Annotated in this window: 47 protein-coding genes (2 of these 47 running past the window's edge); 27 read left to right on the top strand and 20 right to left on the bottom strand. The window is 45.5% G+C overall.

What is annotated here, in order from left to right; genetic code table 11:
• Positions 1-1,177, bottom strand: partial view of an exonuclease domain-containing protein gene (locus tag C6Y39_RS17670; RefSeq protein ID WP_105932534.1) — the 5' portion only. The gene continues 971 nt to the left of window position 1, outside the view; only the first 1,177 of its 2,148 coding nucleotides appear in the window; its start codon is at positions 1,175-1,177; the stop codon falls past the left edge of the window.
• A 530-nt stretch (positions 1,178-1,707) separates the two neighbouring features.
• On the opposite strand from C6Y39_RS17670, the gene C6Y39_RS17660 reads away from it, so the two are divergent.
• From C6Y39_RS17660 to C6Y39_RS17650, 3 genes are all read left to right on the top strand, one after another.
• On the top strand, positions 1,708-1,899 hold the full coding sequence (locus C6Y39_RS17660) for a zinc ribbon domain-containing protein (RefSeq protein ID WP_105932532.1): 192 nt from the start codon (positions 1,708-1,710) through the stop codon (positions 1,897-1,899).
• On the top strand, positions 1,892-2,521 hold the full coding sequence (locus C6Y39_RS17655; RefSeq protein ID WP_105932531.1) for a flavin reductase family protein: 630 nt from the start codon (positions 1,892-1,894) through the stop codon (positions 2,519-2,521). Before C6Y39_RS17660 ends, C6Y39_RS17655 begins: the two co-directional genes overlap by 8 nt.
• 211 nt (positions 2,522-2,732) lie before the next feature.
• A complete protein-coding gene (locus C6Y39_RS17650) occupies positions 2,733-3,026 on the top strand; it encodes a high-potential iron-sulfur protein (protein ID WP_105932530.1) in 294 nt (97 codons plus the stop codon).
• Positions 3,027-3,102: 76 nt separating this feature from the next.
• Here the strand turns inward: C6Y39_RS17650 and C6Y39_RS17645 are convergent, their stop codons facing one another.
• Positions 3,103-4,737: an amidase gene (locus tag C6Y39_RS17645; protein ID WP_105932529.1), complete on the bottom strand. Its 1,635-nt coding sequence runs from the start codon at positions 4,735-4,737 to the stop codon at positions 3,103-3,105.
• A 138-nt stretch (positions 4,738-4,875) separates the two neighbouring features.
• Positions 4,876-5,634, bottom strand: a complete 759-nt coding sequence (locus C6Y39_RS17640; protein WP_105932528.1) for a substrate-binding periplasmic protein — start codon at positions 5,632-5,634, stop codon at positions 4,876-4,878.
• 226 nt (positions 5,635-5,860) lie between these two features.
• On the opposite strand from C6Y39_RS17640, the gene prmA reads away from it, so the two are divergent.
• The 6 genes from prmA (at position 5,861) to purD (ending at position 12,561) form a co-directional block, all read left to right on the top strand.
• Positions 5,861-6,739 carry a 50S ribosomal protein L11 methyltransferase gene (gene prmA, locus C6Y39_RS17635; protein WP_105932527.1) on the top strand — a complete coding sequence of 293 codons (879 nt, stop codon included), beginning with the start codon at positions 5,861-5,863 and terminating at the stop codon, positions 6,737-6,739.
• 346 nt (positions 6,740-7,085) lie between these two features.
• Positions 7,086-8,084 (top strand): tRNA dihydrouridine synthase DusB, encoded by a 999-nt coding sequence (dusB, locus tag C6Y39_RS17630; protein WP_105932526.1) that lies wholly within the window; start codon positions 7,086-7,088, stop codon positions 8,082-8,084.
• A 30-nt stretch (positions 8,085-8,114) separates the two neighbouring features.
• Positions 8,115-8,408, top strand: a complete 294-nt coding sequence (fis, locus tag C6Y39_RS17625) for a DNA-binding transcriptional regulator Fis (protein ID WP_012520109.1) — start codon at positions 8,115-8,117, stop codon at positions 8,406-8,408.
• 81 nt (positions 8,409-8,489) lie between these two features.
• On the top strand, positions 8,490-10,088 hold the full coding sequence (gene purH, locus C6Y39_RS17620; RefSeq protein WP_105932525.1) for a bifunctional phosphoribosylaminoimidazolecarboxamide formyltransferase/IMP cyclohydrolase: 1,599 nt from the start codon (positions 8,490-8,492) through the stop codon (positions 10,086-10,088).
• Between the two features lie 340 nt (positions 10,089-10,428).
• The gene (locus C6Y39_RS17615; protein ID WP_105932524.1) at positions 10,429-11,244 is read left to right on the top strand and encodes a class I SAM-dependent methyltransferase; all 816 of its coding nucleotides are present in this window, start codon (positions 10,429-10,431) and stop codon (positions 11,242-11,244) included.
• Positions 11,245-11,271: 27 nt separating this feature from the next.
• Entirely contained in the window at positions 11,272-12,561 is a 1,290-nt protein-coding gene (purD, locus tag C6Y39_RS17610) for a phosphoribosylamine--glycine ligase (protein WP_105932523.1), read from the top strand.
• 57 nt (positions 12,562-12,618) lie between these two features.
• Here purD and C6Y39_RS17605 read toward each other — a convergent pair whose 3' ends face one another.
• Positions 12,619-14,145, bottom strand: a complete 1,527-nt coding sequence (locus C6Y39_RS17605; RefSeq protein ID WP_105932522.1) for an MFS transporter — start codon at positions 14,143-14,145, stop codon at positions 12,619-12,621.
• A gap of 193 nt (positions 14,146-14,338) precedes the next feature.
• Between C6Y39_RS17605 and C6Y39_RS17600 the strand changes: the two genes are divergently transcribed.
• Positions 14,339-15,328 (top strand): Gfo/Idh/MocA family protein, encoded by a 990-nt coding sequence (locus C6Y39_RS17600; protein WP_105932521.1) that lies wholly within the window; start codon positions 14,339-14,341, stop codon positions 15,326-15,328.
• 70 nt (positions 15,329-15,398) lie between these two features.
• Here C6Y39_RS17600 and C6Y39_RS17595 read toward each other — a convergent pair whose 3' ends face one another.
• Genes C6Y39_RS17595 through uxaC form a run of 3 tightly spaced genes read right to left on the bottom strand, consistent with a single transcriptional unit; the run spans position 15,399 to position 19,147 of the window.
• Positions 15,399-16,196 carry a ThuA domain-containing protein gene (locus C6Y39_RS17595; protein WP_105932520.1) on the bottom strand — a complete coding sequence of 266 codons (798 nt, stop codon included), beginning with the start codon at positions 16,194-16,196 and terminating at the stop codon, positions 15,399-15,401.
• Positions 16,193-17,707, bottom strand: a complete 1,515-nt coding sequence (locus C6Y39_RS17590; RefSeq protein WP_105932519.1) for a mannitol dehydrogenase family protein — start codon at positions 17,705-17,707, stop codon at positions 16,193-16,195. The genes C6Y39_RS17595 and C6Y39_RS17590 overlap by 4 nt, the downstream gene beginning before the upstream one ends.
• A 9-nt stretch (positions 17,708-17,716) precedes the next feature.
• Positions 17,717-19,147 carry a glucuronate isomerase gene (gene uxaC, locus C6Y39_RS17585; protein ID WP_240618927.1) on the bottom strand — a complete coding sequence of 477 codons (1,431 nt, stop codon included), beginning with the start codon at positions 19,145-19,147 and terminating at the stop codon, positions 17,717-17,719.
• Between the two features lie 297 nt (positions 19,148-19,444).
• Here uxaC and C6Y39_RS17580 point away from each other — a divergent pair, with 297 nt between their 5' ends.
• Positions 19,445-20,473, top strand: coding sequence for a LacI family DNA-binding transcriptional regulator (locus C6Y39_RS17580; RefSeq protein ID WP_105932518.1), 1,029 nt, complete (start codon positions 19,445-19,447; stop codon positions 20,471-20,473).
• A gap of 116 nt (positions 20,474-20,589) precedes the next feature.
• On the opposite strand, the gene C6Y39_RS17575 is transcribed toward C6Y39_RS17580, so the two are convergent.
• From C6Y39_RS17575 to manD, 4 genes are all read right to left on the bottom strand, one after another.
• Positions 20,590-21,825: a sugar MFS transporter gene (locus C6Y39_RS17575; RefSeq protein WP_240618926.1), complete on the bottom strand. Its 1,236-nt coding sequence runs from the start codon at positions 21,823-21,825 to the stop codon at positions 20,590-20,592.
• Between the two features lie 13 nt (positions 21,826-21,838).
• A complete protein-coding gene (locus tag C6Y39_RS17570) occupies positions 21,839-23,026 on the bottom strand; it encodes an AGE family epimerase/isomerase (RefSeq protein ID WP_105932517.1) in 1,188 nt (395 codons plus the stop codon).
• 78 nt (positions 23,027-23,104) lie between these two features.
• Positions 23,105-24,034, bottom strand: a complete 930-nt coding sequence (locus C6Y39_RS17565; RefSeq protein ID WP_167390681.1) for a sugar kinase — start codon at positions 24,032-24,034, stop codon at positions 23,105-23,107.
• Positions 24,035-24,044: 10 nt separating this feature from the next.
• Positions 24,045-25,253, bottom strand: a complete 1,209-nt coding sequence (manD, locus tag C6Y39_RS17560) for a D-mannonate dehydratase ManD (protein WP_105932515.1) — start codon at positions 25,251-25,253, stop codon at positions 24,045-24,047.
• Positions 25,254-25,374: 121 nt separating this feature from the next.
• Between manD and C6Y39_RS17555 the strand changes: the two genes are divergently transcribed.
• The 4 genes from C6Y39_RS17555 (at position 25,375) to C6Y39_RS19005 (ending at position 29,452) form a co-directional block, all read left to right on the top strand.
• A complete protein-coding gene (locus C6Y39_RS17555) occupies positions 25,375-26,103 on the top strand; it encodes a FadR/GntR family transcriptional regulator (protein WP_105932514.1) in 729 nt (242 codons plus the stop codon).
• A gap of 80 nt (positions 26,104-26,183) precedes the next feature.
• Positions 26,184-28,526, top strand: coding sequence for a GH92 family glycosyl hydrolase (locus tag C6Y39_RS17550; RefSeq protein WP_105932513.1), 2,343 nt, complete (start codon positions 26,184-26,186; stop codon positions 28,524-28,526).
• 2 nt (positions 28,527-28,528) lie between these two features.
• Positions 28,529-29,167, top strand: a complete 639-nt coding sequence (locus C6Y39_RS17545; protein ID WP_105932716.1) for an HAD-IA family hydrolase — start codon at positions 28,529-28,531, stop codon at positions 29,165-29,167.
• Between the two features lie 159 nt (positions 29,168-29,326).
• Positions 29,327-29,452: a hypothetical protein gene (locus C6Y39_RS19005; RefSeq protein WP_276309306.1), complete on the top strand. Its 126-nt coding sequence runs from the start codon at positions 29,327-29,329 to the stop codon at positions 29,450-29,452.
• A 140-nt stretch (positions 29,453-29,592) separates the two neighbouring features.
• Here C6Y39_RS19005 and C6Y39_RS17540 read toward each other — a convergent pair whose 3' ends face one another.
• Genes C6Y39_RS17540 through C6Y39_RS17530 form a run of 3 tightly spaced genes read right to left on the bottom strand, consistent with a single transcriptional unit; the run spans position 29,593 to position 34,891 of the window.
• The gene (locus C6Y39_RS17540) at positions 29,593-31,095 is read right to left on the bottom strand and encodes a CoA-acylating methylmalonate-semialdehyde dehydrogenase (RefSeq protein WP_105932512.1); all 1,503 of its coding nucleotides are present in this window, start codon (positions 31,093-31,095) and stop codon (positions 29,593-29,595) included.
• A 30-nt stretch (positions 31,096-31,125) separates the two neighbouring features.
• Positions 31,126-32,967 (bottom strand): 3D-(3,5/4)-trihydroxycyclohexane-1,2-dione acylhydrolase (decyclizing), encoded by a 1,842-nt coding sequence (gene iolD / locus C6Y39_RS17535; RefSeq protein ID WP_105932511.1) that lies wholly within the window; start codon positions 32,965-32,967, stop codon positions 31,126-31,128.
• A 1-nt stretch (position 32,968) separates the two neighbouring features.
• Positions 32,969-34,891: a bifunctional 5-dehydro-2-deoxygluconokinase/5-dehydro-2-deoxyphosphogluconate aldolase gene (locus C6Y39_RS17530; protein ID WP_205664221.1), complete on the bottom strand. Its 1,923-nt coding sequence runs from the start codon at positions 34,889-34,891 to the stop codon at positions 32,969-32,971.
• Between the two features lie 142 nt (positions 34,892-35,033).
• Between C6Y39_RS17530 and C6Y39_RS17525 the strand changes: the two genes are divergently transcribed.
• Together C6Y39_RS17525 and iolB are read left to right on the top strand one after the other, a co-directional pair.
• The gene (locus C6Y39_RS17525) at positions 35,034-35,849 is read left to right on the top strand and encodes a MurR/RpiR family transcriptional regulator (RefSeq protein WP_105932510.1); all 816 of its coding nucleotides are present in this window, start codon (positions 35,034-35,036) and stop codon (positions 35,847-35,849) included.
• 12 nt (positions 35,850-35,861) lie between these two features.
• The gene (gene iolB / locus C6Y39_RS17520; protein WP_105932509.1) at positions 35,862-36,662 is read left to right on the top strand and encodes a 5-deoxy-glucuronate isomerase; all 801 of its coding nucleotides are present in this window, start codon (positions 35,862-35,864) and stop codon (positions 36,660-36,662) included.
• Between the two features lie 42 nt (positions 36,663-36,704).
• Here iolB and C6Y39_RS17515 read toward each other — a convergent pair whose 3' ends face one another.
• Positions 36,705-37,481, bottom strand: coding sequence for a sugar-binding protein (locus C6Y39_RS17515; protein ID WP_105932508.1), 777 nt, complete (start codon positions 37,479-37,481; stop codon positions 36,705-36,707).
• A gap of 164 nt (positions 37,482-37,645) precedes the next feature.
• Between C6Y39_RS17515 and C6Y39_RS17510 the strand changes: the two genes are divergently transcribed.
• From C6Y39_RS17510 to envZ, 5 genes are all read left to right on the top strand, one after another.
• The gene (locus C6Y39_RS17510; RefSeq protein WP_105932507.1) at positions 37,646-38,575 is read left to right on the top strand and encodes an ion transporter; all 930 of its coding nucleotides are present in this window, start codon (positions 37,646-37,648) and stop codon (positions 38,573-38,575) included.
• Between the two features lie 121 nt (positions 38,576-38,696).
• Positions 38,697-39,602 (top strand): phosphoribulokinase, encoded by a 906-nt coding sequence (locus C6Y39_RS17505; protein ID WP_105932506.1) that lies wholly within the window; start codon positions 38,697-38,699, stop codon positions 39,600-39,602.
• Between the two features lie 152 nt (positions 39,603-39,754).
• Positions 39,755-40,885, top strand: coding sequence for a DUF2855 family protein (locus tag C6Y39_RS17500; protein WP_105932505.1), 1,131 nt, complete (start codon positions 39,755-39,757; stop codon positions 40,883-40,885).
• A gap of 200 nt (positions 40,886-41,085) precedes the next feature.
• Entirely contained in the window at positions 41,086-41,808 is a 723-nt protein-coding gene (ompR, locus tag C6Y39_RS17495; protein WP_105932714.1) for an osmolarity response regulator transcription factor OmpR, read from the top strand.
• 134 nt (positions 41,809-41,942) lie between these two features.
• Positions 41,943-43,277 (top strand): two-component system sensor histidine kinase EnvZ, encoded by a 1,335-nt coding sequence (gene envZ / locus C6Y39_RS17490; protein ID WP_105932504.1) that lies wholly within the window; start codon positions 41,943-41,945, stop codon positions 43,275-43,277.
• 24 nt (positions 43,278-43,301) lie between these two features.
• Here the strand turns inward: envZ and C6Y39_RS17485 are convergent, their stop codons facing one another.
• The 5 genes from C6Y39_RS17485 to hslR form a co-directional block, all read right to left on the bottom strand.
• Positions 43,302-44,480, bottom strand: coding sequence for an MFS transporter (locus C6Y39_RS17485; protein WP_105932503.1), 1,179 nt, complete (start codon positions 44,478-44,480; stop codon positions 43,302-43,304).
• A 137-nt stretch (positions 44,481-44,617) separates the two neighbouring features.
• Entirely contained in the window at positions 44,618-47,056 is a 2,439-nt protein-coding gene (locus C6Y39_RS17480) for a TIM-barrel domain-containing protein (RefSeq protein WP_105932502.1), read from the bottom strand.
• Between the two features lie 960 nt (positions 47,057-48,016).
• Complete coding sequence (locus C6Y39_RS17470; protein WP_105932500.1) at positions 48,017-49,579, bottom strand: phosphoenolpyruvate carboxykinase; 1,563 nt, start codon at positions 49,577-49,579, stop codon at positions 48,017-48,019.
• A gap of 474 nt (positions 49,580-50,053) precedes the next feature.
• A complete protein-coding gene (gene hslO / locus C6Y39_RS17465; RefSeq protein ID WP_105932499.1) occupies positions 50,054-50,953 on the bottom strand; it encodes an Hsp33 family molecular chaperone HslO in 900 nt (299 codons plus the stop codon).
• Between the two features lie 23 nt (positions 50,954-50,976).
• On the bottom strand, positions 50,977-51,381 hold the full coding sequence (gene hslR, locus C6Y39_RS17460) for a ribosome-associated heat shock protein Hsp15 (protein ID WP_105932498.1): 405 nt from the start codon (positions 51,379-51,381) through the stop codon (positions 50,977-50,979).
• Positions 51,382-51,510: 129 nt separating this feature from the next.
• Between hslR and gspC the strand changes: the two genes are divergently transcribed.
• The 5 genes from gspC to gspG form a co-directional block, all read left to right on the top strand.
• Positions 51,511-52,428, top strand: coding sequence for a type II secretion system protein GspC (gene gspC, locus C6Y39_RS17455; protein ID WP_105932497.1), 918 nt, complete (start codon positions 51,511-51,513; stop codon positions 52,426-52,428).
• 103 nt (positions 52,429-52,531) lie between these two features.
• A complete protein-coding gene (gene gspD, locus C6Y39_RS17450; RefSeq protein ID WP_105932496.1) occupies positions 52,532-54,577 on the top strand; it encodes a type II secretion system secretin GspD in 2,046 nt (681 codons plus the stop codon).
• A 1-nt stretch (position 54,578) separates the two neighbouring features.
• Positions 54,579-56,144, top strand: coding sequence for a type II secretion system ATPase GspE (gene gspE, locus C6Y39_RS17445; protein ID WP_105932495.1), 1,566 nt, complete (start codon positions 54,579-54,581; stop codon positions 56,142-56,144).
• Positions 56,145-57,371 carry a type II secretion system inner membrane protein GspF gene (gene gspF, locus C6Y39_RS17440; protein ID WP_105932494.1) on the top strand — a complete coding sequence of 409 codons (1,227 nt, stop codon included), beginning with the start codon at positions 56,145-56,147 and terminating at the stop codon, positions 57,369-57,371. It abuts the gene before it with no gap.
• Positions 57,371-57,671, top strand: partial view of a type II secretion system major pseudopilin GspG gene (gene gspG, locus C6Y39_RS17435; protein WP_012520130.1) — the 5' portion only. 137 nt of this gene lie beyond the right edge of the window; 301 of the gene's 438 nt are visible here — the first part of the coding sequence; the start codon lies at positions 57,371-57,373; its stop codon lies beyond the right edge, outside the window. The genes gspF and gspG overlap by 1 nt, the downstream gene beginning before the upstream one ends.

The following is a 57,671-nucleotide window of genomic DNA, read 5'->3' as shown; positions in this document are numbered from 1 at the left end:
CCAGCGTATCCTCTTCGTAAAGCTGCTTCCAAAACGTAAGGCCAAACAAACTACGCCACAACCGATTCTCTGTACGCCAGCCCTCAATTCCTTGCCTTGCGTAGTGGGCTAAAACACCTCGCTCTACCTGCTGGTTTTGACTCACATCAATATCAAGCGTTCGGCTTGCGTTTCTGAGCATGTCAGTCACCGCACTGGTGCGCTTTTTATGATATTTGCGAGCATAAAAATCTTCAGCAAAAGCCAGCAGTGTATCCGACTGGGGATTATCTATGATGTCTTCAAGCACCTGCTTTACGCCATCCTCGTTACCGTCTTTGTAACTTTCCCTTAACCACTTTTCCTTTGCTTTGTCGCTTTGTGCCTGTTGCAGAATACCTAACCCTTTTGGGCGGTCTATTGCCAATAGTTTGAGTCCAAGCGCATAAAGACATTGATCGCGATAAAAACTTGCCGATACGCCTTCTGTTTCTGGAAAGTCTGCCTCTGCGGTTGCAAGCAGCATATCATCGTTATAAAACGCCAACTGACTGTAGTGGTTAGCGTAGAACCATGCTGCTAGAGCGTCTTCCTTGGTATCAAAACGGGCCGTGTCGGTAACTGAATCAGAGCGCGTTCTCATTACGCCAAGATCGCGCATAGAAAATTGATTCAGGCGGCTTTTTGTGTTGCCGAAATAAATAAAAAGCAGAAAACGAAGCGCACTATCAAAGAGACACACTAGATAATTTTCAAGTGATAACTGCTCAGGCCAACCGTGGGTTGAAATGTGCTCTTTCAGCCTTGTAACCAACTTTGGTTTGGTCAATGAAGAAAGACCCTGTGTACTGCCATACTCGGCGAGTAACGCAAGCAGTGCGTCTTTTGTTAATACACCCGCAATATCATTTAACGAAGCATGAGACAGGTCGCCAAACCAACCATTTACCTTTAACCAGTCTATCTGCTCCTGCGGCGTGCTAACTTCGCTGTAATTAAACTGACTTCTATCTATTACCGCGTACTTGCGATTGGCAGCTCTCACCACAATGCATTGCTTGTCGTCATCCAATGCCCTGAAGCGTTCTATAAAGCCAGTAGCTTCATCGCTTAACAGCGCACGGTTTGCTCCCTCGAAGAACCCAAGGAATTCGTGAAAGTGTGTTAGATAATAACGGGGCGGTAAATCTTTTCGCATGGTGCATCTTTGGCTGTGAAATCTTTGGCAGTGTATATTTATACAGCCCATTTAATCAAATTAAATACAGCGCCTACACAAGGTTCTACTTCTCCCATCCGCACTTTATACTCGTACTCTCTGCTTCGCGACCCAACGAAAAAACGTGGCTAGCTGCTCGTCTTCAAGCAAAAGCGGCAAAGTATAAAAGTGTTTAGCTAACGTCATCTCATCATAAAATCGATGGATGCCACTATGACATTGCCTACAAATATAAATACCGGTTTGCAATTCTGATTTGGTGAAATGCTTTTTAAAGAAGTTACGACGGTGCATTTTTCGTGGGATTAAATGATGAAACGTAAGGCGTGTGTCTCTTTTGCAGCAAGGGCATTCGCCTACTTTATTTGTCACTTCTCAACCTTTATATCTGTTATTTTTGGCTTAACCGAATCTTGTCTCTTAGCTTTTGCTTCTTTCAACAATGGGTAAATCCAGTCTTCTTTACATTACGTAACAAACAATAATTGTGATTACGAAGGCGAACTTTTATGAGCTTAACCCGTTCTATGGGCTTTTCATGCCCATACTGTATGGCACCGAACGACGTAGAGATAGATGAAGTCAATGATGTAGGGCAAGTTCAGGTTCTTGATTGCCAAGTGTGCTGCCAGCCTATTGAACTGACGACCTATCAACATGGTGACGACATACAGATTGAGGCTGAAAGAGAGAATGACTAAACAATTTACTCGGACCGATATTGACGCCCTTGCACAGCGATATCGCGCTAATTTAATCAATAGCCTATCTGGGTTTAAGTCGGCCACTCTAGTGGGCACGACCGACGGCAAGACAAACAATCTTGCAATCGTTAGTTCTATTGTCCATGTGGGTGCAAATCCTCCACTAATTGGTATGATCATGCGCCCACATACTGTGACGCGCGATACCCTTGGTAATATAAAACAGCAAGGGTTCTACACATTGAATCACGTTTCCACCGATTGGGTAGACAAGGCGCACCAAACATCAGCGCGCTATGCACCAGATGAAAGCGAATTCGATGCCGTAGGCTTAACGCCTCAATTCAGCGAATCATTTAGTGCCCCTTATGTGGCAGAAAGCGATATTAAAATGGGGCTCAAGGTTGCTCAGCACTTTACCTTACTAAACGAGACTGAAATGGTAATTGGCGAGATTCAAGAACTCTATATGCCAGAAGACATTGTTGACGAAGATGGGTATGTCGACATTGAGCAAGCGAAGACGGCTTGTATTTCAGGTCTAGACAGCTATCACAGTACAAAGCGAATAGCGCAGTTCTCATACGCTAAGCCAGATGTCGCACTAACAAAAAAGTGAACCTACAGTGTCATTGTGTGTCTGACAGACATGGTACTGTGAAGTTTATTTAATCTGGATCAAGCGAAAATTCGAAAATTCAGTCGATCTTTTTTCAAAAAGAGATAGTATCTAGATATGAAACAAAACCTGCCTCTTGGGGCAGGTTTTTGCGTTTAAGGCACTGAATAAAAAAGAATCATTATCGTTTCTATCTCTTAAGGAGAATGTTATGAAATCTGTAAATCGCCGTGACTTCTTAAAGCTATCGGGCTCTGCAGTTATCGGTCTTACGCTAGGCGGTGTTGCGTTACGTGCACAAGCTCAAGAGCAGCTTAGCGCCGACGACCCAACAGCAAAAGCATTAAACTACACACCGTCTTCAACGGTTGAAGGTGCAAAATGTGCTAACTGCATGTACGTGCAGGGCGCCGATGGCGAGCAATACCGCCCTTGTAACATTTTCCCTAACAAACTGGTTAACGCTGACGGCTGGTGTAGCGCTTGGGTGAAAAAGCCTGGTTAATGTTGTATTTTGCAACAAGCGTTTTGAGAAAGTTAAAGCCCTTGATTTGAAATCGAGGGCTTTTTTGTTGAGCAAGTTATAGCGCCGCATTTAGTCCTTTTTCAATTCCCTTGAACTTTGGGTTGTCAAAGCGTGTGGGCAGCAATCCCGGCTTGATATAAAAGCCATGTTTCGCTTCAAATATACGCCCAACTTCAAGCACTTCTTCATCTTGCCACTTACCCCCAATAAAGCTGATGCCAACAGGAAGGTCTTTCACTTGCCCAGCCGGTACCGTCAGATGAGGATAGCCAGCTATTGCCGCTAAATAACCAATACCAATAAAGCCTACCGGAGAGTGGTCTCCATATACGCCATCTATAAGAAAGGATGGGCTATTTGATGGTGCCACGAGTACCTCAACGTTGTGTTTTGCCATCAGTGCATCAATGCCATTTTTGCCCGCAGTATCTTCAATAAGGCTAAGTGCTTTTTTGTATTCGTCGCTTTCAATTGTCGCTGAAGCCAAAGACTTTTCAAAAATGTCCTGATCAAAAAGTGATAGCTCTCGCTCGGTTTTGTTATTGAACGCAATAAGTTCATCAAGGTTCCTTGCAGGTAGCTCTGCCGGAGAGCCTGCTAAATAGTCGTTGATGCTGTGATGGAATTCGCTAAGTAAGACGTTGTAAGAATCGGCCCAGAAAGAATCCGGCTGAGAAAAGTCACTGATATCCACCAAGGTTGCTCCCGATGCTTTAAGCTGCGCTAACGCTTTTTCGTAAACGGCGAGAACGTGTGGATTATCTCCCTGTCTGTACCTTACCACGCCTATTCTCTTACCTTTTAAGTCTGTTGCGAGCATTGAGGAGGAAGGTAGCGTTGGAATATGGGATTGGGCATCTTTTGTTGCGTTATCTTCTTCATCAACGCCTGCCATGATTGCGGTCATCAACCATGCATCGTGCACATTCGCTGTCATTGGCCCTGCCGTATCTTGGCTAAACGAAATCGGCACAATATGCGTTCGAGACAGAAGGCCTACCGTAGGCTTAAAGCCAACCACACCGTTTATCGAAGCTGGGCAGATAATTGAACCGTTAGTTTCAGTTCCTACAGCGAGCGATGCCAAACGAAGTGACATTGCTGCGCCTGAGCCTGACGACGAGCCACACGCGCTTCGCGCTAATATATGAGGATTGCGAGTAAGCCCACCGACGGCGCTCCATCCGCTGATTGAAGACTCTGAACGAAAGTTAGCCCACTCAGACAAGTTGGTTTTACCTAGGACAATGGCTCCAGCAGCTTTTAGCTTCGCCACAATGGGCGCATTGCGACCTGTATTATTGTTAAGAAGCGCCATCGAACCTGCTGTTGTAGGCATTTCATCACTTTCAATATTATCTTTTAACAATACAGGGATACCGGCTAAAGGGCCGAGCGCTTGCTTATTGGCTACTTGCCTATCGACTGCCTGCGCTTCGTTTAATACATTTGGGTTTAACGCAAGAACGCTGTTTACTTGATTGTCTAGCTTTTCAATACGTGATAAATAGCCTTTAACCAGCGCCGCCGACGTAATCTCTCCGCTGGCAATCGCTTGGGCTTGCTGGTAAGCAGGCATGTCCAAGTAACGCTCAAGCGTATTTTCTTGTTGTGCTTCCGAAGGGGTTGAATGAGAAACACAGGCAGAGCAAACAACCACCGTGACCAGTAAATACCACTGCTTCAACATAAATCTTTCCTTAACAGATAATTCCAGTGTCTATGATTACTGCTTTATAAAAGCGGCAAGTTTCAGACGTCAAAGTACAGATAGTTTCATATACCTTGTATCAGAAATAGTTCACTGTCTATACATTAAAATCTGTATTTATGGTGTTGTTGCATGTGGCAGCAGGTGAAGGAGACTCTCGAGTTTGTATTTATCTAGCAGCTGCTGATAACGCCCAGTTTCAATAAACGTGCGAAGCTTATTATTAAACGCCACTCTTAATTCAGGGTCGGGAATAGCTGCACTGTATGGCGAAATAGGAAATAGCTCATGGAAGACGACTTCATCGCCCGAGTAAGCCGTATTATTTGACTTAAAATAGTTGAAAATATTCCTGTCGAGTATAACCACATCTACATGGCCGAGCATCAACATATCAACCTGTCTATCTTGCCTTGCCATCTCCATATATGTGGTCTGGTCCGTAACGATTTGTCGGAATGCTTCACCTAGCACCACATCAGCCGTTTGAAAGGCAATAATGCTTTTGCCACGTAAATCTTCAATACTATTAATTTCAAACTTACTTTCAGCGCGGGTCACCGCAACGTTTTGATAGACAACATAAGGGTCTGACAAGATAGCTGGATCAAGGACGTGAGCTGGATTTTGCGTCAAACCAAGGTCAATCAAGTTATCTTCTAATAATCTTGCTGTTCGCCCAAATGGCACGTAAATAGGCGATAAATCATGCCCCATATCTGCCAAAATAGCGCGCGCTACATCCACTTCAAAGCCAGAGTTCTCTTGTGAAATAACATACGGTGGCTTATTCCACCCTACTACAACGTCAATTTCCTCAGATGAAGCTGAAAAAGGTAATAACCAAAAGCTCAAAACAAGGGAAAAAAAGCGCATAAGGCCTCTGTTAGATTAAAAAACAAACAACCATCGCCTACTATAAGCGTTTCTCTAAATCGCACCAGTCGACAAAAGGTTAATATTTTAATTGCTTTTTTATATTAAAGTAAGGCGGTAACATTCAAACTCACAAGGTTTAATACTGTGGCTTTTCGTTTGTCTTCATTTTGTTTCACGCCAACGAAAGGTACAATACGTACAAAGACCACAACGAATGATAAATATGGCTTGGCTACAACTTCGAATCGACACATCTTCTGAACACGCTGAATCCATTGGCGATATGCTTACCGCTAACGGCTCACAGGCCGTCACATACGTTGATGCGAAAGATACTCCTATGTACGAACCGAAACCCGGTGAGGTACTGCTGTGGCCAGATACACAAGTAGTAGGGTTATTTGAAGCTGATGCCGACATGAAAAGCATCCTAAAGCGATTAGGTAAAGCTAAGGTGTTGGGGGAAAATTTTAAATACAAGCTTGAACCACTTGAAGACAAAGACTGGGAGCGGGAGTGGATGGACAACTTTCACCCTATGCAGTTTGGCGAGCGCTTGTGGATTTGCCCAAGCTGGCGCGATGTTCCAGACCCGAACGCCGTTAATGTCATGCTAGATCCGGGTCTTGCCTTCGGAACAGGAACTCACCCAACTACAGCGCTATGTTTACGCTGGCTAGACGGCATAGATATGACGGGTAAAACCGTCGTCGATTTTGGCTGTGGCTCAGGGATTTTAGCATTGGCTGCATTAAAGCTTGGCGCTACGCGCGTTATCGGTATTGATATCGATCCGCAAGCACTTCAAGCGACAAAAGAAAATGCACGCCGCAACGGTGTTGAAGACCGCTTAGATGTGTATCTTCCTGAAGATCAACCTGAACTTGAAGCTGATGTGGTAATGGCGAATATATTATCGGGCCCTTTATTAGAACTTCAAAGCGTTATCACCGACTACTGCAAATCAGACGGTTTGTTAGTCCTTTCCGGCATTCTTGCTGAACAAGTAACCCGAATAGAAGAAGCTTATTCGAAAGACATAGAACTTGAACCAAGTGCCATTGATGGTGAGTGGGCGAGAGTTTCCGGTAGAAAACGCTAAAGTGACGAATTAACCGGCTAGGCATGCAAAATTTTCTGCTTGCCTAGTGCACAAAGCTGATAAAGAAACGTGCACTGGACGAGTAGCCCTCTAAATAAATGTTAAATTATTTCACAATACAGCCCTTTTAATACGGGGCCTGTAAGACTTTCGTACAATAATTGTGCTAAAAAATAGTGCTAGCTTACTAATGTGACAGTTTTTTTTCACTGTCAATACCAGGAAGTGAAATTTTGTGTGATTTTTAGCCTTTTCAAGCATTGCGAAAACACGTACACTTAGCGCCCCGTTTTAGCCGGGTGTATAATTTCTGTGCAGTTTTAGATGGCGAGCTATACATTTTACGATGCGAATTGGACCTTACGAGTTAGAAAACAATTTGATGTTGGCCCCTATGGCTGGCGTAACAGATAGACCGTTTCGTCAACTCTGTAAGCGCTTGGGCGCTGGGCTTGTTGTTTCTGAGATGCTTTCAAGTAATCCGAAAGTTTGGAATACGGCAAAATCACAAGCGCGCATGAACCATGAGGGTGAAGAAGGCATTCGCTCTGTACAGATTGCTGGGGCTGATCCTGAGCTTATGGCTCAAGCAGCACAATTTAATGTTGAGAACGGTGCGCAAATCATCGATATCAACATGGGTTGTCCTGCCAAGAAGGTCAATAAGAAGCTTGCAGGTTCTGCGTTGCTTCAATACCCAGACACAGTGGAAGCGATTATTAAAGCAGTAGTTAATGCTGTGGACGTACCCGTGACACTGAAAATTCGTACCGGCTGGAACCCAGAAAATCGCAATGGGGTAGACATTGCCCGCATTGCAGAGCAAAACGGCATACAGTCGCTTGCGGTTCACGGCAGAACTCGAGCTTGTATGTATAGAGGGGAAGCAGAATACGACACCATACGTCAGATAAAGGCGGCAATATCAATTCCTGTTATTGCAAATGGTGACATTACTTCTCCAGAGAAAGCACAAGAGGTGCTGAATTACACCGGTGCAGATGGCGTAATGATAGGCCGCGGCGCGCAAGGTAAGCCTTGGATATTCAAACAAATCCAACATTATCTTGAAACGGGCGAGAACCTAGCACCACCGCCGCTGTCAGAGCTGTATAAGCTTTTGCACGAGCATGTAGCCAATGTGCAGGACTTTTATGGTGATATAGCCGGTGTAAGAATTGCCCGAAAGCACGTGGGCTGGTATCTCGCGGAGCACGATACGGATCGTCAGTTTCGTAAAACGTTTAACGCTATCGATGATGCGAATGAGCAACTCGATGCACTAAATGCATATTTTCAAGCGCTGCAGACACGAGAAACCCGACAGATTTCTCCCGCAGCATAGTGATGACTAACTTAAGAGCAACACAGTATTATGTTCGATCAAAACGTGACTTCACCTTTTACTACTACAGTAACTACGCCTTCACAAACGCAAGCGCAAAAGCCTTTGCGTGACTCTGTAAAGCAAGCGGTTAATAAGTACCTTAAGCAACTGGATAACGCAAACATCGACAACCTGTACGAAATGGTACTGGCTGAAGTAGAAGCGCCGCTTCTAGAAGAAGTCATGACTTACACTCGCGGCAATCAAACCCGCGCGGCCATCATGATGGGCATCAACCGTGGCACACTTCGCAAGAAGCTAAAGCAATACGGCATGAACTAAGATTCCAAGGGCTTTGCCCACCAAAGAGCACCAATCGGTGCTCTTTTTGTTTCAACACTACAACATTAGAAACTAAAATTTATGCAAACACCAAAACCCATTAAACGTGCTCTCCTTAGTGTCTCTGATAAAACAGGTATCCTTGATTTCGCGACAGCGCTGCATAACGCTGGCGTTGAACTTCTGTCGACAGGTGGTACCGCAAAACTTTTAGCTGAAGCTGGCTTACCTGTGAAAGAAGTCTCTGATCACACAGGTCATCCAGAAATAATGGCCGGTCGTGTTAAAACCCTTCATCCGAAAATTCACGGCGGTATTCTTGCTCGCCGCGGTGTTGACGAAGCGGTGATGGAAGAAAACAACATAGCGCCTATCGACCTAGTAGTTGTAAACCTCTATCCGTTTGCTGCAACTGTGGCAAATGAAGACTGCACACTTGAAGATGCCATTGAAAATATTGATATCGGTGGCCCTACCATGGTTCGCGCGGCAGCCAAAAACCACAAAGACGTGACTATTGTGGTTAATGCGTCTGACTACTCTCGCGTACTTGCAGAGATGAACGACAACAATGGCTCGCTAACGTATAACACCCGTTTTGATCTTGCCATTAAAGCGTTCGAGCACACGGCTGAATATGACGGCATGATCGCAAACTATTTTGGTGCCCGTTTAGACAGCACTGGTTGTGAAGCAGACTGTGACCACCAGCACAGTGAATTCCCACGTACGTACAACATGCAGCTGACTAAGAAACAAGATCTTCGCTACGGTGAAAACAGCCACCAAGAAGCAGCGTTCTACGTTGAAAACAACATTCAGGAAGCGTCGGTTGCTACAGCGACTCAGCTGCAAGGTAAAGAGCTGTCGTTCAACAACATCGCTGATACCGATGCAGCGCTAGAATGCGTGAAAGAATTCGAAGAGCCAGCATGTGTAATCGTTAAGCACGCTAACCCTTGCGGCGTTGCAATTGGCGACGATATTTTGAGTGCCTATGACCGCGCATTTAAAACTGACCCAACATCAGCATTTGGCGGCATTATTGCGTTTAACCGCGAGCTTGATGCGAAAACAGCACAAGCGATTGTTGACCGTCAATTTGTGGAAGTGATCATTGCACCAACCGTAAGCGACGAAGCGAAAGACGTAGTAAGCGCAAAGAAAAACGTACGTCTTCTTGCGTGTGGCGATTGGGCTGGCCAGCTTACTGAAGGTTATGACTTTAAGCGTGTAAACGGCGGTTTATTAGTACAAGAACGCGACTTCGGCATGGTTGAAATGGAAGACCTAGAAGTTGTGACTAAGCGTAAGCCAAGCGAAGAAGAACTACGCGACCTTATGTTCTGCTGGAAGGTAGCAAAATACGTGAAGTCTAACGCAATTGTTTACTGCAAAGATGGCATGACAGTGGGCGTGGGCGCAGGCCAAATGAGCCGCGTTTACTCTGCAAAGATTGCGGGTATTAAAGCTGCCGACGAGAACCTAGAAGTGGCAGGCTCTGTCATGGCATCTGACGCTTTCTTCCCATTCCGCGACGGCATTGATGCTGCTGCTGAAGCGGGTATTAAAGCGGTCATCCAGCCTGGCGGCTCTATGCGTGATCAAGAAGTGATTGATGCAGCTGACGAACACGATATTGCTATGGTGTTCACGGGCATGCGCCACTTCCGTCACTAATAAGTATTTGCACAACAACTTATAGAGCAGGCTTAGTGAGGGAAACCAACAGCTAAGTTAACCACGCAGTAAAGTGGCATTTTGCTACTTTATTGCGTGTTTGTTGTTTTCCTTTAATCCCTTTTTTATTACGCATGTTCTATCTCATTTGCATGGCTAAAGTGACACTTAAGCTAAACGAAATAGTTAGGAATTATTCTGCTAAGTCGTAAGTGCAAATTAGGGTTTGGTGATAGGCTTGATCTGACCTGTGGTAATTTGTAGTAATAGTGTTACTAATAAATGTTATGTTATTCCAGTCCGCATAGATAATTACCCTCGACAGAAAAAGGAAATAAGAATGAAAAAGTTAGCCCAACTTGTGTTAGCCGCAACACTCGGTGTAACAGCAACTTATGCTAGTGCTGATGCTATCTCAGACGCCGCCATGAGCGATATCCGTTCTGATAAAGCCAAAGTGCGCGACGAATACCGCAACCCGCAACAAACTTTACGCTTTTTTGGCCTAAAGCCAGACATGACTGTTGTTGAAATTTCACCAGGCGGCGGCTGGTATGCCGACATTCTTTACTCGGTGGTAAAAGAAAACGGCAAATACGTTGCTGCGCATTTCTATGTTGATGAAGAAACCAGCGGCTACTACAAAAAGTCGGTTGAAGGTTTCAAAGAACAAATGAAGCCGGGCATGAAATATGAAGGTGCTGAGCTTACGGCATTTGACCCAATCAAAGCGTTAAATATTGGCGAAGCTAGCAGTGCTGATATGGTGCTAACCTTTCGCAACGTACACAACTGGTATATGCGCCACGGTGACGAAGGCATCGACAACGCGTTTGGCGCTTTCTTTAAAGCACTTAAGCCAGGTGGCGTACTGGGCGTAGTGGAACATGAGCTACCTGAAAGTGCAGACGATGCAGCGATGAAGAAAAGTGGCTACATGAAGCGTTCTTATGTTGTAGCAGCAGCAGAAAAAGCAGGTTTTGTCCTTGAAGCGAGTAGTGATATAAACGCGAACCCAATGGACACGGCAGACCACCCGAAAGGTGTGTGGACGCTACCTCCAAGTTTGGCGCTAGACGATCAAGACAGAGAAAAATACATGGCGATTGGCGAGAGCAATCGCATGACGCTAAAATTCACAAAACCAAAATCATAAAATTAAACACTCAAAACGGAACAGTTAATGAACGTACTTGTAATTGGCGGCGGTGGCCGCGAACACGCGTTAGCGTTTAAAGCAGCGCAGTCTTCTGATGTTTCAACAGTATATGTAGCACCTGGCAATGCCGGTACCGCTATAGAGCATAAGCTTGAGAACGTAGCAATTGATGTAAACGACATCGCCGGCTTAGTTTCTTTTGCTCAAGGTAATGATGTTGCGCTTACTATTGTAGGTCCAGAAGCGCCGCTAGTTGCAGGTGTAGTAGATGCGTTCACTAATGCGGGTTTAATGATATTTGGTCCCACTCAAGCTGCGGCGCAGCTTGAGGGTTCGAAAGCGTTCACTAAAGACTTCTTGGCTCGCCACGAAATTCCTACGGCTGAGTACCAAAACTTCACGGAAATTGACCCAGCTATTGCCTATGTTCGTGAGAAAGGCGCGCCTATCGTAGTAAAAGCTGACGGTCTAGCTGCCGGTAAAGGCGTTATCGTTGCGATGACCCTTGAAGAGGCTGAAGAAGCTATTCGCGATATGCTAGCGGGCAACGCGTTTGGCGAAGCGGGCAGCCGCGTAGTTATTGAAGAGTTCCTAGACGGTGAAGAAGCGTCGTTTATTGTTATGGTAGACGGTAAGAACGTACTGCCTTTTGCCACCAGCCAAGACCACAAGCGTGCGGCCGACGGCGACAAAGGCCCAAACACGGGTGGTATGGGGGCTTATTCACCGGCTCCGGTCGTAACACCAGAAATCCACGACCGTATTATGCAAGAAGTGATCATGCCAACGGTTGATGGCATGGCCGCTGAAGGTAACGACTATGTTGGCTTTTTATATGCTGGCCTAATGATTATGGCTGACGGCACACCAAAGGTCATTGAGTACAACTGCCGCTTTGGCGACCCAGAAACTCAGCCTATCATGCTTCGCTTAAAATCAGACTTGGTTCCACTTTGCCAAGCGGCGTGTAAAGGTGAGCTTGCAGGCAAAACCATTGAGTTTGACGAGCGCGCATCGGTAGGTGTTGTGCTTGCAGCTGGCGGCTATCCTGGCAGCTATGACAAAGGCGATGTGATTACTGGTTTCGAAGAAGCCGCTAAGCTAGACGGTAAGGTTTTCCACGCTGGTACCGCCCTTCAAGATGGCGATGTAGTGACAGCAGGTGGCCGCGTGCTTTGTGCAACAGCGTTAGGTAACAACGTGACCGAAGCACAGCAAAAAGCCTACGAACTGCTAAAAACCATTCAGTTTAAAGATGTGTACTACCGTACTGATATTGCGCATCGTGCTATCTCTAGAGAGTCTCAAGCGTAATAGAGAATAGTGATATTAAGCCAAGTGATTTACGTCACTTGGCTAAATTACTTAGCCTCAACGTTCTACGATAGTTTTATCGCTGCTACCACTGTGGAGTAGATAGGTTTTATTTTTCTTTTTTTTATCACCCCACATGTACTTGTATTCCCAGCCCGTTAAATCCTCAACCACGGTAACAACATGGGGTAACGCATCCTGCTTTGCACCACCATTACGCAAACGACTGACTTCATTAATAAGTATTTTGTGGTTTTGCTTCGTTAGCTGAAAGAGCGTTGCGCCAAATAACGCAATAGTCGCTAGACAGGTTGGCCCTATCAAAAACAGCCAATAGACCCCTGAAATAGTCTCACTTGTCTGCACTTTAGCTCCAGATTCAAAGCCGACACATTGCAAGCCAATACTCGCAATCAACATTGCAGAGGCCTGACATATTTTCCGCCCAAGAGTCATTACACCAGAGAAAATTCCCGCTCTACGTCGCCCTGTAAGGATTTCATCCACATCCGGGATAGAGTTAAAGATCACCCAAGGAATAAGGTAGATACCGCCTCGCGCGAGGCCGATAAGAACGGCGCCAATGAAAACCGCTTCGCTCACATCGAGCGCGACGTTGGGTAGGATAGCGAAAAAGGCGAGGCTAACAAACATAAGGCCTAACGCTATTTTATAGGCGTTAGCATTCCCCATTTTTAGCGCGAACCACGTAAAGGTAAGCACACCAAAAAACTGCATAAAGGTCATCACACTTAAGATTTGCCCACCTTCACCCGCAGATAGATTGAGGTTAAATGTAATATAGTGAAGAAAGAGCGCGCCAAAAATGTCTAATGCTACTGAACCGCCGATATACATCATCAGATGAATTCGGAATGTTTTTATTTGTAGCGTGCTTGCCATTTCCTTATACAAATCAACGAGGGTTTCTTTTATAGATGAGACCTCTTTCTGAGGAGGGAGCCTCGAAGGTTCGATTTCCCACGTGTATTTGTAAATAAAGTACCAAGGTAAGGTAAAAATAAAACCGAACAAAAAACCAATGTAAATAAAGGCTTGGGCTTCATCTTCAACATTGGACATGATTAGCCCAGGGACTAGGGTTACAACAAATGCAGTTATTTGCCCAAATGTCAGGCGGCAACTTCCCATCTTAGTTCGAATTTCATAATCGTCTGTCATCTCGTTAGGAAGTGTGCAGTAAGGGGTCATCACTACTGTAAACATGGTGTTGAATAAAAGGTAAGTGGCAAGGTAATAAGCAAACCCAAATCCAGAGACGAACATGAGACCAAACACGATAAGAAACGGTGCGCCAAAAAGAAAAAACACTTTTCTGCGTCCAAATCGAGTTCGGATATTATCAGTGATATACGCAACGATAGGATCGGTAATGGCGTCCCATAACTTACCAATAGCAAAGATCAATCCTGCTTCAACGGGCGATAAGCCTGCAACTTGGGTGAAAAAATAGAGCATCCACAATCCAATTATGGTGCCAGAGCCGCTTCCAAATATGTCTCCCGAGCCCCACGCAATAATGTTTTTCCAACCTGGCTGCTTTCTTTTTTCTACGTCATTCACTGATGAACTCCCACCTTTGCAGCTAACATTTTAACACTGATTTAACACAGAATAATACGCTCTTGACACCGGTGTCAATATAGAATTTAATGTAAATCAGGTTAACAGTAGGTGAAAAGGTCACGATCATTGTAAATGCTTTTGATTATTTCACACCATTTTAAAATAACTTTTGTTTATATGTGGGGATACCATGAAGTTAAAACTTGGCGTTATTGGTTGCGGCAAAAAATCATCTCAATATATCGACACATGGTCTCAGCGCACTGATATCGACATTGTTTGTGTTTGCGATCCAAGCGAGGGGGCATTGCAGCATGTTAAAGCAATTCTTAGCGCTCACGGCCGAAAGGAGGTGCACGCATATCAAGACTGGCAAACCCTTTTAAGTGAACAAGGTAGTACACTAGATGCCGTCTATATCTGTACTCCGCATGCTGTTCACGCAAACCAAGCGTTAGCTGCCTTAGAGTTGAACTTAGACGTATTACTTGAAAAACCCATGGTAACGACCGTTGATGAAGCAAAGGCACTCCAATCAGCACAGCAGGCCAGTGGCAAACAACTGGTTGTGGCCTATCAAGGTGGGTTGTCTCCTCTTGTTCATCAATTAAAAGAAGATATTGCCACAAAGCGCTATGGCGACTTAATGAGTATCAATGCTGCCATCTGGGAAGACTGGGCAGACACTTACACTGGCCATTGGAAGCAAGTGCCTGAAATCTCAGGTGGTGGCTTTATGTTTGACACGGGTGCGCACATGATGAACACCACATCAATGCTATGCTCTCAGCCTTTTGCCAGTGTCAGTGCAAAAATGAATAACCATAACTTTCCTGTGGACATTGTTACAACGGTAATAGGAGAATTGGCAGACGGGATGCTTTTCTCTATGCACGCGTGCGGCAAAAGTATTCGATGTACATCTCGAATAGAGTGCTTTTTCACTGACTATGTCGTAAGAGTCTGCGCGTGGGGGCGCTGGATTGAGATTGAAGATAGAGACGGCAACATTGAGCGCAAAGAGCAGGAATCAGCAAATAATTTGATGAATGTTTTCTTACAAACAAAGGACGGCAATATACAAAACCCTTCAGATATCGAACAAGGATTGCACATGGCAAAATTGTGGGACGCTATCAAACTCTCTGCCAGCAAAAGTGGGGCACCGGTAGCGTGTTGAGTTCCTTTAAGATCGCGCAACAACAGCAGTATTGCATTCATTAAAAAAGGGCGTTTAGCCCTTTTTTAACTTATTTCTTCTGTGCGGCCTTTTCCGCGAGCATCAGTTTTCGCGGCTTTTTGAAATACGTCTGTTTGGGTGCGCCTTTTTCTAAAGGCACCGGTCTACCCCAGTTTTTCATATTCCATCCAGAGGTATGGGCTTGGTTTGACCATTGTATGGCATTGGCAAGCACCTGAATGATGTGAGGGTTTCTATATATGGGAAAGGTTTCATGGCCCGGAGAAAAGAAGAATATTTTCCCTCTTCCCCGAGTAAACGTGCAGCCACTTCTTAGGATTTCCCCGCCTTGATACCAAGACGTAAATACCAGTTCATCAGGGTCTGGAATATCAAAAGGTTCGCCATACATTTCCGACAGAGGCAACTCAATTTGGGGCGGCAAGTTATAGGCAATCGGGTGGGATGGTTTCAGACACCATACGCGTTCACGTTCTCCCCCTTCGGCTTCTCGCCAGCTCAGATTGCAGCTTGTTCCCATTAAGCGCTTAAACAATTTAGCGTGATGTCCGGAGTGTAAAACAATGAGCCCCATCCCTTCTAATACGCGCTGTTGGAGCTTATCGATAAGCTTGTCGTCAAGCTCATCATGGTATCGGTGGCCCCACCAAATGGCGACATCCGTATTGTCGATTCTCTCTTGTGGCCATCCTTGTTCAGGGTCGTCTAATGTTGCTGATGTTAAGTTAAAACCGAAAGGTTTAAGCCCCTCAACAATGCAACCGCCAATGGTTTCGGGATAGCACTCTTGTACGTCAGCGTCTTCTTTTTCGTGCCGACATTCATTCCATACGGTAACATTTATCATAGTACTGCCTGCTGCTTTAATTGTGGGGAATAGTCCTGAACTTCTAGAAGCAAGCTATCTAACGCGGTGGGAACACCATTGGCTAAAATGTAACTCAACCAGTATTTAACTCGCTCTTCAAACACGTCATTCGTCGAGAGTGTCTGGGGAAAGATTTGCGAGAGACCCAAGTACCCTTTTACTAATTTATCAATGTCGTAAAAGTCACGCTTTTGAACGTCATACAGTACATCAGCAAGCGGGTCCTGTACCTCTATCGCATCGCCCTTGGCGTCAAAAGCCATAGTATAGCGAAGCCATGAAGCCACAGCGAAACACAGACACTCCGCGCTTTCGCCATTTTGCAGTCTATCTTCAATAGTATGAAAAAGGCGTTGGGGTAGCTTCTGGGAGCCATCCATCGCGATTTGATAGGTTTTGTGAAACAGCGCAGGGTTCGTGAAGCGCGCTAACAAATCTGCTGTATAGCTTGTAAGTTCTAACCCGGGAGGTGGCGTCAATGTGGGGGCAATTTCATCACACATCAAAATATTTAAATATCGTCCAAAGGCTTTATCTTCCATTACTTCGCTAACGAATTCATAGCCTGATAAGAACCCTGCATACGCCAACGATGAATGCGCACCGTTTAATAGACGAAGCTTCGCTTTTTCAAACACGTCTACATTACTTACAATAGTAGCCCCAGCGTCTTCCCAATGAGGGCGCTTACCCGCAAATTTGTCCTCAATTACCCATTGCGTAAATGCTTCGGTTTTCACCATTGCACTGTCTCTGTAGCCCGCTTCATCCGCTAACTCATCAATATCGCTAGGCGTAGTCGCTGGCACAATTCTATCAACCATGGTGTTGGGGAACGCTACATTTTCGTTGATCCAAGCCACCAATTCGTCGCTTATACGTGTTGCAAACTGCGTCACTAACCTTGCTGTCGTATTGCCGTTTTCCGGCAAATTGTCACAGCATAAAATGGTTGGGGCGTCGATGTGCGCCTCAAACCTTGTTTTAAGTGCACTAACCAAGTAGCCGATTGCCGTTTTCGGCTTATCTAAATTAGACAAGTCATAAACAATATCGGGATGCTGCACATTTAAATTACCCGTTGATGGGTCATGGCAGTAACCTTTTTCAGTCACCGTTAAAGAGATGATGTGACACGTTGGCGAAGCCATTAACGAAAGCACCGCTTGCGGGTCGTCAGGTGCAACCAACACTTTTGCAACCGATTGTACTATTTGCTGCTCTTGCCCTTGTGCAGAACTCACTTTAACCGTATAAAAACCATCTTGCGGATTGAGTTGCTCAGCAACGGTCCCGCTTCTGAGCGACACGCCGGCGATAAACCAGTTATGATCGCCACTCTTGCGCATATATGTATCGGTATACACCGCTTGATGCGCTCGATGAAATGCACCAATTCCCAAATGGACAATACCAATATTTGGCGTCTGTGGACGATACAATTCGTCGCTTTTACTCACTATTTCGCGACCCAACCTCGTTACTGTCATAACCACTACCTATAAGTTGTAAGCACGTTTAGCCAAGTTATATGCCAAGTCTTTGGCAAGCCCATGGGCTTCATCCATATCGATATAGTGACGCGCTACCAATTCCGCGAGATATACACAGTCCATTCTACGAGCAAGATCATGACGAGCAGGAATAGATAAAAACGCACGGGTATCGTCATTGAACCCTACCGTATTGTAAAACCCAGCGGTTTCTGTGGTTTGTCTTCTGAAGCGAATCATCCCTTCAGGGCTATCGTGAAACCACCATGAAGGCCCCAGCTTCAGGCAAGGATAATGCCCTGCGAGCGGCGCTAATTCTCTGCTGTATACAGTTTCATCTAAGGTGAACAAGATAATGTTTAAATTTGGATTGTTGCCAAACTTATCTAATAAAGGTTTGAGGGCTTGAATATATTCAGTGGGAGAAGGAACATCCGCGCCTTTATCTCTACCATATACTTCAAACACAGACTTGTTGTGATTCCTGTAAGCACCGGGATGGATTTGCATAACCAAACCGTCTTCAATAGACATTTCAGCCATCACGGTAAGCATGTGCGCCCTAAAAAGCTCAGCCTCATCGGCAGTAAAGTGACTGCTTTGTACTTTGGCAAATAGCGTTTTGGCCTCGCTGTGAGAAAGGTCAGCTGTTGCTGCGGTGGGATGGCCGTGGTCGGTAGAGGTAACGCCCATCGTTTTGAAGAAAGCACGTCGTTGGCGCAGTGCTGCTAGATAATTATCGTAATCTGTGCAATCTAAGTCTGTTAGTGCACTAAGTTTTGCTAATTTTGTTGCGAATTTTTCATGCTCAGGGTCAATAACGGCATCAGGTCTAAATGCACTGATTACTTTACCTTTCCAACCTGAGTCCAGAATTTGTTGGTGGTAAGAAAGTTCATCGGTTGCACATTCAGTCGTCGCTATAACTTCAATATTATATTGCTCGAATAATGCTCTTGGAAGGAATTCGGGACGTTTTAGCGCATTATTTATAATGTCGTAATAATGGTCAGCGGTCGATTCATCTAATTTCACCTCAATACCAAAGGTGTTTACAAATACATAGTTAAGCCAAAAGCTAGATGGCGTTCCTTTAAATAAATAAAAGTATTTAGCAAAGGTTCGCCACACTTCTCGAGGATCAACATCAGAGCAACTTCCATCTTTTCGCCAAATTCCTAGCTCGTCTAAGCGAATGCCTTGGCTGTAGAGCATTCTATAAACATAATGATCAGGTTTAATGAGTAAATCAGTTGGGTTGGCGAACGGCTCATTTAGTGCAAACCAAGCAGGGTCTGTATGACCATGAGGACTAACGATAGGTAAGTCCTTCACATCGTTATAAAGTGTCCTTGCAATATCTCGTTCCACTGGATTAGAGGAAAAGAGTCTATCTGGATGAAGGTGCAACTGCGACGCCATCAATTTGTACTCCATTGCTTATCGTTAATTGATCAAAAAGCGCATCATCGTTCAATAATCGACTCCGATATTAGATAACTACTTTATCCACTTGATGGCCCTTTCAGGAGATAAGTTATAAACCTGTTTGACACCGGTGTCAAACAGGTTTATAAAAGTAAAAGGACGATTATGTCTAGAATAAAGAAGGCAGTACTCAGAATTTTACATCAACACTGTAGCTTATTTCGGCTTCTATCATAAATACTGTTGGTTGCATTATAGTGATGATTTATATTGTCTTGTCAAAGTACAGAAAAGGTTGTGTAAATTATGGCTTCTGTAACAATTATGGATGTAGCACGCAAAGCTGGTGTGTCAAAAAAGACGGTTTCACGTGTTATTAATAATGAAGCTAACGTGAGACCACAAACAAAAGAAAAAGTGCAAACAGCTATAGAGGAGCTTGGTTTTAAGCGCAATCCTCTCGGGATGGCCCTTGCTAAAAACAGGTCTTTGTTTATCGCGCTTCTCGCTGACAACCCAAGTCCTGGTTATTTAATGAACTTGCAGAAGGGAATCCTGCAAGCCTGCACCGAAGAGCACATGGGACTATTTCTCTATGATTGCCAATACCGCTCGCCCTCATTGGTAGAAGAAATACAAACCTTCGTTGAAAATACGCTGGCTGATGGCCTTATTCTTGTACCTCCGCTCAGCGATAAAATCGAGCTTCTTGATATGCTTGACAGCAAGGGGGTCAGCTACGTTCGCATCGGACCAAAAGATACAAAGCGCGGTGATTTTGTTGGCTCGAATACGGCTAAAGCTGCTTTTGATATGACTGAATACCTTATAAAGCTCAAACACCGGCATATAGGCTTTATCTTGGGGCACCCAGATCAAGCATCGAGTAAAAGAACCGAGAAAGGCTTCCGAGATGCACATGCGAAAGCCGGCATTCCTGTCGATGAATCGTTAATTGCCCAAGGCTATTACACCCATCAATCAGGTGTTGATGCAGCGATGACGCTATTGAATAAAACACCTCGGCCGACGGTAATTTTCGCAAGTAATGACGAAATGGCAGTTGGAGCATTGTGTGAAGCACAAAGTCGGGGAATAAAGGTACCTGAAGAGCTTTCGATTGCTGGTATTGACGACATATCGATAACGACAAAGGTATGGCCGAACATCACGACGATGCGCCAACCTCTCAACTCCATTGGTTATACTGCAGCTTCTATCCTAATCCGAAGATTGCAGAAAAAACCTATCGGGCCGAGCGAAGAAGCATTTGTGAACCAGCTTTACGACTGCGAGCTTGTGATCCGGCAATCAACTAAAACCTTCGTTGGTTAAAAACAGACGTTATACTGCTTTACCATGAAAAAGATAGGCTGGCTTCACTCTCTTAAATACTGAGCATTCGAGCCTATCTTCTCGGGTTATTCTGCTTTCAGCGTTAAGGCGCCTAGCTACCGCTTATCCATTTTCTTTGAGCCCACTAGCGCATACCAAGCTATATAAACGTAACACAGTGCAGGTACCAAAAAGCTCAGCTGTAACGAAAGGGCATCAGCAGCAACACCTTGAATAAGCGGCAGTATTGCCCCTCCCACTATACCTTGGCATAAGTAGCCAGACGCTTTACCGGTATGTTCTCCTAGCCCAGAAATGGCCAGCGCAAATATGGTAGGAAACATAATAGAATTAAAAAGACCTACAGAAAGAATCGTCCACATCGCCATCTCGCCGCTACTAGATACCGACAGAGATATCATGGCGACGGCAAGTAACGCGTTTAAAGCAAGAATGATTGGGGGAGCAACAAATCGCATAATGAATGCCCCAAAAAAGCGACCAACCATAGCAGCACCCCAGTAATAAGACACCATGGCACCTGCACTTACGTTATCCATTCCCTCTATGCCAAGCTGTAGAAAAAAGTTTACCAAATAGCTACCCACCGCAACTTCTGCGCCGACGTACAAAAATATGGCGAGTACACCGTATTTTAAATGGGGAAAAGCGTTCATAGAAAAGCGCTTTGTCGTTTGGCTAGCGCCACTGCTTTCATGAAGTATTGGCAAGCGCAATTTGGCAAATATAAAGGCGACAACAACCAGCACCCCCGCAATTATTAAATAAGGCTGCTGCACTGCTTCTGCTGAATTTTCATTTGAGGCAGACGCAAGAATGAGGATCGCACCAAAGGCGGGAGCAGCAGTATGGCCTAGTGAATTAATTGCTTGCGCAAAATTTAGGCGGCTGGCCGCGGTTTTTTCTGGCCCTAAAGCAGCGACATATGGATTAGCTGATACTTGTAAAACAGTGATGCCTGCAGCTAATACGAACAAGGCGAAGAGGAAAATTCCATACCTTGATAAAGATGCCGCAGGAAAGAAGAGACAACATCCAACGGCAATAATGCCCAAACCGTAAATAATGCCTCTTTGATATCCCGTTTTGTCAATAAGTCGACCAGCTAAGGGCGAAACAATAAAATAAGCACCAAAAAAGCAGAACTGTACAAGCGCTGCTTGTAAAAAGCTTAATGCAAAAGCGTCCTTTAAATAAGGCAGTAAAATATCGTTTAAGGCCGTAATAAACCCCCAAATGAAAAACAGGGCAGTCATAGCAAAAAAGGCAAATTTCATTGTATTGGGTTCATGCTTAGTGTTGAGCGCTACCACTTCAGGTGTAGGGTTCATAGATAATCCTTTTTTACAGTTTCATTAATACGTCAAAACAGGCACCGAGCGTGTGGTAGTCACATTTTGCACCCGCACTACTCTTTTCATCAGAAACTTTGGCGTTATTGCGACTTAGCAACCTAAACCACGCGCCGTATTGATGGTCGACAAAGTGTTCCCAACTGTAAGCCCAAAGTTTTTTATAGGCGTCTAAATATTGCGCTTCCTTCGTTTCTTGGTAAAGCAGAGCAGCAGCGGCGAAACTTTCAGCCTGAACCCAGAAATATTTGTCGTCGTCACACCAGTTTCCTTCGTCATCGAAACCATAAATCAACCCACCGTACTCATTATCCCAAGCAACCTTATAAGCAGAATCAAAGAGAAACTGTGCACGCGTCAACCACGTAGTATTAGGTTCTATTCGATATAACGACACTAGTAATTTCGCCCACTCGGTTTGATGGCCAGGCTGAAACCCCCAAGGTCGATATAAATTTTTTGGATCATCACGGTTGTAATCCCAATCAGTTTGAAATGTTGGCGTGTAATGCTCCCATACGAGACCGCGCGTTTGATCAGCCTGTCGTGCGGTTATATTTTCGGCTATGCATTTTGCTTTAGAAAAATAAACAGTGTCACCGGTTGCTTCAAACGCAGATATCATCGCCTCACATGCATGCATATTGGCGTTTTGACCTCGATAAGGCGACAGTACTCCATCCGCGCTAATTTCATCTGCATACAACTCAAAATCAGGTTGCCAGAACCGAGCTTCCATCAAATCGAATACTCGCTTTATGTCTTCTTTCGTGTCTTTGATTTTGGCCTTGTGAATTGCGGCATAGGCCAATAAAACGAACGCATAACCGTAGTTTTGCTGGGTCATATCAAGGGGCTCATTTCCTTGAAGCGTCCACGCATAACCTTGCTTGTCTTCTCTCCAATGCACCTTTTCAAGGAAGGTAAGGCCGTGAATAGCGAATTCTGCGTATTGCTTTTCGCTAAGTAAGCTGTAGCCACGGGCATAATTAACGATAATTCGCGCACTACTTACTAAATGTTTGAACTGAGGATTAAATACCTCACCATTGTCCAAATAATTCTGAAAATACCCGCCTTCTTGATCAACAACACGTGAGTCATAAAACCGATAAATGTCTTTGCAATGTTGCTCTAAAAAAGCTTTGCTGTAGGGGTTTTCAAATGAAGAAATGGGCATAGTCAAATGTCCTAATTGGTTTGTCGTTGTAGGGATTGGCATTGGTTTGTTGTTTTTTCATTAAGTGTGCGCGACGAACTAAGCATCGTTGGCCGCCGACGGTATCGATAATTTATCCCACTGGCTCTCTGGAAGAATGGCTCCTTTAAATTGAACCACTTTACTCGCACAGGCATGTGCTCTTTTAATGGCTTGTTCTATGCTCATGTTCTGAGAAATACCTGAGATAAATCCGCCGCTGAAGGCATCTCCCGCTCCCGTAGCGTCTACCATGGTGTCACTGAAATCCAATGGGAGTGTATTGAACTCCCCCTTCACCCAATAGCACGCTTTACGCTTGGCAGACATTAATGTGATGCAAGGCAACGCAGCGCAGAATTGCTCTAACATTGCGGTGTTTGAAAACTTGAAAATTGTTTTTAAGTCTTCGTCGCTGGGAAGGAAGTAATCTGCTTTTGCGATGGCTTGCTGATAGGCATTCACTACATCATCTCGACGCCGCCAAAGGTTCGCTCTGTAGTTCGTATCAAAGAACACTAGTTTGCCTTTAGCGCGCTGTCGTGCAAGAAAAGCTAACCAACAGTGCAACACTTCTTCGCTCATCAAAGACAGGGTTATCCCTGACCAATAAAAGGCTGTGCAGTTTTCCGCTTTCTCCATCAGTGAGGTAAAAAGTTTGACACTAGTAAAGCATTGCTTTGCCGCTGAATTACTGCGCCAGTAGGTGAAAGTTCGCTCACCATGATTGTCGTTCTCGATGGCATACATTCCTGGTGATTCGCCGGGAATACTTATCATTGAACACTGAGCTAGGCCATGATGACGGCATGCAACACGGATACTTTCACTAAATCCGTCATCACCAAGTGCAGAGAAATAACGCACGTTTGTACCTAACCTTGATAACATTACGGCCGTATTAAATGTATCTCCCGCTACGCCGCGCTTGAACATACCCTCTCCATAGGGCTGTAGCTCTATCATTACCTCTCCAAATACGCCAATCATGCCCTGTTCCTCACCAGTTATACATTGAGCCATCTTCTAATCGGTTTACGGGCAAGTAAGCGCGTTTATAAGGGTATTTCGCCGCTTTTTCCTCATCAATATCTACACCATGCCCAGGGGTTTCACCGGCTATTAAATATCCACCTTCAAAGCGATAATCGTGAGGAAATACCTCGTCGGTCTCAGGTGTATGACGCATATATTCTTGGATGCCAAAGTTCGGTACCCAAGTGTCGAAGTGAAGTGCAGCGCCCATTGTGATAGGGCTTAGATCAGTTGCACCGTGGAAGCCCGTCCTGACATGATAGAGCTCCGCTAAATGCGCAATTCTGCGTAAATGCGTGATCCCTCCGCCATGCACAATGGTCGTGCGGATATAATCGATAAGCTGTTCACTAATCAGCTGTTGGCAGTCGTGAATAGAAGCAAAGACCTCTCCTACTGCAATAGGTGTGGTTGTATGCTGACGGAACAGTCTGAAACCTTCTTGCAGTTCTGCTGGAACCGCATCTTCTAACCAGAATAGTTTGTAAGGCTCTAGAGATTTACCAAGTTGCGCAGCTTCTATTGGTGTGCATCTGTGGTGGGCATCATGCAGTAAATGGTAGTCGTAGCCATAAGTTTCACGCAGTGTTTTGAAAAGCTCAGGTACGCTATTTAAATATTTTGACGTGGACCATACGTTTTCTGTAGGCAGGTCAGCATCTGCGGGTTCATAGTACATTTTGTCTTTTGAAACGCCGTATGTACTGTCTAATCCGGGCACCCCCGTTTGAGCGCGAATGGCTTTATATCCCATATCGATGTACTTACCGACTTCGGCAACCGTATCGTCTATCGTTTTACCGTTTGCATGACCATAAACCATAACGCCATCACGACTTCTGCCACCTAATAACTGATATAGCGGCATATTGGCAGCTTTTGCTTTTATATCCCATAACGCCACATCAACAGCGGCAATAGCCGTCATCCCTACAGGACCACGACGCCAATATGCACCTCTGTAAAAGAACTGCCATATGTCTTCAATGCGTCTCGCGTCTTTTCCAATAAGGCATGGAACAAGGTGATCTTCTAAATAACTTGCCACCGCAAGCTCTCGACCATTTAGTGTGGCGTCGCCTATACCGTACGTCCCGTCTTCGGTGACAATTTTCAGCGTTACAAAATTTCTTCCGGGACTGGTGACGATGACTTTAGCGTCGGTAATCTTCATATTCATTCCTATGTAAACAGTGCTCTGTCGAGTAAAACACAGATGTAGCCTTGAATTTGTAATCACAAAGCCTTAAATTGGCCAAGCCTTTTTTATTAAGTTAACATTTGGTCTGTCCAATATGCAACATATAAGTCCAAAAAATCTACACTCTGGTTCTTCGAGCACCGGTCAACGCCTTTATCTCCAAGTTGCAGACTCACTTGCACAGCTCATCATCAATGACAATTTGAGCCCAGGAGATCGCCTTTCTCCTGAACGAGAACTCGCACAAGAGTACGAAGTCAGTCGCCAAACCGTACGCGAAGCATTGATTGCTCTTGAGGTATCCGGTTTGGTAGAAATTCGCCCAGGCTCAGGCGTTTACGTATTAAAGCGAGAAAGTTTAAAGACAAGTTTGGTCATGGAAGATGCGCCAGGTCCCCTTGAAATCATGGAGGCTCGAACTTTATTTGAAGGCGAAGCGGCAGCGCTAGCAGCGCAAAGAATCAGTAATGAGGAACTACTCAAACTAAAAGCTTATCTTAAGCAAATGGAAGACATGGTCGCACTTGGAAAGATAAAGGAAGCCGAGGAGTTTGACGGAAAGTTTCACCGTACTATTGCACAGGCGACGCGAAATAGCGCTATTATTACCACCGTTGAATGGTTATGGTCTTTGCGTGAATCGTCGGAAATAAGCCGTGTATTTAACGACAAGATTCGCCAGAAAGGCTCCAACCCTAATATCGAAGCGCACAAGCAAATTCTTGAAAGCCTCTCTCGCTACGACAGCGATGCGGCAAAGAAAGCCATGCAGTCACATCTCGCCGACGTTTCCGAAGCGTATATTTTATTCATCACTGACTAAAATTGGACGAACCAATTTGAAATTGGTACAGCATCTTGTTATAAAGGCGTAAATAACGATTTAGTTTGGGGTAGTTGAGGATGAAAAAGAATCTTTGGTTGACGTGTTTTCTAGCAATGTCGTGTGTTTTGACGCCGCTTTCGTTAAGTTATGCGTCCAGTAAGCAACCCGTTGACCTTGTTTACCCTTATCTCGATTCAGCTAACAGCCGATGGTTCTTTTTTGACTCAGCATCACTTCCTTTTGGTATGGTCAACCTAAACCCCGATACCGAGATAGGCGGAGCTTGGGGAAGTGGCTATCGATATCATTCTAACGATATTAAAGGCATTAGCCACGTGCATGCGTGGCAGCTATCCGGGCTATCCGTTATGCCGCTCTCATCTACTCGCCCTGTGGCCGAAATTAAAAATGACTATTACTCTCCATTTTCTCATGACAGTGAAATTGTAAAGCCCGGCTACCATAAATTTTCATTAGACCGTTACAAAATTGATGTAGAACTTACCGCTACAACTCGGGTAGGTTTTCATCGCTACCATTATTCGCCTAACACCCCACAACAGGTATTATTTAACTTAGGCGGCAAATTAGGTCCATCAGAATTAGGTCACGCAGAGGCAAACCAAGTCGCGTCTAATGCGGTAGCTGGCTACATAACAAACTTGCCGACATACCGCAGAACTCGCCCTACAAAAGTTTACTACTATGCCGAATTCGATAAAGACATTGCTCGATTAGACAGCTACAGAGGGGAACATGTATTCCCAGCCGTTAGCGGCATTAACGGGCTTAATGCAGGGTTACTCATTGAACTTAGTCATGATGCAAAACCGCTTTTGATGAAAGTGGGGATTTCCTACGTGTCTGTGGAGAATGCGAAAGCCAATATCGATGCAGAGTTATCTACTTGGCACTTTGATAAAACAAGAGAAGCCGCACTCACAGAGTGGAACACATGGCTTGAAAAAATTACCGTAAAAGGCGGAAGTGAGCAGCAACAGCGCCGCTTTTACACCGACCTTTGGCATGCACTACAAGGCAGACGCATTATCTCTGACGCCAACGGTCAATATGTTGATCAAACTGGTATAGACCCTGTTATTAAACAGCTTCCCCTCAATGAAAAGGGTGTCCCGCTATTTAACCATCACAACTCTGACTCTTTTTGGGGAGCACAATGGACCATTGCAACGTTGTGGCCGCTTGTTTACCCAAGCGTTGCCTCGGATTTCACCAACAGCTTGCTTACCTACTATAAAGATGGCTCGATGATTCCACGAGGCCCATCAGGTGGAAATTACACTTACGTCATGACAGGTGCCTCATCTACGCCGTTTATCGTTTCCAACTACATGAAAGGCATACGAGACTTCGATGTTGAAACGGCTTACAACGGGTTAATGCATAATCATAGTGATAAAGGCATAATGGCCAAAGCGGGTTATGAGCACTACACCAACACGGGTGGTGGTATGCGACATTATCTCGACAAAGGCTATATTCCATTCCCTCTGCCGCCAGAAGAAAGCAGTTATGGCAACCATAGAAGGGGGCCTGGCCAAACTTTAGAAAATGCGTATCAAGATTTTACCCTGGCTCAATTTGCCAACGCGCTAGGAAAAGAGCACGACTATCAATATTTTTTAAAACGCAGCCAAAACTACCGCAATGTTTTTGATCCTGAATCGGGTTTTATGCGCCCTAGAAATTTAGACGGTACGTGGCAAACCCCATTCGACCCCTATCAATATGAAAATGGCTTTGTTGAATCGAATCCCGCTCAAGGCACCTGGTTTGTGCCCCACGACATTAAAGGGTTAGCCGAATTGATGGGCGGGGAAGCGGTATTAATCGAGCGTCTAGACCGCGACTTTCTTGTTGCCGAAAAGCAAGGCTTCACATCAGGCACTGCTCATGCAGATGAAACCATTGAGTCATTACGCCGCTCCCCCATTAATTATGGAAATCAGCCAAGCATGCAAACCGCGTTTATATTTAGCGCAGCGGGTGCTCCCTGGAAAACACAAAAATGGTCAAGACGGGTTGTCGACGCTGTTTACTCCCATTTATCACCTGAGCGTGGTTACAATGGTGATGAAGATCAGGGTTTAATGGGCTCACTGGCAGTACTCATGAAAATAGGCCTGTTTCAGCTAACAGGGGGCGTAGAACAGGACCCTGTATATTATATTGGCTCACCTATTTTCGATGAAATCACACTTTCTCTAGACAATGAATACTATACGGGTAGACAGTTTACGATCAAAACCCTAGATAATGGACCAGATAATGTTTTTGTGGAGTCTGCTACGCTCAATGGCGAACCTTTAAACCGCGCATATTTGCTACACAGTGAAATCACAAATGGTGGAGAACTTGTCCTGCAAATGTCGTCTACGCCCAACCCGTCTTGGCGATGAGCATGACCATAAAGTGTTTGCTTTTTGATAGTGACGGCACATTGGTAGATAGCGAATACCTGTGCAACCTTGGCTTAGCTCAGCAGTTTGCGACTTTGGGGCTCAAGCTTGAAGCTCACGACTTAATGAAACAATATCGAGGCGGCAAGATGTCGGACGTGCTCAACGACATTGCCACGTTACATGACATCACTATTCCTGCACACTTTTTAGAAGACTACCGGGCTCGCGTCGCCAATTTATTCGAAGCCAACCTCAAACCTATCGATGGAGTTGTAGACGCCCTCGAGCAGCTAGACTACGAAAAGGCTGTGGTATCGAATGGCCCTAAAGAAAAAATAGACCATGCGCTCGGGCTTTGTCACTTGCGCCACTACTTTACCCCACATATTTACAGCGCCTACGACATCGGCGCGTACAAGCCAAGCCCAGACATTTATTTAAGAGTAGCGAAAAAGCTAGGGGTAATGCCGTCTGAATGTGTAGTGATAGAAGACAGCATGGCGGGTATCAAGGCGGGTAGTGCAGCAAAAATGAAAACCTTCTTCTACAACACATTTAACGAACCTATTTCTTTACCTAATGTGTTTTCGTTCAGCGATATGAGAGCGCTACCAGGTCTTATTGCTTCGCTTAAGTAAGCGATAACTTACTTTTTTCCAATTGATGGCAACGAGCCTGATTATATTTTTTGCAACATTCCCACCCAGTCAATTAAAAGAATATAAAAACAAAAGGCATTCATCATAGTGAATGCCTTCGTTTTAAAAATTTCGTGTTATACCAATCCGCATAGATAAGTGCCCACTCAGAAGGCGCTGGCAAGTTTCCTAGCGAAGCGTGGGAATGCAGGAATGGCTGCTCCCTTTCAAATTCCCAGAATGAAGCTAGGAAGCTTGCCAGACCTTCCCGAAGGGCGAGTTTAAAATGTCCGTACTCTTTGTTGTGTCACCTTGATGTAGAGCCACTATACCTGCGGTAACACGCCGCGATTACGAACATTTTAACTCTCGATGAGTGGGTAATTATCTATGCGGACTGGTATTAAGGGCCTTTAGCCCTAGCACTATTTCATTGTTGGCATAGTGTAATGATTGATATTTTGTTGGCCCTTGGGCCAGCGAGCAGTCACCGTCTTCATCTTAGTGTAGAACCGAACGCCATCTGGGCCATGCATATTTAAAGGGCCAAATATTGAGCGTTTCCATCCACCAAAACTGTGAAAAGCCATCGGCACAGGAATGGGTACATTCACGCCTACCATACCCACTTGCACCTGATGCGTATACATGTGAGCAGCTTCGCCATTTGCCGTAAATATCGAGGTACCATTTCCGTATTCGTGTTCATTAACAAGTTCAAGCGCTTCCTCAAAGGTATTTACGCGCACTATACTGAGTACAGGGCCAAATATTTCCTCCTGATACACGCGCATGCCTGGCTTTACATTATCAAATAGGGTTGGTCCCACAAAATAACCTTGCTCGTTTCCAGTCACAGTAAAGTTTCGCCCATCGCTGACCAAACGCGCCCCCTCATTGATTCCTGTCTCAATATAAGACAGCACCTTATCAGCATGCTGACGGCTGATTAGAGGTCCCATATGCGGTTCCTCGCCTTCTCCATGTCCAGCGCCAACACGCATATTCGCTATTTCCGTTTCTAGCTTTTCTATCAGTGCATCCGCAGCTTCGTCGCCCACACATACAGCCACTGAAATCGCCATGCAGCGTTCACCTGCAGAGCCATAAGCAGCGCCCATTAAAGAACCACTTACTAAATCAAGGTCAGCATCTGGCATCACTACCATATGATTTTTCGCGCCACCGAGTGCCTGAACGCGTTTACCATTCTCACTCCCCGTCTTGTATACATATTCAGCGATAGGCGTAGAACCCACAAAGCTGACAGCTTGCACTCTAGGATCGCTGAGCAACACGTCAACAGATTCTTTATCGCCATTCACGACATTGAATACACCGTCTGGTAAGCCCGCCTCTTTCAACAGCTCGGCCAGCTTTAACGGCACGCTAGGATCTTTTTCGGAAGGCTTCATCACAAACGTATTACCGCACGCTAGCGCTACTGGGAACATCCAAAGCGGCACCATCGCGGGGAAGTTGAAGGGCGCAATACCCGCGCATACACCCACAGGCTGCATTAATGAAAAACTGTCCACGCCACGGCCAACATTCATTGATTGCTCGCCTTTGAGTAAATGCGGAATACCACAAGCAAACTCCACCACTTCAATGCCTCTGGTAAGCTCTCCCTGCGCATCCGAAAAAACTTTTCCATGCTCTGACGTTATTAGCATTGCCAATTCATCTTTATTTTTTTCCAGCAGTGCTTTGAACTTAAACATCACGCGCGAACGGTTCAACGGCGTCACCGCACTCCATTCTGCCAGCGCATCATGTGCAGCAGTGATTGCTTGTGCAGTCTCTTGTGCACTGGATAGGCATACTTGCTTAGTCTGTTCTCCGGTGGCAGGGTCATAAACTGCCCCCACTCGTCCGCTCAGGCTTTCTACGTTATTACCGTTTATAAAATTACCAAGTGTTTGCATGATGTTCCTCTAAGACGTGAGTCTTCAAAATTAATAAGGTTGCTTAGACTGAGCAGCTTTGTACTCTTTATGTGCCTGATTTACCGACTCGCGCTTTGAAATCTCAGGTATAGCAACGTCCCACCAGCTGCCGTTATCAGTACTGATATGCGGGTTAGTATTGAGTGAAATCAGGGTGCTTTTTGTATTGCTGCGCGCTTTTTCTAGCGCAGACTCTAGCTCCTCGATACTGGACACGCTAATGCCATGTGCCCCCATTGCTCTGGCGTGTGCAGCAAAGTCGATATGCATTGCGTCAGGGTTACCCGCGCAGTTTTCTAAGAGATTGTTAAAAGGCGCGTTACCAGTACCTTGTTGAAGGCGGTTAATACAACCGAAACCTCGATTGTCGAGCAGAATGACTGTGATCTTTTGTTCGAGCATGATTGACGTGGCCAGTTCCGAGTTCATCATCATGTAGGAGCCATCGCCTACCACCACAAACACTTCGCGCTTTGGTGTGGCCATTTTTACGCCCAAGCCACCCGCTATCTCATAGCCCATGCAAGAAAAGCCATATTCCACGTGGTACGAGCCCGGTCCCTCAGCTCGCCATAGCTTGTGGAGCTCTCCTGGTAGACCGCCGGCAGCACAAACAATGACATCGCTGGCGTTACTTTGCCGTTTGATAGCACCTAGCACTTGTGCATCAGAGGGTAGTTCAGTGCCCGTATCAGCTGTGACGTTGTCATACATGCTTTGCCATTGAGCGTTTAACGCTTTTGCATGGTTGAGCCAGCCTTTGAACAGTGGAATGGGTGACAAAACCTTAGATAGTTGCATTATTACGGTTCGCGCATCGCCAACTAATGGTTGAGCGTTGTGCTTTTCAGCGTCGAATACACCCACATTTAGCTGAATTAACTCTTTTTGGTGACTCTCCAACAATGTCCTCGACTCCGTTGTGAAATCCTGTAAACGGGTCCCTATAGCTAACACCACATCAGCCTCTTGGGCTAACTGATTTGCAGCAGCTGATCCCGTTACACCGATACCACCTACTGCGCAAGGGTGATCCCACGGCAACGCCCCTTTCCCAGCCTGAGTTTCTGCAACCGGGATTTGATGGGCAAGCGCAAAGTCGGACAGCACTTCTGCAGCCTCAGAGTAAAGCACTCCGCCACCGGCGATGATGAGAGGCTTTTCAGAGATTTGAAGAATGCGAAGCGCATGTGCTAACTCATCCTGATGCGCACTTGCTCGCCGTAAATTATGTACTTTCTTTACAAACAGACTTTCTGGATAGTCGAATGCTTCGGTCTGTACATCTTGCGGAAAAGCAAGAGTAACAGGGCCACAGTTCACCGGATCCAAGAGAGTCTGCATTGCTACGGGCATTGAATGTATCAGCTGCTCGGGACGATGGATTCGGTCGAAATAACGGCTTACTGGTTTGAAGCAATCATTCACCGTCACGCCAGGATCAGTAAAATTTTCTATTTGCTGAAGCACAGGGTCTGGCTTTCGGTTTGCAAACGTGTCGCCGGGAACAAATAACACAGGAAGGCGATTGGCATGGGCAAGCGCCGCTGCGGTTACCATATTCGTAGCACCAGGCCCAATTGAAGACGTACACATCATCATGCGCTTGCGAAAATTTGCTTTAGCATACGCAATTGCAGTATGGGCCATTCCCTGCTCGTTATGAGCACGAAAAGTAGGCATACTGTCTTGCGCATGGAAAAGAGCCTCGCCTAATCCTGCTACGTTACCATGACCAAATATCGCAAACGCGCCGCCAAAAATCGGCACCTCTTCATTGTTGTGAACGATGAATTGCTGGCTAAAAAACTTTACCAGTGCCTGCGCGGCGGTTAATCGAACATACTGCATGTTAAGTATCCTTACGCTTATTCCAGGCTTTAACCAAAGTTAGGTAATTGCTCGCTATGTCGGCTTTTAGACTGTCGTCGTCAATTTCCCCTGCTAACCACGCCCTACTCGCTTTAGCAAAGATTGAACGTCCCACGGCAAAGCCACGACATAGGGGGAAATGAGCACTGTCTTCAAAACCTTTGGCAAGTTGTTCAATTGGTGCGTCCAAGCCCAGTAAAATCACACCTCTACAGTGCGGAGCCCGGGTCTCAATCAATGAAGAGATAGCTTGCCATGCGTCAAGAGTTGGCGTCGGCAGCTTCCACCAATCAGGACGCACACCTAAGTCGTACACATTTTCCATACACCGCACGATAGTGTCGTCGTTGCAAGGCATGTTTTTCGGCGGAATTATTTCCAAAAGTAACTCATGCCCACTTACACAGACCGCGTCATAAAGCTCTTTAATTTGTCGACTCTGTGCGTCCCACATTGTTTGCTCATCATCGGGGTGCATAAAAATTAAGCATTTTACAATATGTTCTTTAGGCCACGACACCAACCTTGAGCCTATAGAGCGTCCTCCCTCTAACTCAATGGGACGTGAGGTAGGCACTTCCACGGGTCTACCTATCCACCAGCGCTTGCCTGTAACTTCGTTAAGTGCGTCTTGACCAAACGTGTCATCAATGAGCACACCCACCTGGTTGGGCAAAGTGCCGTTGCTTGCCACGTCGTTTAGCGAGGCAAGAATATGTTGCTTTAGTGTGGGAATAAGGGTGACGTCTGCCCCCACTTCGTTTGCCATATCTATAAATTGCTGGCGGTGGTCGAACGCTAAAATGCATAGTTCATCCCACGCCGCTGGCTTACGCGTGGTAACGCGATGCAGGTAGTTAAGCTCAGGATCTAAATCTGGCCGCTCAATGTCATGCTGATTAGCGATATAGTAGTCAAGCTCTTCTGGCGTAGGAATGGCAGGTGCACACCCATGACGGGATACAACTAACGCGCCAGATGCATTGGCGTATGAGCATGCCTTTTCATACCCCTCTTCTCTAATCCAGCCACGAAGAAAGCCAGCCATAAATGCATCACCAGCACCCAAAACATTGAGCACATCGACTCTGACACCTTCAGCAAAAAACGCATCGTCAATATGATCAGGGATCTCGCTATCGAAAATTGAGCATCCTTGCGCCCCTCGTTTAAGGACAATTTCGGCATCACTTATCGCTCGTACCGTCTTTAACGCGTCTATGGTGTCGGTTGAGCCACCCGCAATATGTACCTCTTCTTCAGTGCCAACAATAAGGTCGCATAATGGAATAATTGACTGAAGATGCTTAGTCACATCAGTATTAGACACAAATCGGTTATCGCCTTCACCGGGACGCGTAAGTCCCCAAAGCACCGGACGATAATCGATATCTAAAACAACCTTGGTGTTATTCCGACGAGCATACGCAATCGCCTTTCGGGCCACACTATCCACATGCGGTGTCGAAAAATGTGTACCGGTAATCAGTAACGCTTTGGACGAGGCGATATAAGCTTCGTCGAAATCGCTTTCATCTATGGCCATATCGGCACAATCTGTTCTGTAAAAGAGCAGTGGAAACGCTTCTTTCGTTTTAATTGAGAGAATAGCAAGTGCCGTCAGTCTTACTGGATCTGTGACTACGTGGCTCGTGTCTACGCCAGCGCTTTCAAGCTCTTCTCGAATAAACTCTCCAAATTGCTCATCGCCAACTCGAGTTAGCATTGAGGCACGCAACCCCAAACGCGCCGCTCCAAAGCAAATGTTACAAGACGAACCACCTAATGATTTGGCAAAAGAGGATATATCCTGCAGCCTATTGCCAATTTGTTGTCCGTATAAGTCGACGGATGCTCTACCAAGACATATGACATCCAACGTTTTAGATATTGTTTGTGACACGGTGGTTCTCTTCTCATCTGTTCAAAATAAACGCCAAACTAAAATAGAACATATTTTCCATTTAATCAATTGTTGGAATATTTATTTTATTTGTTCTATTATTTGACATAGAACAGGCGTACCTAAAAGCGAACGTGAAGCAATGACAGAAACACAAACCGAACTCGAACAACATATTGAAAGCCAGTACTCATCGCTAAGTAAGCGATTACAAGAAGTTGCCCGCTACGTTTTAGACAACCCGAATGCGATTGCATTTGGTACCGTAGCCAGTATTGCAAAGGCCGCAGGCGTCCACGCCTCCACTTTGGTTCGTTTTGCTCACGCCTTTGGTTTTGAGGGATTCAGCGATATGCAGCAGCTCTTCAAGGACAAGCTCATGGTCAGTTCACCAGACTATGAAAGCCGTATAAAATCGGTACAAAAGGAACCTGCCACTCACGATAAAAAGTGCGGACTTAGTTGGTTAAAGCAAATTGTCATTGCCAACACACAGGCCCTCGACAATTTATGTAATTCAGTAGATGAGCAGGCGCTAAATGGCGCCATCTCTGCGCTTCACAACGCGAATATCATTCATATCCAAGGGGCAAGAAGGTCATTTCCGACAGCCAGCTATTTCAGCTATCTTCTTAATAATATAGGGCGCCGAGCCCACCTGCTCGATGGCGCCGGTCATATGGATATAGCCCAGCTCAACCTTCTAGGTCCTGATGACGTGTTATTCGCCATTAGTTTTGCGCCTTACGCGCAAGAAACCTTAGATGCCGTGAATTATGCTAAACAAAGAGGAATAGCGGTTATCGCTATGACTGATAGTAGCGTTAGCCCTTTAGCTGAACACGCCGACATTTACATTAAAGTGAAAGAGGCAGAAATACACTCTTTTCGCTCGCTCAATGTAAGCACCAACATTATTCAAGCGCTTATGCTTGGTCTTATTCACCAATCTAACTAACGGCCATTCATTATGTCACATTTACACAGTCGACCTTCCTCTCCAGATGATCAAGGACGTATTCAACATATCACGCCAGCCTCGGCGAATTGGCGCTACGTGGGCTTTGACGTGGTTTTGCTAAAGGCAGGCGACACACAAACCTTTGATACTGCGGGTAATGAAGTATGCGCTGTGGTGGTCTGTGGCCGTGTTGAGATAAAAACCCTTAATGAAACATTTTTGGATTTAGGGGATAGAGAATCCGTTTTTGAAAATAAAGCGCCTTTTGCCGTTTACGTTCCCCCTAAAGATATCATTACGGTAACCGCTTTGACTGATGCAGAAGTCGCGCTATGTAGCGCTCCAGCCAAGGGGGAATTATCTACTAGACTAATAAAACCAGAAGATTGTGAAGTTTCAGTCAGAGGGAAAGGGACCAATACCCGCCATATTCGCAATATAATGATGAATAATGTTATGGCAGAAAAACTATTGATTACCGAAGTGATAACCCCCAACGGTCACTGGTCGAGCTATCCCCCCCATAAACACGATACCGACTCACTTCCTAGCGAGAGTGCACTGGAAGAAACGTATTATCATAAGCTAAACCCTCAGCAAGGCTTTGCTTTTCAGCGAGTGTATACCGACGATAGAAGCATTGATGAGACAATCAGCGTCGAACATAACAGTGTTGTTATGGTTCCCAAGGGCTATCATCCCGTTGGCGCTCCCCACGGTTACGACCTATACTACCTTAATGTAATGGCAGGGCCTAAGCGGGAGTGGGTATTCCACAACGACCCTGATCATGAATGGATGCTAAAATAAACAAGGGTGGCAAAGCTCGCAAACCGATAAAGCGCGCTACTTTTAGTTTGTAGCGCCTTTGTGCTGTAGCAGAATCTTCCCAAACACCGACGCATCCTTGTACCCCAAGTTTTTATCGCCATTTACTGGGGTGATCTCGTGAGAACCTAAAAAATGCTCTCTGTCGTCGCCATCAGCATCACAGTAGGCAAGCATAAAGCCCAGTGTCATACCTTCTTTTAAGGTAACCGTCGAGTTATCTTTTCCGTGCTGATAGCTATCATCAAATACACGCACCGCCGCTTCCCAGTAAATCTTGTAAGGCGCTTGTGTATCACGCAGCCATTTGTTCTTTACATGGTCGTTGTAGCGTTGTGGTACCGCCTCTCCTGCTTCATTTGGACCGATATCAATAACCTGGTTATCAAGCGCCAAGTGATAGGCAAACGCATTGTAGTTATTGAGGTGATCGCCACCAGAGGCGTCCGCATCAATAAAAATTTCTAGGCAATCATCATCCCAATAACGCTCAAGCGGGTTGGCATAGGTATCTGAAAGGTGGTCGTCTTGTATTTCGGCTAACAGATACAATGCATCCTTATTCCACCGAAGTTTATATCTACCGGAAAAGTCGCTGGGTTCAGGCGCAGTCCCCAACATGAGTGAGGTCATGCCGTGCCAATCTTCTCCTTCCCATGCTGCGTCGGTTGCTAAACCATCGATAACAGGCGGCGTAGATGTAAAAAGCACACTGTCAGGCTTCGCTATTGCTAAGGGTACAAACATCGATACGAATAGTGCCGAAGCGATTGTAGTTGCTAGAGATTTCGTACTTTTCAATTGAATATGCTCTTAAATTTGTTGGCTAATAATTAAAACTAACACGTTTTTAGATTGAGCACGCCAGAATTAGCTCTCAGCAGGGCTCCCTTTTCATTAGAAGAATTATCAATTTACTGCTGTAATTGGTATAAGACATTTATCTCTATCTAATCAACGCCCATATGTCATTTAGAAACGCGTGCTATCACATTCTTGCTCCCGCAAGCGAAGCTCACGAGTACAAAAAGTCCAGCAAGCTATTTGATATGTTGCTCATCGTTCTCATTATTGTGAATGTTGGAGCCATGATGCTAGAAACCGTGCCCGGTATCCCTGCAATTTTGAAGCACGAGCTGCACGTTATTGAGGTGGTTTCAGTACTTATATTCACTATCGAATATGTGCTTCGAGTATATAGCTGCGCATCAGGGCCTAACCGTCCAGCCAGCCAAGCAACAACACCGTGGCAAAAGCGTTGGGCCTATATAAAAAGCCCAATGGCGCTGGTCGATTTGATGGCGATTTTGCCTTTTTACCTAAGCATTTTCGTGGCGTTTGATTTACGCATTTTACGGGTATTCAGGGTACTACGAATTTTAAAGATTGGCCGCTATTCACGTTCAATGCAAACCCTTATCACTGTATTGCGCAATGAATCTCATAGCCTTATTGCTGCTATCAGCGTGCTTTTGCTATTTACGGTTATCGCTGCCACCTGCATTTATTATATCGAGCACACAGCACAGCCCAACGTATTCAGCAGTATACCCGCATCTTTATGGTGGGCACTGGTCACGCTGACTACGGTAGGCTATGGCGACGCTGTTCCAGTTACCGCGCTAGGAAAAGTATTTGGCGGGCTAATTACCATCATGGGCATATGCTTTTATGCCTTACCGGCGGGCATTTTGTCTTCAAGCTATACCACCCAAATGCAGCTGAAACGAGACCGTTTTAAAGACACAGTACGCAGTGTCCTTGATGATGGGGAACTTAGTAAGCGTGACGTGCACCACTTGGAGCACGTGCGAGCTTTGCTCGATTTAGACGAAGAAGAGGCAAAACTGATTGTGCGCTTATTGCAACATCATCATAAAAGCCTAGACAAATGAGCCTACGCAAGATTACACAAGAGTGCTTACAAAAACTGAGCGGTTCGCACCAAGATGCCCCCTTGATTCTTAGCGCACATCAGCTTATAACTAGTACCCGTCATTTCCAAAAAGAAATCCTATGTCTGTCAAACACCCTATTATTGCTATAACAGGTTCTTCTGGTGCGGGTACTACAACCACGACCAACGCTATTCGCCATATTTTCAGGAACTTAAACGTTAATGCTGCAGTAGTCGGCGGTGATAGCTTCCACCGATTTACTCGCCCGGAAATGGAAGTGGAAATCCGTAAAGCGCAAGAACAAGGCAGACACATTAGTTATTTTGGTCCTAAAGCCAACGATTTCGAACTACTTGAGACGCTGTTTAGAGAATACGGAAGTTCGGGTACCGGGCAATTTAGGCAATACCTTCATACATTTGATGAAGCCGTGCCGTTCAATCAAATGCCTGGAACTTTTACTCCGTGGCAAGACTTACCCAAGAACACCGACTTACTGTTTTATGAGGGATTACATGGCGGCGTTAAAACCGAAGAAAATGACGTTGCCAAACATGTAGATTTACTTGTGGGCATGGTGCCTATTGTGAACTTGGAATGGATCCAAAAAATTGTTCGCGACACCACAGACAGAGGTCATTCTCGTGAAGCAGTAATGAGCAGTATTGTGCGAGGTCTAGACGACTATTTTCATTATATTACACCTCAGTTTTCGCGCACTCACGTCAATTTCCAACGCGTCCCTACGGTTGATACTTCAAACCCGTTTAGCGCACGTGAAATTCCAACTCAAGATGAAAGCTTTGTGGTTGTGAGGTTTAGACGGGAAATGAAAACCGTAGACTTCCCTTATCTACTGCAAATGATCGACGGCGCATTTATGTCTCGCATCAACACGCTGGTTGTACCCGGCGGAAAAATGGGCTTGGCCATGGAGCTTATATTAACGCCGCTTCTTGAAGATATCTTAAACAAGAAACGCAGAGCAGGCCATCAGATGGACTGGCTAAATAGCGACGAATAAAGCTCAATATACATCCCTTCTATAGGCATATATTTAAAACAGTAAGTCGTAATGGCTGAATCCCTGCGCCAATCTAGGTAGTTAATACCAGTCCGCATAGATAATTAATGCGTTGCGACCTAGTACCTAACAAAACAACAGCAGGCCCTATTATGACCACAATAAAAAGCCAACAAATTTGGGTAGACCAGCAAAACCTCGCCGCCACTAAAGTGGTTAACCTCGATATAAACACCAACGACTTACAGCAGGATGAAGTACTGTTTGAAACAGACAGCTTTGGTTTTTCAGCCAACAATATCACCTATGCGGCACTGGGTTTTAAAATGGGCTACTGGGGCTTCTTTCCTGCTAAATATAACAATGACAGCAGCGATACTGGGTTTGGTATAGTCCCGGTATGGGGTTTCGCCACAGTAAAAGCGTCGCGCCATAGCGATATTGAAGTGGGTGAAAAAGTGTTTGGGTATCTGCCCATGGCAAGCCACTGGGTGATAAAAGCCGGTAAAGTTGCGTCTCATGGCTTTTCTGACATTCACGAACAACGCAAAAGCATTAGCCCAGTTTACGACCAATACCTACGCTGTGCAGCGGACCCTGGCTACGATAAAAACCGTGAAGCATGGCAGCTTAATTTCAGACCGCTTTATATGACGTCGTTTGTGCTCGATGACTATGTTGCCGAGAAAGCGGACAACAAAATATTGCTTCTATCGAGCGCCTCAAGTAAAACCGCGCTGGGCACTGCCCAGTTACTTAAAGATCAAAAACATTCTCGCAAAGCCACCTACCGCGTAGTGGGGCTAACTTCCACAAACAATGTTGATACAGTTAGCAATTCAGGCTGCTACGACGCTGTATACAGCTATGACGAACTCGCAAAGCTTAGTAACGATGTTGGCGTCGAGGAAAACGTTTGGCTGCTTGATTTTGCTGCCAATGGTACGCTTATCAATAACCTCGCCAAGCAGCTTGGTGACAGTTTAAGGGAAGTAACGCTAATAGGTGCTACCGACTGGCAGGCTCAGGAAAAACCAAATCCGAAGCTGCTTAATGCAGAAATTTTCTTTGCGCCTGCGCGCGTAAAGCTTCGTCAGGGCGAATGGGGGCATGAAGCTTTCTTAGCTAAATACGCCACCGCATGGCAGCGCTTCGCCGCAAAGGTCAGTGATCAGTTTATAGAACAAACTCACTGCGGCTCCGAGGCCATAACAAGGTTATACCAAGAAACACTCAACGGTACGGCACAATCCAAAGCGCTCAATGTAGTGACGTTCAATTAACACACAATAAATAGTACCCCCTTGTTTTTGAGGGTTTGTACTAAATTAAGATAATGAGATCGGAGGCCGAGTTACTCATCGGCCCCTTTCTGTCTAGACACTATTTGTAACAAACATCCCCGACCTTTTACGCTTTTCTCGCTTTTGTATTTCACATCTAATGGTTATAGTGAAACAAAAGTAAAACGAAAGGTATGAGTATGGGTCAGGAAACCTCTAAAATTCTCGTTGTTGATGATGACATGCGCTTACGCAGCCTGTTAGAGCGTTATCTTTTAGAGCAAGGCTACCAAGTTCGAAGTGCAGCAAACGCAGAACAAATGGATAGATTACTTGAACGCGAGAACTTCCACTTGATGGTTTTGGACCTTATGCTACCGGGCGAGGACGGGTTGTCTATTTGCCGCCGTTTGCGCCAGCATGAAAACGATATGCCCATTATTATGCTTACCGCTAAAGGCGATGAAGTAGACCGTATTATTGGCCTTGAAATGGGTGCAGATGACTATTTGCCTAAGCCTTTTAACCCGCGAGAACTGCTTGCACGAGCAAAAGCGGTATTGCGCAGACGAAGCAGCGAAGCGCCCGGCGCGCCGTCTAAAGACGTCCAAATTGTTGAGTTTGGCAATTACAAACTTAACCTTGCCACCAGAGAAATGAGCGCTGGCGATACACCCTTAACCCTAACGAGCGGTGAGTTTGCAGTATTAAAATCTCTGGTTACCCACCCCCGTGAGCCGTTATCCCGAGATAAGCTAATGAACCTAGCCCGTGGACGCGACTACAGTGCGTTAGAGCGCAGTATTGATGTCCAGGTTTCCCGCTTGCGAAGAATGCTTGAAGAAGACCCTGCCAACCCTCGCTATATACAAACCGTATGGGGACTGGGCTACGTTTTCGTGCCTGATGGCGAACAAGTCTAGCCTCGTGCCTGATACGACGGGAACGACGGTCTTGGACTATTTGTCTGTAAAGTATGTTTACTCATGACGCGTGATTGCGTGCGTGCATATAGCCAATGCAAACACTGGCCCATGACTCAAAGCGGCGGTGTGTAATGCGTTTAATTCCTAAAAGTGCGTTCGGCCAAACCGTCATGCTTATTGGCGTACTGCTGCTTATTAACCAGATAGTGTCCTACATCTCGGTTACCTACTATTTTATCCAGCCAAGTTATCAGCAAATCAATAGCTTACTGGCAACGCAAGTTAAGTCCGTACTCGCTAACGACTTGCTAGTGACCAACCAAGAAACCCGTGATCGCTACTTTGAAAAAACGCAGGTACAAGTGTTCGATGAAAGCATAGCGAGAAGAAATGGTTTAGAGAGCGCTGTTTACTACAATTATATTTCGTCGCAAGTGAGCGAGCAGCTCAATCAACTTGCCGACGTACGTATCAGCACCACAGGGCAAGCCAGCGACGAAAATGCCCCCTATATTGTCTGGATATCGCTAAACCGTTATCCAGACACCTGGATTTCTATCCCCATTTCAGGGCTAAACGAAGCGAATATCTCCCCACTGACTATGTATCTTATGGTTATTGGCATATTGAGTGTGGCAGGCGGATGGTTGTTTGTAAGACGTATGACTCGCCCTTTATCTGCACTCCAGAAAGCGGCAATTTCTGTGGGTAAAGGTGAGCACCCAGCTCCTCTTCGCGAACAAGGCAGCACTGAAATGATTCAAGTGACTCGCGCCTTCAACCGAATGAATCAGGGCATTAAGCAGCTTGAGAATGACAGAAATATCATGACAGCAGGTATTTCCCACGACTTGCGCACGCCGCTCACTCGTATCCGCCTTGCCTCTGAAATGCTGCCCGAAGACCAAGATTGGATAAAAGACGGTATTGTGAACGACATAGAAGACATGAACGCTATTATCGATCAGTTCATTGATTATGCGCGTTACGATACCGAAGAAGCGACTCAAGAAACCGATTTAAACGCTATTATCGCAGAGCTTGTTCAAGCTAGGCATCTTGACGATAAGCATCATATTGAACTGAAACTTAATGCCATTCCTCCCTTGTCATTAAAACGCATTGCGATGAAGCGAGTGATTGATAACCTTATAGAAAATGCGTTTAAGTATGGCTCAGACAATATCGCTATCAGCAGCTTTTACAATCGCCATGAAAAACGCGTATATTGCAAGGTTCGAGATTTCGGCCCGGGCATTCCAGATGATCAATTAACATCGCTTTTCATGCCTTTCGCTCAAGGTGACAAAGCCAGAAATTCTTCTGGCTCTGGCTTGGGTCTCGCTATCATTAGACGTATTGTCGAGGCCCATGATGGAGAAGTAACCTTGAGGAATCATCCTCAACAAGGCTTGGTCGCCGAGTTCTATCTGCCCTATTTGGCTGAACTGCCCAACAAAAAGTAGAGCGTTTATTTAATGGGACAGATATTACGCGGGCCTATCGTGGTACTTGATTTTGCGGCTGTAGCCATACGAGGCTAGCCATAACAAACACCCACCAATAGGAATAACCCAGAACGCCGTGGTGAGCGGTACAAAATTCGCCCATAGCCCCGTTGAAAATGACGCCACCTGCACGCCGGTAGAGTTACCAATAATAGCGATCCCGGACAGTACAGGGCCGTTATCACTGTCGATATTCATCGCGGCAGATAGCATTAATGGAAATAGCCCGCCTAAGCCAAGCCCTAGTAGAAGATTACCCGCGCCAATGCCGTACATGCTAGGCATTAGCTTAAGAGCAAATACCCCTGCCAACGAGGCTGTTGCCATGAATACGATTAAGCGGTGCACAGAGACAAAGCGAAGCAAAAAAGGGAACGTTAAGCGGCTTATTACCATGCCTGCTGTGAAGCAAGCCAGAAGGTCACGTGATTGTTCACCGGTGAATCCTAAACCATTTTGTGCGTAGCTAACAAACCAGTTGGCATTACCGAACTCTACTGCACCATAACCAAAAGAAAGCAGGGCCATGAAAATAAAAACCGGCTGTTTAATAATAACGCCAAATGCCAACGTCTTTTTAGCGGCTTTAGGCTGGCCTTTAAGCACCTTGGCCTGTGAGCGGGCAGCTATAAAAGTATAGCAAGCCAGTAGCACCATTACTCCAGCTAGAACCTGAATGGGAAGTCGCCAGTTTTGGTCGACCAGGTATAACAGCGTTACGAAAAATGAAGCTGCAAAGGTTCCAAGGCTAAACATGAAATCCATCAGCCCCATCATAGTGAAACGCTTTTCGGCATACATTCGAGCTATAAGCGTGTGCCCAATGGTAAAAATGGTCGAACTCACCACGCCAATGAGTACGGCAAGCACTAAAAACCATTGCCATGATGATAGAACCGACACCATCAGCAGAAGCACAGTGTTTATACTGAACAGGGTGGCTAAAAGAGGCATGTACTCGAAGCGACTGGCATATTTACCGCCAATCACCGCACCTAACATCATGCCTACAGAGAAAAGGGAGAAAAGCGCGCCACTGACTACCTCAGACATTTGAAGGTCGGCCGCAATATCAGGCAGCAGAATTCCCCATAGCAAAAATAATTTACCGATTAAGAAAAAACCGGCAAAGATAACGATAGTGGCGGGAAGTCGGCTCATTTAGGCTCCATGGTTGATATCAGTGCGAATACATCGGATATAGACGAAAGGGCACAGCGTAGAGGTGCGCCCTTAACCACAACGTGAACCCTTAGGAAAACTGACTTTTTATATAACCTCGTCAGTACCCTCTATTATCACATGATCAATACCTCTACAGATTGCTGATAGTCGCATGAAAATGCAAGTGAAAGCGTTTTCCCTTTATCATCCCACGTTACCGGTACACTGTTACCATCAATTGAAACGCTTTGTGGTTTATCCCTCAAACCATGTATTACGTAGGTGATATTTCGTTGTTTGGGCATACGAATATAGCTGCCCTCGCTATCAAGCGTTAGGGTTAAAGCAGCGTTTTCATCTACAGACGAACGAACATGTAGCTTTGTGTACAAGCCTTTTTCAACAGACGCGGGGTTTTTGCCATCATCCTCGTAATAAGTATATGAAGATGAATTTACTGAATTGTCATGCCAGTAATGCATTTCTATTTTACGTGCATCAAACTGCTCTGTGCGGCTAAGCCCTTTAGTCATTGGCATAAAGCTGCCCGCTTTTACCCACACAGGAAAGTTATCTTGGGTTAATGGGTAATCAACGGTTTGCCCTCCTTGGTAGCGCGTATCAGAGAAAAAGTCGAACCACACGCCCTCGGGAAGGGCTGTTGACCACGCAACTTGGTTTGGGCTGGTAACAGGCGAAACTAGCAGCGCATCACCCCACAAATAACTCTCTGCATTTTCAAACCAATCGCTTTCATCGTACTTCATGGCTAATGGACGCATTAAAGGCGTACCGTAAAGCGCATTTTCAAAGGCCAGTGAATAGTTATACGGCAGCATGTCGTAGCGAAGCTGGATAAACTTACGCGCAATCGACTTTACCGGGTCGGCATGGAAAATCGGCTCTGGCGCAATATTATCTTGAGCATGAGGCCTAAATACCGGAGAAAAAGTACCGAACTGAAGCCATCTTGTATAAAGCTCGGCGTCAAAGGTTTCGCCTCCAGCAAACCCACCTAAGTCGGAATGAGTATAGGCCATTCCAAAAACACTCATTTGAAGTGCCAACTCTACCTGAGGCTTAAGTCCGCCCCAGCTTCGACTTACATCGCCCGTCCACGGCACCATACCGTAACGCTGGCTGCCCAAAAAGCCTGAACGCATGAGAACAAACGGGCGTGTATCAGGTTGAAGCTCGGTTAAATTGTTATACACGGTTTTCGCCCACTGATGACCATAACCGTTATGCACTTCAGCACCGCTCACCGTCTTATTACCAAGACCTGCGTTGCTCCAGGTGTGCTGAATATCATCAGGGTGAACCTCAGGCTCACCCAAGTCGCCCCACCAGCCAGCAACGCCCTGTGCGGCTAGCTTTTCATAATATTGCCAAAACCAGTCTTGGCCCGCTTCATTGAACACATCAACAAGGCCGGTATTGCCAAAGTAAAAGTCGAAGGTATAAGGCACACCATCATCGTTTTGAGCAAGAGCATTATTGGCAACGGCGCTTTCCCATTGCTTTGACGTTGTCAGAATAAAGGGCTCTGTTATAAGCACGGTTTTTACGTCTTGATTGCGAAGTTCACTAATCATTTTCTCTGGCTCGGGAAACGTCTCACTTTCCCAATTCAAGTTACCCATATGGCCCTGAATGTCTTTACCAAACCAGTATAAGTCCAAGACTACAGCGTCAACGGGAATATCTTGCGTATTAAAGGCATCGACTACGCTTGTGACTTCATCTTGCGATTTATAACCGAAACGAGACGCGAAGTTACCCAGCAGCCAGCGCGGAGGTAGAGGCTGTTTGCCCGTTACTGCGACAGTAGATTGCACAGTGTCAGCCAAGCTTTCACCCAATACCATGATGTAGCTGGCACGACCACCCTGTGCACTAAATAAAAGTTCATCAGGTGTGCTGCTGCCTATATCAAGCTGACCGGAGGCAGTGTTATCAAAAAGCACGCTGTAGTGTTTAGAAGACATCACCGCGGATAAGCCAAAATACATCTGATTCGATGAGGTGGTGTAACCATAATGGGCCTTGTTATAAAGCGGCATAGTGTTACCACGACGATCCATACCTAACACACGCTGCCCACCGCCATAGAGCTTTTCGTCTTCATCTAGCGCAAACGATAGGCTAACGCCGTTATTGGAAATACTTAGTCCGCCTTGTTCTTTCGCGACAATTTTGCCGTTAACAGAATAGCTGATAGCGTGCGTCGCCTTATCAACATGCGCTGCAATATTATTGAGTTTTAAGATTAGGGTCGTCGCAGTTTCAACTAGCTCTACATCATTAGCTTTTTTGTTTGTAACATCAGTCAACGCGGGCTCGGGAAGCGCCATAGACGGTAGATTTGCGTAAGGCGTGCCATTATCATCAGTAAGATACGTTACTTGAAAGCCACTATCGTGCAACGCGCTTATCGTGAAGTCATTGGTATCCGTATCAATATTTAGCGTTGCTTTTTCGAGAGTCGCTGTTTGAACTTCGGCTACTGTATTTACCGAGAAAAATGCCAAACTAGCACATGCAAGTGCTATACGCTGTTTCCTGTCTATCATGCTCAAAACCTTCTTTATGCTTCATAGCGAAGCGCACCTAATTAGCGAACCGCACTTAATTAACGAAGCGCGCTTAATTAAAGCCTACTTGTGTACGGTGAATGATAGCTAGTGCATTGCTCAACTTAAATAAACATACGTATTCATAATGTTAAATTTGTTAACAACAATTGCTTTATTAATGATTATCTCTTTGGCTCACTTACTGATATAAAAAGATGTATAAACAGGGAGTCTATTAATCATGGGAGAATACTTCGTTATGCAATCAACTGATTATGCGCCGATGCCAACCTTTTCTATTAAAGTTAATCTAAAGCGAAATGAATGATGCGATGGATGTTATTTAGTGTCATTACATCTTTATTTGGGTTTTATTGCTTTGTCAGGTTATTTCAGCCTAGCGCATTTATTCATGTTGGAGATAATAACGCCGCTTTAGCGACAGTATTTATTGACTCGAGTTGGGACATACAACTATCGGGATTTGATCGCGAAGAGTTATTTGAGGTTGTCAGTAAACATAACCTCCCACAAAGCGTTGTGTATTTACATGTCCCAGTTATTTATGATGCTCAAAACAAATTAACTCCACCACCAAACAACAAACAAAGAGAGAGAGATTCGTATTTTTGATACTTCGCTACTTATCGAAACTGCTCCTCTAGATCCATTTGGCGTGCCTTATACCCTAAGGCTTATCTCTATTGATAAACAGAAATACTGGATAAGAGATAGTCATATGGACAGCGAACTTTTTCAGTACAAGGCCGACATCAACTTTACTCCAGCATCCACAAATTGGTTTAGCTCAATGCTCTAACATTAAAGGTGCCTTTAAATCAGCTAGTTCTCGAAAGCCTTATAATACCAATCCGCATAAAAAAGCCCGCAACACGGTGCGGGCAAAACATCAATCACGTTGAGTGTGATGAACGTTGGGAAGGGGCGAACGAGGTATTAATTACCCGGCCCGGCTTTAACGATAGCGTCGCTAACGTCATATTTTTCAAAGTTCTGTTTAAAGTCGTTAACTAAGTTAGCGGCGTATTCGTTGTACTTTTCCTTGTCTGCCCACGTGTTTTGAGGCACAAGCAAATTGCTGTCTACGCCTTCAATTGCCACTGGTACATCAAGGTTTAACGCGTCAATGTGCTGGGTTTCAACATCGGCCAATTTACCCGATACAATCGCATCAATGATGGCGCGCGTAGTAGGAATATCAAAACGCTTACCTGTGCCGTAAGGGCCACCAGTCCAGCCGGTATTTACTAAGTAAACCTTCGCACCAAACGCTTTAACGCGCTTAATCAAAAGCTCTGCATACACGCCTGCCGGACGCGGGAAGAAAGGCGCACCAAAACAGGTTGAGAAGGTTGATTCGATATCGCTAGTAGAACCAATTTCAGTAGAGCCTACTTTCGCTGTGTAACCACTTAGGAAGTGATATGCCGCAGCCTCTTCAGTTAGTACAGAAACAGGAGGCAATACGCCACTTACGTCACATGTTAGAAACACCACTGAGCGAGGTTCGCCGCCACGGTTTTCAGCAACGCGCTTTTCAATATGAGAAAGCGGGTACGCCGCACGTGAGTTTTGGGTTAGCGATGTGTCGGTATAGTCTGGCGTGCGTGTTTCATCAAGCACTACGTTTTCTAGGATGGTACCAAACTTGATGGCATTCCAAATTACTGGCTCGTTCTTTTGAGAAAGATCGATACATTTAGCGTAACAACCGCCTTCGATATTAAATACGCTACCTGGTGCCCAGCCGTGCTCGTCATCACCAATCAAGAAACGCTTAGGATCGGCTGAAAGCGTAGTTTTACCTGTGCCTGAAAGGCCAAAGAACAAGGTCACATCGCCTTCTTCGCCCACGTTGGCAGAGCAGTGCATAGGTAGCACATCTTTTGCTGGAAGCAGGAAGTTTTGCACTGAGAACATGGCTTTTTTCATTTCACCTGCGTAACGCATGCCCGCAAGCAATACACGCTTTTTAGCGAAATTAATGATAACTGTGCCGTCGCTGTTTGTGCCGTCACGCTCTGGTTCGCAAGTGAAACCAGGAACGTTTAAGATTTGCCAAGGCTGGTCGCCTTTCACGTTCCACTGTTCTGGAATAATAAATAGATTACGAGCAAACACGTGCTGCCAAGCAGTTTGCGTTCTTACTTCAAGAGATAACGCGTGCTCAGGGTCTGAACCTACCTGAAGGTGTGAAAGAAAGTGTTCTTGGGTAGAAAGATAAGCCTCTACTCTGTCCCACAGCGCATCGAACTTGTCAGCATCAAAAGGCTTGTTTACCTTGCCCCAATCGATATCGTTTTCGGTCGTTGGCTCTTTCACGATAAAACGATCGTTTGGAGAGCGACCAGTACGTTTGCCGGTTTCGACGACAAGGGCGCCGTTTTTATCTAATACACCTTCGCCGCGCAATACAGCGCGTTCGATAAGTTCTGCGTTTGGCAGATCAGTAAGTGGCGTTACTTTCAGTTCCGTTTGAATTGAGGCTGCTGCGGTCATGGCTGTTACCCTATATGTAATTTTTCAAAAGCACTTTCAAAAAAGTATCACCTCTTCGATTGTAATGTAAACAATGCCTAACGCGCATTTTTAAAAAGTATAATCACTATATTCGGCATGTCATTTTCACAAATATTGTAAATTAATTACAGGAAAAGCGTTTTCCTTCGGTATATATGCGATATTTGTGGTTAAGAGCACGTGATTGATCGATGAATTTCAAAATAAAAAGAAATAAAAAACGAAGAAAGTATTTTTAAAAACTTTCAAATATTTGAAATCCTATGGAATGACATTGAGAGACAATAAGGGGAACCATTACCGCTGGTTAATTTTTAACCATGAGTTAAGTATTGTTTCGCTCCTTATCCTGTTAGTCAGGTCTACGAAGAAATTCTGAAGTAAAATAAAAAAGCACCTAGTGAATTAGGTGCTTTGGCGTGTTCTTTTTGCCACCGCTTGAACAGTTAAGGTTTACTGGTTAGATGATGACACATCAAAATTACCGCTATGAATGGCTTCAACGTCGATACTGTCAAAACTGTATTCAGTATGGCAGTACTGACAATTCATTTTTATCGCCCCTTCTTCAGCGATAATTGCGTGAAGCTCAGACTTTTCCACATGACGGAGCGCCTCTGCGCTGCGCTCTTTTGAACACGAGCACGCAAACGTAACGTCTTTTGCTGGATACACTTCCACGTCTTCCTGATGGTAAAGACGATATAAAATGTCTTCAACTGATAATGAAAACATCTCTTCTTTTGTGAGTGTTTGAGTAAGTTTAGAGATATGAGCAAACTCATTCGCTTGCGACACATCGGTAGCGCTAGCATCGGTAGGCAGTACCTGAAGAAGCACGCCTGACGCTTTTGCGTTTTTAGGGTCGCTCATATCCGTCATAAGATGAACGCTGGTCGCGAGTTGCTCAGACTGAGCAAAATAGCCTTCAATACACTCAGCAAGAGAAGGCTTGTCTAGCGCAACAACACCCTGATAGCGTTCGCCTTCATCTGGTGTAATGGTAATGACTAGTACTGCCTGCGACAAAAGTTCTGAAAAGGTTTCAGGCAAACTTTCCAACGTTTCATCCCAACGTGCTACGCCGCGAAGCGTTTGTTCATGAGTAGCGTTTAACACCGCATAACTCACAGGCCCCTTGCTTTGAATTTGCAGTGAAATTTCACCTTTGAATTTTAGGGTTGCCGTTAACAATGATGTTGCCGCTGCCATTTCACTTAGCAAGGTTTGAATTTGCACAGGGTACTCATAGCTGTGCACAATTTGCTTTAAGCTCTCGTCAAGGCGCACTAACTCGCCGCGAACGTTAGCTTGCGTAAATAAGAAGCGGTGTAATTGATCGAAATCGCTCATAAATAATCCTGTTGAGCAGCGCATTACTGCTGCTTAAATTTAATAATCTGTCGTCGCTGCTTTTTGTCAGGCCTATGATCTGGTTTAGGACTGTGAAATGCATTCATTTTACGGGCAGCTTGGTTTTCTTCACGTTTTGTTACACTTTCGTCAGTTTCTTCAAAAAGCGTTTGTGCAAGGGGCGCGCTCAAGCGCTTATCACTTAAGCCTAGCACCTTAATTTCACGAATATCCCATCCGGCGGGAACTTTAATCGTGGCGCCAAGCTCTACATGCTTACCAGGTTTGGCTCGTTGCCCGTTGTACTGGACCTTTCCCGACTGCACCATGTCTCTGGCAACCGCACGGGTTTTAAAGAACCTTGCAGCCCATAGCCACTTGTCCAGCCTGACATTTTGTGTTGTATTGTTACTTTCCAATTGGCTCATGTAATAATTTCGTAATGGTGTAGCATTAGTGTTGTGACCCTCACCTTTACTAGGCTATTATGGGTTTGCTAAAGCACGGTTAACCAAAAATTCACTATATTATAATAAAGCAGTACCATCAGTGGCAGCATGACATTCAATAAACCCAATCCACATTCTCTGGTTGTTTATCTAAACCAGCACCAAAAACAGCTACATACAATAGTAGTGGTTCTGCTTAGCCTGTATTTAATTGCTTTTGCTGCCAAACTCGTGTGGCAAATTATACCCGAACCTCAATTATCTGCGACACCCACAGCAAGCCGAGCTCCAGTGATTTCTTCGTCATCTGGCAAAGGTGGGGTCAATATTGCCAAAATACAACAGCTGAACTTATTTGGTAACGCGGCGGCTAAACCTGCCGAACCGGTTGCCGAAGTAACCGACGCGCCAGAAACACGACTAAACTTAACCCTTACTGGTGTGGTCGCAAGCTCAGAGCAAGATGCGGGCACCGCTATTATAGAAAACCGCGGCAGCCAAGCTGTTTATGGGCTGGGCGAAAAAATTGAGGGCACTAATGCCACGCTCCAAAAAGTGTATAACGACCGCGTAATCATCAAAAACGGGGCGAGAAACGAAACCTTGATGCTTGACGGCATTGATTATGAAGAAGCAAACCGACGCCGTGAAGCGCAGGCAAGAAACCGACCAGCGCCAGAAGACGACGAAGATGCAGAGGTTGAGTTGAGTGACGAGGCGCTAGAGGCAACTGCTGCACTTAGAGAGCGCCCTGCAAGCTTCACTGATTTCATTTCAATATCGCCGAAAACGGAAGAAGGTCAGCTTATCGGTTATCAGGTAAGCCCCGGAAAAGAGCCTGAGTTATTTAAATCAGCCGGCCTTCAGGCAGGCGATGTTATTACCCAAATTAATGGGCTAGACCTTACCGACTTGCAACAATCGCAAGAGGCACTGTCTGAGCTACGCAATGCACAAAATATAGAATTAACGATTATTCGAGATGGCAGCTTAACCACGCTTTATCTAGATTTACCCGAGGCGTAACAACAACTAAAACGGTAACGACTCGTCCTTATTAGATTAGGTATGCACTGACTATTACGAAGCCATTAAGCCATCGACAGGTTAGGAAATGAAGGAAGTTAGAATGAAAAGGCGCACTAGCCACAAACTATTATCTCGCTTAGGCACAGCCATGTGTACAGCGCTTCTGTGTTTCTCGGTGACGGCCGCTGAGTACATGCCTAATTTCAAAGATACCGATATCAATGAATTTATTAACATCGTTGGTAAAAATCTTGAGCGCACCATTATTGTCGACCCTAACGTACGTGGAAAAATAAGCGTACGCAGCTATGACATGCTCAATGAAGATCAGTATTACCAATTTTTCCTTAACGTACTTCAGGTTTACGATTTCGCCGTTGTAGAAATGCCAAGCGGTATTTTAAAAGTTGTGCGTTCTAAAGATGCAAAAACCTCAAACATTCCGGTTGTGGAAGGCGCAGAGCAAGACGGCGATGAGTTTATTACCCGCGTAGTTCCTGTATATAACGTACCGGTACGTGAACTGGCTCCTATTTTGCGACAGCTTAATGACCAAGCAGGTGGCGGTAACGTGGTAAGTCACGACCCTTCAAACGTGATGATGCTAACGGGCCGCGCAGCAGTGGTTAACCGCCTAGTAGAAATTATTGAACGCGTAGACCGCGCTGGCGACGAAGAAGTAGAGATTGTTAAGCTTCGCTATGCATCAGCTTCTGAAATGGTGCGTATTATTGAAAGTATCAATAAGTCTCAAGGCAAAGCCAATACAGGTGCGAAATCTGAGCCTCGCGTTGTTGCGGATGACAGAACAAACTCTGTCATTGTAAGTGGCGATGTTAAAGCACGTCAGCGTCTTATTAATCTTATTCAGCGCATGGACCAAGAACTTGAGTCTAATGGCAACACTCGCGTTATGTTTTTGAATTACGCAAAAGCGGAAGACTTAGTTAAAGTCTTACAGGGCGTTTCAGCCAGTATTCAGGCAGAAGAGCAAGGCAGTACCAACACAAACCGCCGTGCGGGCTCAAATCGTGAAATTAGTATTGATGCTCATGAAGATTCGAACGCTATCGTTATCACCGCAGAGCCCGATATGATGCGCTCGTTGGAAGAAGTGGTACGACAGCTTGATATTCGTCGCGCGCAGGTACAGGTTGAAGCTATTATTGTTGAAGTCTTTGAAGGCGACGGCGCAACCTTAGGTGTACAGTGGGTCTCAGAAGAGGGTGGCGGCACACAATTTAATAACGGCGTTATAGGTGTTGGGTCGTTGGCGGTTGCACTGCGTCAAGCCGAAGACCGAGAAACCACGCAAACGAATATCACAGCCAACGGCGAAGTGGTAGAGACCACAGACACAATTGAAGGTGATTTTACCGCGCTTGCCAGCTTGCTTGGTGGCGCTAATGGCATGATAGCTGGCGTTATTGAAAACGGCTGGGGCGCAGTGGTTCAAGCGGTAAGCACTGACACCAACTCGAATATTCTTGCCACGCCACACCTAACCACCATGGACAACGAAGAAGCGTTTTTCATCGTAGGTCAGGAAGTACCTATTATTACGGGCACAACAACCGGTGCGAATAACTCGAACCCGTTCCAAACCGTTGATCGTCAAGAAGTGGGGATCAAACTGAAAGTGACGCCGCAAATTAATGAAGGCGATGCAGTACAGCTTCTTATCGAACAAGAAGTGTCGAGCGTGAGCGGTGCAACGTCGGTAGATATCTCAATTAACAAGCGTGAAATCAAAACCACAGTAATTGTAGATGACGGCGGTACTATCGTTCTTGGCGGCCTTATAGATGAAGACGTTCAGGAAAGCGTATCTAAAGTACCGCTGCTTGGTGATATTCCTATTCTTGGTCATCTGTTTAAGAGCACATCAACAAGTAAGCGTAAGCGCAACCTAATGGTCTTCTTAAAGCCCACAATTGTGCGAGATGGTGCGACCATGAATGCCATTAGTCATCGCAAGTACAACTATATCCGTGCGCTTCAACTTAAGCGCCAGCAGGACGGTGTATCTTTGATGCCGTCAGCCGAAACACCAAGTATGCCTCAATGGGATGACGAACTTTCTCTACCGCCTTCGTTTGAAGAGTACCTCACTGAAAAAGAGAAGCTAAAAGAAGGTAACGAGTAGAATGGCTGGGCAGGACGAACAACTTACTCAAGCATTAGAGGCGCAAGAAGAAGCCTTGGAAGCCATGGGTGAAGACGCGGGTTTACCTGAAGCTGAGGCTGGCCCTAGGCAGCTTTCATTTAGTTTTGCCAAGCGCAATCAGGTGTTACTTGAAACCAATGAAACCCCTGCTGTGCTCTACTTTACCGAAAACACACCTTTCGATGTGTTTGCAGAAGTTCGCCGTTTCTACGGCGAGCCTTTTGTGCCAAAAACCATACCCGCTGATGAATTTGAAAGCCTTCTGACTAGCGCGTTTCAACGTGACAGTTCAGCGGCGAAACAGCTTATGGAAGATCTTGGTAACGAAAGCGACTTGTTTGCGTTAGCTGAAGACCTCCCAGACACTGAAGACCTGTTAGATAGTGAAGATGACGCCCCCATTATCAAGCTTATTAATGCCATGCTAGGTGAAGCGATTAAAGAAGGTGCGTCAGATATCCACATTGAAACCTTTGAAAACCAGCTTGTGGTTCGCTTTCGCGTAGACGGTGTATTGCGAGAAATTTTACGTCCTAACCGCAAGCTTTCTTCCATGTTGGTATCGCGCATTAAAGTAATGGCGAAATTAGACATTGCTGAAAAACGGGTTCCGCAAGATGGTCGTATAACGCTGCGTATTGCTGGGCGAGCAGTAGATGTGCGTGTTTCTACCATGCCATCGAGTCATGGCGAGCGTGTCGTACTGCGTCTTCTGGATAAAAACAATGCCCGCCTGAATCTAGAAGATTTGGGCATGACGCTGCAAAATCGCAATCACTTTTCCACCCTTATTCGCAAGCCTCATGGCATTATTTTGGTTACCGGGCCCACAGGTTCAGGTAAAAGTACTACCTTGTACGCTGGCCTCTCTGAAATAAACTCGCGAGACAGAAATATTCTAACCGTTGAAGACCCGATTGAATTTGATCTTCCTGGCATTGGCCAAACTCAAGTCAATCCGCGCGTTGATATGACGTTTGCCCGCGGCCTTCGCGCTATTTTGCGCCAAGACCCAGACGTGGTAATGGTCGGTGAGATCCGAGATATCGAAACAGCACAAATCGCCGTTCAAGCCAGTTTAACCGGTCACTTAGTACTTTCTACTCTGCATACCAATACCGCTGCCGGCGCCATAACGCGTCTAGAAGATATGGGCATTGAGCCTTTCTTATTGTCTTCAAGTCTATTAGCGGTATTGTCACAGCGCTTGGTGCGAACTTTGTGTCCGGAATGTAAGAAGCCTCATACACCGGATGCCTCAGAACTAGAAGTTTTGGGACAAGAGGCCACCAGCAGCACAACGATTTACAAGCCTCACGGCTGCGCCGCCTGTAATCAAACCGGCTATCGCGGTCGTACTGGTATCCATGAGCTATTGTTAGTAGACGAGAAAGTGCGTGAAATGATGCACGAAGGTGTCGGTGAACAAGCCATTGAACGCTACATCCGAACGTCCACACCAAGCATTCGTGAAGACGGCTGCCGCAAAGTTCTTTTGGGTGTTACCTCACTTGAAGAAGTGCTTCGAGTTACGAGGGAAGACTAAATGGCGGCCTTCGCTTATAAGGCGGTTAATGCCCGCGGTAAAAATACAAACGGCGTACTTGAAGGTGATAATGCCCGTCAGGTGCGTCAACAGCTTCGCGAAAAGGGTTTAATCCCTTTAGAAGTCGAGCAAGTTGCCGAGCGCACACAAAGCGAAGGCAAAGGGCTTTCATTTTCTCTGTTTAAACCTCGTATTTCAGCTTCCGATTTAGCGCTACTTACTCGGCAAATGGCTACCCTTGTGGAATCGGCTCTTCCTGTCGAAGAAGCGCTGCTAGCGGTAGCAGAACAATGCGAAAAGCCTCGTCAGAAAAACATGATGATGGCGGTGCGCAGTAAAGTCGTAGAAGGTCACGGGCTTGCCGATGCATTAGGTCAGTTTCCAAGTGTGTTCGACGAGCTTTACCGCGCAATGGTAGCTGCAGGTGAAAAGTCAGGCCACCTTGATACCGTGCTTAATCGCTTAGCCGACTATACCGAGCGTAGACAGCAAACCCGAAGCCAAATAACACAGGCGATGATTTACCCTTCCTTAATGCTGTTTTTTGCGATGGGGATCGTGTTACTGCTGTTAACCGTGGTAGTGCCTAAAATTGTGGGTCAATTCGACCACATGGGGCAAGACCTGCCGGGCATCACCCAGTTTCTCATATCTGTAAGTACATGGCTTCAGAACTACGGCTTATTTATGCTAATCGGCATAGGCGTGCTTATCGTTATCATTCAGCGCGTATTACAGCAAAAGCTTATGAAACTGCGCTATCACAAAGCGCTATTAACGCTGCCGTTGATAGGCCGAGTATCGAGAGGCTTGAACACAGCCCGATTCGCTCGCACCTTGAGTATATTGAGCGCCAGCGCTGTTCCTTTGCTTGAAGCGATGCGAATCTCTGGCGATGTGCTTGAAAATCAACATATTAAGAACCAAGTGGCCGACGCAGCCATTAACGTAAAAGAAGGTAGCAGCTTGCGTGCAGCGCTGGACAATACAAAAATGTTTCCACCCATGATGATGCATATGATTGCATCAGGTGAAAAGTCGGGCGAGCTTCAGCAAATGCTAGCTCGAGCCGCAGATAATCAAGATAGGGAATTTGAAGCGCTTATTGGTGTCTCACTTAAGGTATTTGAACCCTTACTTATCGTATCGATGGCAGGCATTGTTCTGTTTATCGTTATGGCAATATTGCAGCCAATTTTAGCATTGAACAACATGGTGAATATTTAATGAAAACACTTAATCGCAGTTCTGGTTTCAGTTTGATTGAAGTCATGGTCGTACTTCTGATCATCGGTATTATGGCCTCTATGGTAGCGCCTCAGATTTTAGGTAACCAAGAAGAAGCGCAGCTTAAAAAGGCTGCTGTCGATATTCAACAAATGGAAAGCGCACTTGAGATGTACAAGCTGCGTAACAATCGCTTCCCAACCACCGAACAAGGTTTAGATGCGCTAGTTACCGCGCCAACGATTGATCCTATTCCTCGTAACTATCCTGAAGGTGGTTTTATTAAGCGCCTGCCTGAAG

The sequence above is a fragment of the Alteromonas gracilis genome (genome assembly GCF_002993325.1).
Taxonomy (GTDB): Bacteria; Pseudomonadota; Gammaproteobacteria; order Enterobacterales; family Alteromonadaceae; genus Alteromonas; species Alteromonas gracilis.
This window is presented reverse-complemented; position numbering and strand designations above follow the sequence as displayed.

Excerpts from the sequence above, each read along its gene's own strand:
- C6Y39_RS17565 (WP_167390681.1), bottom strand. The coding sequence starts at position 24,034 with ATGATTGGCGTATTTGGAGAGGTAATGATAGAGCTACAGCCCTATGGA.
- C6Y39_RS17525 (WP_105932510.1), top strand. The coding sequence starts at position 35,034 with ATGACAGAAACACAAACCGAACTCGAACAACATATTGAAAGCCAGTAC.
- ompR (WP_105932714.1), top strand. The coding sequence starts at position 41,086 with ATGGGTCAGGAAACCTCTAAAATTCTCGTTGTTGATGATGACATGCGC.
- purD (WP_105932523.1), top strand. The coding sequence starts at position 11,272 with ATGAACGTACTTGTAATTGGCGGCGGTGGCCGCGAACACGCGTTAGCG.
- gspC (WP_105932497.1), top strand. The coding sequence starts at position 51,511 with ATGACATTCAATAAACCCAATCCACATTCTCTGGTTGTTTATCTAAAC.
- gspD (WP_105932496.1), top strand. The coding sequence starts at position 52,532 with ATGAAAAGGCGCACTAGCCACAAACTATTATCTCGCTTAGGCACAGCC.
- C6Y39_RS17615 (WP_105932524.1), top strand. The coding sequence starts at position 10,429 with ATGAAAAAGTTAGCCCAACTTGTGTTAGCCGCAACACTCGGTGTAACA.
- C6Y39_RS17645 (WP_105932529.1), bottom strand. The coding sequence starts at position 4,737 with ATGTTGAAGCAGTGGTATTTACTGGTCACGGTGGTTGTTTGCTCTGCC.
- C6Y39_RS17500 (WP_105932505.1), top strand. The coding sequence starts at position 39,755 with ATGACCACAATAAAAAGCCAACAAATTTGGGTAGACCAGCAAAACCTC.
- gspF (WP_105932494.1), top strand. The coding sequence starts at position 56,145 with ATGGCGGCCTTCGCTTATAAGGCGGTTAATGCCCGCGGTAAAAATACA.
- C6Y39_RS17660 (WP_105932532.1), top strand. The coding sequence starts at position 1,708 with ATGAGCTTAACCCGTTCTATGGGCTTTTCATGCCCATACTGTATGGCA.
- C6Y39_RS17470 (WP_105932500.1), bottom strand. The coding sequence starts at position 49,579 with ATGACCGCAGCAGCCTCAATTCAAACGGAACTGAAAGTAACGCCACTT.
- C6Y39_RS17595 (WP_105932520.1), bottom strand. The coding sequence starts at position 16,196 with ATGATAAATGTTACCGTATGGAATGAATGTCGGCACGAAAAAGAAGAC.
- hslO (WP_105932499.1), bottom strand. The coding sequence starts at position 50,953 with ATGAGCGATTTCGATCAATTACACCGCTTCTTATTTACGCAAGCTAAC.
- prmA (WP_105932527.1), top strand. The coding sequence starts at position 5,861 with ATGGCTTGGCTACAACTTCGAATCGACACATCTTCTGAACACGCTGAA.
- C6Y39_RS17640 (WP_105932528.1), bottom strand. The coding sequence starts at position 5,634 with ATGCGCTTTTTTTCCCTTGTTTTGAGCTTTTGGTTATTACCTTTTTCA.
- C6Y39_RS17580 (WP_105932518.1), top strand. The coding sequence starts at position 19,445 with ATGGCTTCTGTAACAATTATGGATGTAGCACGCAAAGCTGGTGTGTCA.
- C6Y39_RS17650 (WP_105932530.1), top strand. The coding sequence starts at position 2,733 with ATGAAATCTGTAAATCGCCGTGACTTCTTAAAGCTATCGGGCTCTGCA.
- dusB (WP_105932526.1), top strand. The coding sequence starts at position 7,086 with ATGCGAATTGGACCTTACGAGTTAGAAAACAATTTGATGTTGGCCCCT.
- C6Y39_RS17485 (WP_105932503.1), bottom strand. The coding sequence starts at position 44,480 with ATGAGCCGACTTCCCGCCACTATCGTTATCTTTGCCGGTTTTTTCTTA.
- fis (WP_012520109.1), top strand. The coding sequence starts at position 8,115 with ATGTTCGATCAAAACGTGACTTCACCTTTTACTACTACAGTAACTACG.
- envZ (WP_105932504.1), top strand. The coding sequence starts at position 41,943 with ATGCGTTTAATTCCTAAAAGTGCGTTCGGCCAAACCGTCATGCTTATT.
- C6Y39_RS17590 (WP_105932519.1), bottom strand. The coding sequence starts at position 17,707 with ATGACAGTAACGAGGTTGGGTCGCGAAATAGTGAGTAAAAGCGACGAA.
- iolD (WP_105932511.1), bottom strand. The coding sequence starts at position 32,967 with ATGCAGTATGTTCGATTAACCGCCGCGCAGGCACTGGTAAAGTTTTTT.
- purH (WP_105932525.1), top strand. The coding sequence starts at position 8,490 with ATGCAAACACCAAAACCCATTAAACGTGCTCTCCTTAGTGTCTCTGAT.
- iolB (WP_105932509.1), top strand. The coding sequence starts at position 35,862 with ATGTCACATTTACACAGTCGACCTTCCTCTCCAGATGATCAAGGACGT.
- C6Y39_RS17545 (WP_105932716.1), top strand. The coding sequence starts at position 28,529 with ATGACCATAAAGTGTTTGCTTTTTGATAGTGACGGCACATTGGTAGAT.
- C6Y39_RS17555 (WP_105932514.1), top strand. The coding sequence starts at position 25,375 with ATGCAACATATAAGTCCAAAAAATCTACACTCTGGTTCTTCGAGCACC.
- hslR (WP_105932498.1), bottom strand. The coding sequence starts at position 51,381 with ATGAGCCAATTGGAAAGTAACAATACAACACAAAATGTCAGGCTGGAC.
- C6Y39_RS17600 (WP_105932521.1), top strand. The coding sequence starts at position 14,339 with ATGAAGTTAAAACTTGGCGTTATTGGTTGCGGCAAAAAATCATCTCAA.
- C6Y39_RS17570 (WP_105932517.1), bottom strand. The coding sequence starts at position 23,026 with ATGCCCATTTCTTCATTTGAAAACCCCTACAGCAAAGCTTTTTTAGAG.
- C6Y39_RS17510 (WP_105932507.1), top strand. The coding sequence starts at position 37,646 with ATGTCATTTAGAAACGCGTGCTATCACATTCTTGCTCCCGCAAGCGAA.
- C6Y39_RS17540 (WP_105932512.1), bottom strand. The coding sequence starts at position 31,095 with ATGCAAACACTTGGTAATTTTATAAACGGTAATAACGTAGAAAGCCTG.
- C6Y39_RS17575 (WP_240618926.1), bottom strand. The coding sequence starts at position 21,825 with ATGAACCCTACACCTGAAGTGGTAGCGCTCAACACTAAGCATGAACCC.
- manD (WP_105932515.1), bottom strand. The coding sequence starts at position 25,253 with ATGAAGATTACCGACGCTAAAGTCATCGTCACCAGTCCCGGAAGAAAT.
- C6Y39_RS17655 (WP_105932531.1), top strand. The coding sequence starts at position 1,892 with ATGACTAAACAATTTACTCGGACCGATATTGACGCCCTTGCACAGCGA.
- C6Y39_RS17550 (WP_105932513.1), top strand. The coding sequence starts at position 26,184 with ATGAAAAAGAATCTTTGGTTGACGTGTTTTCTAGCAATGTCGTGTGTT.
- uxaC (WP_240618927.1), bottom strand. The coding sequence starts at position 19,147 with ATGGAGTACAAATTGATGGCGTCGCAGTTGCACCTTCATCCAGATAGA.
- gspE (WP_105932495.1), top strand. The coding sequence starts at position 54,579 with ATGGCTGGGCAGGACGAACAACTTACTCAAGCATTAGAGGCGCAAGAA.
- C6Y39_RS17480 (WP_105932502.1), bottom strand. The coding sequence starts at position 47,056 with ATGATAGACAGGAAACAGCGTATAGCACTTGCATGTGCTAGTTTGGCA.
- C6Y39_RS17505 (WP_105932506.1), top strand. The coding sequence starts at position 38,697 with ATGTCTGTCAAACACCCTATTATTGCTATAACAGGTTCTTCTGGTGCG.